Source organism: Streptomyces sp. NPDC091280 (assembly GCF_044768565.1).
Taxonomy (GTDB): Bacteria; Actinomycetota; Actinomycetes; order Streptomycetales; family Streptomycetaceae; genus Streptomyces.
Genome location: NZ_JBIVUZ010000020.1, coordinates 1 through 56731, shown reverse-complemented (window position 1 = coordinate 56731; position 56731 = coordinate 1). Strand labels below are relative to the sequence as shown.

Sequence of the window (56731 nt, the reverse complement as noted above, 5' to 3'; positions counted from 1 at the left end):
GAGGTCAACGGCTTCGGACCCCAACTGCTGTGCTCGCTGGCCGGATTCGAAGAAGGAGGGGCCGACGGGGGACGGCGGCTCGCCCTCGTCTACCTCTACAAGCGCGGCACGTTCTTCCCGTTCGCGCCGCTGGCCGGTGCCGGGCAGCGGCGCGACAACTCACTGGAACTACAGGTCAAGTCGATGCTCGGCAACGACCTGCGGATCGAGCAGGATCTCAGCCGGTGGTTCCCGGTGTGGGGCGCGCCCGGGTTGTGAGCGGCGGCCCACACCGGGCCCAACTGGTCTCCTCTGGCTCTCACTTGTCGTTCTTGCCTGTTGCTCTTGCTTGTCGTTCTTGCTTGTTGCCCTTACTTGCTCTTCTCGCGTGCCTGTCGGCGTGACTCCAGGGGGCGTTCGCGCTGGTAGCGGCGCTCCCACTTGGCCTGCTTGTCGCGGCGGTCGCGGTAGGCGCGGTAGCTCGACGGGGTCGCTCCGCCTCCCGAGGAGGAGCCCGAGGCCGACGCCGAGGTGGACGACGACGAGGAGTCGCGGCCGTACTGCACGTACAGGAAGAGGACGGCGACCGCGGCCAGCCACCAGACGTGGTTGCCGAAGCCGAAGACGACCAGGACGACGGTCCCGGAAATGACGATGGTGCCCATGACGGGCCTCCGTGGGCGTGGGTGTGTACGAGCGGTGCTCTGTTGTGGACGCGACGGGGCGCTGGGGGAGGGCGTCCGGCCGTCGGTGCGTAGAGAGTAGCCCTGAGTCCGCGAGGTGATGCCCGCCCTGCGGAAAGCGGTGGTGGGCTGCTCCGCAACGTGCGTCCAGCGTAGGGGCGCGATCACTCGGCGTGCATCTCCTTTTTGGGCGGCCTAGAGTCGACCCCGTCTGTACAAATACCCACATAAGGGGTGAACCCCGATGAGTGATCTCTTCGTCGTCGCCTACGACGACCTCGCCACCGCCAACCAGGTCCGGGAGAAGCTGTTCGAGCTGTCCAAGGGGCATCTCGTCGAGCTGGAGGACGCGGTGGTGGTGGAACGGCGCGAGGACGGCCGGATCAAACTGCACCAGGCCGTCAACCACACCGCCGTGGGCGCGGCCGGGGGCGCCCTGTGGGGCGGGGTGATCGGGCTGCTCTTCCTGGCGCCGCTGCTCGGCGCGGCGGTGGGCGCGGCGGCCGGTGCGGCCGGGGGCGCGTTCACCGACACCGGTATCAACGACAACTTCATGAAGGACCTCAGCCAGAACCTCCGCCCGGGTGCCGCGGCCCTCTTCGTCCTGGTCAAGCAGGCCGCGCAGGACAAGGTGATCCCGCAACTCACCCCGTTCGGCGGCCAGTTGGTGCAGACCTCGCTGAGCAAGGCCGACGAGGACCATCTGCGGGAGGCCATCGCGGCGACGCGGGACGCCGGGTCGACCGAGTCGGCTTCCTGAGAGCGCCCTCAGATCCCCGGTGACGCCTTCACCACCCCCGCCGCCACCGCCGCGTCCAGTGTGGCGTGGTCGGTGGCGGTCTGGGTGGCGTAGGCCGAGGCGAAGTCGGCCACCGCGTCCTCGAAGGTGTCGGTGCCGCCCAGGTAGGCGGCGATGGCGATGCGGTCGCCGGAGCGGGCGTGCGCCCGGGCCAGCGCGGTGCCGCACAGGCGGCCGTAGGCGAGGAGTTCGGACGGGTTCATGCCGGCCACGTCCGCGGAGCCCTTCATGTCGCGCAGCTGGCGCCAGTAGAAGGCGCGGCCCTGCGGTCCGGTCATCCAGCCGAGGAAGATGTCGCTGGCGGCCTGGAGCAGGCGCTGGCCCGCGACCACCCGGTGTCCGGGGTGGACGTACGGTCCGCTCGGCAGGTGCTCCTCCAGTACGGACTTCCGCGCCTCCTTGATCTGGAGGAACAGCGGGTCGTCCTGGTCGCGGCCGGCGAGCAGCACGATGAAGCAGCGGGTGCCGACGCTGCCGACGCCGACGACCTTGCGGGCGGCGTCGACGAAGCGGTAGCGGTCCAGGAGCAGGCGGCGCTCCTCGGAGAGGGTGGAGCGGTAGTCGCTGAAGATCTTGCGCACCGCGGCCATGTCCGAGGCGCCGGCCGGTTCCAGGAGGGGCGGGTCGTGGACGATACGGCGGCGGCCGTCGACGGTCTCGGTGAGTTTGCCCACGGCGTGCAGGCTGGTGCGGCGGCGGGCGCGGGTGAGGCTGGACTCGACCCGGCGGCGGTTGCGGGCGGAGCGGACCAGGGGCAGCAGGCTGTCGGCGTCGATCCGGTCGTACCAGACGGCGAGTTCGCCCTTGCGGGCCAGGGCGCGCAGCGCCGTGCGGTACGTGGCGGTCGCCTCGCGTGCGGCGCGGTGGGCCTTCGTGTCGCCGTGGCCGTTCTCGCGGGCGGCGACGGCGATGCTGGCGGCGAGGCGCTTGACGTCCCACTCGAAGGGGCCCGGGAACGTCTCGTCGAAGTCGTTGAGGTCGAACAGCAGGGCGCGTTCCGGGGAGGCGTACAGCCCGAAGTTGAGGAGGTGCGCGTCGCCGCACAGCTGCACGGTGAGCCCGGTGTGCGGCTGGGACGCGAGGTCGGCGGCCATCACGGCGGCCGAGCCGCGCAGGAAGGCGAAGGGCGATGCGGCCATACGGCCGTAGCGGATCGGGAGGAGTTCCGGGAGGCGGTCGCGGCCCTGGCGTTCCAGTACGGCGACGGGGTCGGGGCGGTCCACGGAGGGGATCCAGCCGGCGTGCGCGGAACGGGCGACGCGTTTGCGCGCGGCGCGGCCACGGTCGGCCCGGTCGGCCGGTGTGGTCATGTGCCGTGTCTTTGCATGCTGTCGCCTCCCGGGGTTTCACCGCGCTGTTGCTACGCAGTGAAAGCCGGGGCAGCGGCGGACGCATGCCGGACGGAGCGGTCGGGTGAACCGGCGCCGTCGCCCGCCCCTCCTGCCACCCACGCTCTCGCCCACTCCCCCCTGCCACCCACGCGGTCGCCCGCCCGCCCCGCCACCCGCCCGTCTACTGTCGGTCGAGCAGTCACCCCTTCCAGCGGAGGCCCGGATGAGCAGCACCCCGCGTCACATCGCCCCGGCCGAGCGCCGCGCCCGCCTCGCCCTCCGCCACCGTCTGACGCGGGCCGGCGCGGCGGCCCGCCCGGAGGACGTCGCCGACTCCCTCGTCGCCCTGCACGGCACCGACCCGGCGACCGTCTGCCTCGCCGTCGGCGCGCGGCTCGCGGACCCGGCGGGCACCGTCGAGGAGACGGCCCGCGCGCTGTACGAGGACCGCACGCTGATCCGGATGCACGGCATGCGGCACACCGTGTTCGTGTTCCCCGCCGAACTGACCGCCGTCGTGCACGCGTCGACCGGACTCGCCGTCGCCGCGCGTGAACGGGCCTCCCTGGTCAAGGACATGGCGAAGGCGGGCGCTCCGGACGCGGTCTGGCTGAAGGAGGTCGAGGACGCGACGCTCGCCGCGCTGGCCCGGCGCGGGCAGGCCACGGCGGCCGAACTCGCCGAGGACGAGCCGAGGTTGAGGGAGCAGTGGGTGTACGCGCCCGGGAAGAGCTACGAGGGCGTCCACACCCTCTCGACCCGGCTGCTGAGGGTGCTGGGGGTCGAGGGGCGGATCGTGCGGGGCCGTCCGCTCGGCGGCTGGACGTCGAACCAGCTGCGCTGGGCGGTGGCGCCGCCGCACCCCGAACTGGACGTCAGCGAGGCCCAGTCGGCCCTGTTGCGACGCTGGCTGACGGCCTGCGGCCCGGCCACCGAGGCCGACCTCAAGTGGTGGACGGGATGGCGGGTGACGGAGGTCCGCCGGGCGCTGGCGGCGATCGGCGCGGAGCCGGTGTCCCTGGAGGAGGGCACGGGGTACGTCACCGCCGGGGATCTCGCCCCGCCGGCCGGCCCCGTCGCACCGTGGGCGGCCCTGCTGCCCTCGCTCGATCCGACGGCGATGGGCTGGCAGTACCGGGACTGGTATCTGGCACCGGAGTTGCGCCCCGCGCTGTTCGACGGCAGCGGCAATGTGGGACCCACGGTGTGGTGGGACGGGCGGGTCGTGGGGAGCTGGGCCCAGCGGCCGGACGGGGAGATCGCGTGGCGCGTGCTCGACCGGACGGGCATCGGCGGGGAGGCCGAGGCGGCGATCGGGGAGGCGGCGGAGCGGTTGCGGGGGTGGGTGGGGGCGACCCGGGTGACGCCGAGGTTCCGGACGCCCGTGGAGCGGGAGTTGTCGGCGTAGGAGGGTGTCGTAGAAGCGGGGGTCCGGGGGCGGCAGTGCCCCTGGGCTCCTGCGGCGGCAGCCCCCGGAGGCCGCCCCTGCGCCGGCGCCGGACGCCCCGAGAACACAGGGCACCCGGCGCCGCGCCCACCTCAGCGCGAGTAACGCATCAGCGCCCGCACCATGTGACACGTCGTGTCCGAGGGCGCGTGGACCCCGATCAGTTCCGCCGTGCTGCGGATCGTCTCGTTGCGGGCCTGGTTCGGGACGTAGACGCCCGAGTCGAGCAGGGCGATGGCCAGCCGCATCGCCTTGAGGCGGCGGTTGTGCGTGACGTACCACTCCCGCGGGCGGCCCGGCGGCAACGGCCGCTTGGCCACGGGCACGTAGGGCAGGTCGAGTTGGACGGAACGCTTCGCGGTGGACTGGGTCGGCAGCGGCTTCGGCTTCAGTGCGGCAGCGGGCACGGACATCCTCCTGTCGCGGTCAGGGCGCCGTCCGGACCCCCCGGCGACACCCTCGAACACTGCTTCTATTCTACTGCCCACCACTGACAAACGCCCTGGCCACAACGGCTGTTGAGGTCGCTGTGACGCAGGTGGAGAACGGGTTCTCGCGTACCGTGGCGCCCATGGAGATCTGGATCAACCCCGCCTGTTCCAAGTGCCGCGGCGCCGTGAGCCTGCTCGACGCGGAGGGCGCCGAGTACACCGTCCGCCGCTACCTGGAGGACGTGCCGAGCGAGGCCGAGATCAGGGACGTACTGGAGCGGCTCGGGCTCGAACCGTGGGACATCACCCGCACCCAGGAGGCCGCGGCGAAGGAGCTGGGGCTCAAGGACTGGGCGCGGGACGCGAGTTCGCGGGCCCGGTGGGTGACCGCGCTGGCCGAGCATCCCAAGCTGATCCAGCGGCCGATCATCACGGCGGACGACGGCACGGCCGTGGTCGCGCGCAGTGACGAGGCCGTACGGGAGGCGCTGTCCCGGGAGGGGGAGCGCGGCGACTGATCGACAACTCTCTTGTGGCGTACGTCACTTCAGTGACTTCTGTGTCGGATGAGTTACATCGTTCGGTATCCCGTACATAGCGGCGAACGGTCCCCTACCCCACAGGAGCCGCGCATGTCGCGCAGGAGAACTGCCAGTACGAAGAAGAAGCTGGCGTTGCTGGTCACCGCCGCGGCGGTCGCCGGAGGCGGGGCCTTCGCTCTCGCCACCACGTCGAACGCGTCGCAGCCGTCCGCCCAGAACGCCAGGACGCTGTCCGCGGCGAACTCGACGGTCTGCCAGGGACTCGCCACCGCCCTCGGCAACAACCAGAGTTTCATCGCCGGCCAGAAGGCCAGCCCCGACGCCCAGTCGGCGGCGCGGATCGCCAACCGCGAGGCGGTCATCGCGCAGATCAAGGTGCAGCAGAAGGCGTCCGGTTGTGCGGTTGGGGAGTCGGCTCAGGGCTCCCAGACCACGCAGCCGGCGCAGTCCGCACCCGCGGCGACGGCCACCCCCAAGGCGACCCCTCCGGCCGGCAACGCCGGCAGCGGCGCCGCCGCGGGCAGCCAGGTGTGCAACGGCTCGACCGTCACGCTCTCCGGCGAGGCCGGCGCGCCGGCCGCGTCCAGCAACCAGTTCCCGGCGGGGACGACGCTGAAGGTCACCAACCTGGACAACAACAAGTCCACGACGGTGAAGGTGACTTCGGTCTCCGGGAGCTGTGTCCTGCTGAACAACGCCGCTTTCGAACAGGTCCGTGAGCCCGGCAAGTTCCTCATCCGCCGTGCTCTGATCCAGAAGGTGGGGTGACGCCCAAGGTCCCAGAGAACCGGTGAGGTGACGGCCCATTCGCCCGGGCCGCCACCAGGTGCGTGTCACAGGTCCCGCCGCTTCCGGCCAGAAGCGGCGGGACCGACGCGTCCGGCCGCGCCGTGGCCGACCCGTCGCCAACCCCGTCGCCAATCCCATCGCATACGAGCCGTCCGGCCGCTCCCGTCTGCGACTGCGAACGGTCGGCGGGGGCACTGGCGGGGTGAATCGCGCCACAGCACCACCAGGTAACACGGGGTTCACACTTGGGCAATGATCGGGAAATCGCATGTTGACAGGCTGCCCGGCATGAATCGCGGCGCTCCAGTGCCGCTGCGCCGCAGCACCCGCAAGTGCGACGAATGACCCACCCCGAAGGATGTGGCCCGTGACCTTCAAGGCTGAGTACATCTGGATCGACGGCACCCAGCCGACGGCCAAGCTCCGTTCCAAGACGAAGATTCTGGCCGATGACGCCAAGGGTGCCGAACTCCCGATCTGGGGCTTCGACGGGTCGTCCACGAACCAGGCCGAGGGGCACTCCTCGGACCGCGTGCTCAAGCCGGTCGCCAGCTTCCCGGACCCGATCCGCGGCGGCGACGACATCCTCGTCATGTGCGAGGTCCTCGACATCGACATGACGCCGCACGAGTCCAACACCCGTGCCGCGCTCGCCGAGGTCGTCGAGAAGTTCGGTTCCCAGGAGCCGATCTTCGGCATCGAGCAGGAGTACACCTTCTTCGACGGCTCGCGTCCGCTGGGCTTCCCCGAGGGCGGCTTCCCGGCCCCCCAGGGCGGCTACTACTGCGGTGTCGGCGCCGACGAGATCTTCGGCCGCGAGATCGTCGAGGCCCACCTGGAGAACTGTCTGAAGGCGGGCCTCGCGATCTCCGGCATCAACGCCGAGGTCATGCCCGGCCAGTGGGAGTTCCAGGTCGGCCCGGTCTCCCCGCTGGAGGTCTCCGACCACCTGTGGATCGCCCGCTGGCTGCTCTACCGCACCGCCGAGGACTTCGGCATCTCCGCGACCCTCGACCCCAAGCCGGTCAAGGGCGACTGGAACGGCGCGGGCGCGCACACCAACTTCTCCACCAAGGCGATGCGCGAGGGCTACGACGCGATCATCACCGCGTGCGAGTCCCTCGGCGAGGGCTCCAAGCCCCTCGACCACGTCAAGAACTACGGCGCCGGCATCGACGACCGCCTCACGGGCCTGCACGAGACCGCCCCGTGGAACGAGTACTCCTACGGCGTCTCCAACCGCGGTGCCTCGGTCCGTATCCCGTGGCAGGTCGAGAAGGACGGCAAGGGCTACATCGAGGACCGCCGCCCGAACGCCAACGTCGACCCGTACGTCGTGACGCGCCTCATCGTCGACACGTGCTGCTCCGCCCTGGAGAAGGCCGGCCAGATCTGATCCGCCCCGGACTCGCGCGAAGGGCGCCCACCGTCGAGGTGGGCGCCCTTCGCGCTGTCGCCCTTCCGTCAAGGAAGCGTCCAAGCTGTGAGAGGAGGGTCCTGTTGCGGGCGGGTGTCTGCTTCAATGGGCCCATGGGCAACTACCAGAAGTGCGGAGCGACGGGTCGCCACGACCTGGAGCCCTTCTGGCCTTCCCGTCAGCACCATGACTTCGACCGGGTGTGTTGTCGCGCGAAGAACGCGCCGGCCCTCTAAAGCCGTACACCCCCGGCCTCCGGCCTGCGCGACTCGACGTACGTCCCTCGACGAACCTCTCGCGCGAAAGAGCTGACCTCTCATGGCGATCATCCACTCTCTGCCCTCCCCCGCCCCGACCGGTACGCGCAACCATCTGCGCGCCGTCGACCGGGACGAGGTGATCGACGTGGCGGAGTTCCTGCCGCCGGGTGCCACCTGGCTGCCGGCCCCGCCGCACACCCTGCCCACCTTGCCCGGACAGCCGCCGATGGTCGGGTACCTCGTCCTGATCCCGGCCGACAGCCCGCACCTCGTCCCCACCGCGGCCGTGGACGCGCCCCAGGACGGCGAGCCCCTGGTCCGGATCGACACCGTGCAGCGCACCGCCCAGCTCAAGGGCGAGGAACTCGACCTCACGTACCTGGAGTTCGAGCTGCTGGCCCACCTGGTGGCGCACCCCAACCGGGTGCACACCCGCGACCAGCTGGTCACCACGGTGTGGGGCTACGGGCATGTGGGCGACGGCCGTACCGTCGACGTCCACATCGCCCGGCTGCGCCGCAAGCTGGGCGTCGAGCACCGCAAGGCGATCCAGACCGTGCGCCGGGTCGGGTACAAGTACACGCCGCCGACCGCGCGTTGATCGTCTGCTGACGGCAGATACACGTTCCGTCGCACGGGCCGCGCTGGCAGGGTCGTCGTATGAGACTTCTGGTGCTGGGCGGTACGGAGTTCGCGGGACGGGCCGTCGTGGAAGCGGCCCTCGGGCGGGGCTGGGAGGTGACCGTCCTCAACCGGGGCCGCCACGCACCCCCGGCCGGGGTGCGGGTACTGCGGGGCGACCGCACCGCGCCCGGCGGACTCGACGCCCTGGCCGGAGGTGAGTGGGACGCCGTCGTCGACACCTGGTCGGCGGCGCCCCGCGCGGTGCACGAGGCCGCGCGGCTGCTCGCCGGGCGGGCGGGCCGGTACGTGTACGTGTCGAGCTGCTCGGTGTACGCGTGGGCGCCGCCCGCCGGGTACACCGAGGACGCGCCCGTCGTCGAGGGCGCCGAGCCGGACGCCGGCCCGACGGACTACGCGCGTGACAAGCGGGGCGGGGAGCTGGCCGCGCTCGCCGCGTTCGGGGCGGAGCGGTCACTGTTCGTGCGGGCGGGGCTGATTCTCGGCCCGTACGAGAACATCGGGCGGTTGCCGTGGTGGCTGACCCGGGTCGCCCGGGGTGGTCCCGTGCTGGCGCCGGGGCCCCGGGAACTGGCGCTCCAGTACGTCGACGTGCGGGATCTCGCGGAGTGGGTCCTCGGGTCGGTGGAGCGGGAGTCGAGCGGGCCGTACAACGTGATCTCGCCGCGGGGGCACGCGACGATGGGGTCGTTGCTGGAGGCGTGTGCGCGGGTCACCGGTTCGGCCGCCGAGCTGCGGTGGACCTCCGCGGACGTCGTGCTCGGGGCGGGCATCGAGCCGTGGACCCAGCTGCCGGTGTGGATCCCGGACGGCAGCGAGGGGTACGGCGCGCTGCACTGCGCGGATGTGTCCCGGGCGGTGGGGACCGGGCTGAGCTGCCGGCCCGTCGAGGAGACGGTGGCCGACACCTGGGCGTGGCTGCGGGGCATCGGGGGGTCGGCGCCGCGGCGTCCGGACCGGCCGCCGGTGGGGCTCGACCCGGCCGTGGAGGCGACGGTGTTGACAGGCACACCCCTGTCAGGGGGGCCGGGCCCCGTGACCTCGTAGCGGCGCTCGGTGAGACTGGGCGCATGGACACCGACAGCGGGACCGGGCGGGCGCGTGCCGTTCTCACGGCCGGGCTGCGCGCGCTCGGCCTCGCTCTCCTCGCGCTGTGCGGATCGCTCGTCCTCCTCGTCCTCACGCTCGTCTCCCTGCTGCTGATCCCCGCCGGTGCCGGGCTGATCACCACCCCCTGGGTGCTGGCCGGTGTGCGCGCGCACGCGGACCGGCGGCGGCTGCTCGCCGCGCGGTGGTGCGGGGTGCGGATCCCGTCGGCGTACCGGGCGGTCCCGGCGGGGGCGAAGCCGTGGACGCGGACCTTTCGGCTGCTCGGCGATCCCGCCGTCCGGCGGGATGTCCGCTGGCTGCCGGTGGACGCGGTCGCCGGGTTCGGCACCGCGCTGGTGCCCGCGGCCCTGGTGTTCTGTCCGCTGGAGGGCTTCGCGTTGGCGTTCGGGCTGTGGCGGGTGTTCACGGACGGGACGTATGTGGGGTGGTGGTACGGGTTCGTGCCGGTGAGCGGGCAGGGCAGCGCCTCGCTGGCCGGGCTGCTGGGGGTGGTGCTGCTCGTCGCCGCCGGTTTCCTCACTCCCGCCCTGCTGCGGGCGCACTTCCTGCTGACCCGTGCCGTGCTCGCGCCGGGGCGGGGTGAACTCACCGAGCGGGTAAGGGTGTTGACCCAGTCGCGGCGGGACGCGGTGGACGCCTCGGCGGCCGAGCTGCGGCGGATCGAGCGGGATCTGCACGACGGCGCGCAGGCCCGGCTGGTGGCGGTGGGGATGGATCTCGGGACCGTCGAGGCACTGATCGAGCGGGATCCGGCGAAGGCCAGGGAACTGCTCGCCCGGGCGCGGCGGTCGTCCGCGGAGGCCCTGGGCGAGCTGCGCGACCTGGTGCGCGGTGTCCATCCGCCGGTGCTGGCGGAACGCGGACTCGGGGACGCCGTAAGGGCGTTGGCGCTGCGGTCGCCGGTGCCGACGGAGGTGGCCGTGGACATCGGGGGCGGCCGGGCGGCGGCGCCGGTCGAGTCGGCCGCGTACTTCGCGGTGAGCGAGGTGCTGACCAACGCGGTCAAGCACTCCGGTGCCGGGCGGATCCGGGTCGAGCTGCGCCACAGGGAGGGGATGCTGCGGATCGCCGTCACCGACGACGGCGGGGGCGGTGCCGTGGTCGGGGCCGGTTCGGGACTCTCCGGTGTCGGGCGGCGACTGGGTACATTCGACGGCGTCCTGGCCGTCAGCAGCCCCGCGGGCGGTCCCACCGTGGTGACGATGGAGATTCCGTGCGTGTTGTCCTAGCCGAGGACCTGTTCCTGCTACGGGACGGTCTGGTACGGCTGTTGGAGGCCTACGGCTTCGAGATCGCCGCCGCCGTGGAGAGCGGGCCCGAACTCACCACGGCGCTGGCCGAGTCGGCGCCGGACGTGGCCGTGGTCGACGTACGGCTGCCGCCCACGCACACCGACGAGGGCCTCCAGTGCGCGCTGCGGGCGCGGCGGGAGCGGCCCGGGTTCCCGGTGCTGGTGCTGTCGCAGCACGTGGAGCAGCTGTACGCGCGGGAGTTGCTGGCCGACGGGAGCGGCGGGGTGGGCTATCTGCTGAAGGACCGGGTCTTCGACGCGGAGCAGTTCGTGGACGCCGTACGGCGGGTGGCGGGCGGTGGGACGGTGATGGATCCGCAGGTGATCCAGCAGTTGCTGGCGCGGCGGGCGGCCGACGACCGGCCGCTGGGGCGGCTCACGCCCCGGGAGGCCGAGGTCCTCGAACTGATGGCGCAAGGCAGGTCGAACGCGGCCATCGCGGGGCAACTCGTCGTGACGGAACGGGCGATCGGCAAGCACACGTCCAATATTTTCGCCAAGCTGGGACTGGAGGTCTCCGACGACGACAATCGTCGCGTGCTGGCCGTATTGGCGTATTTGGACCGGGGACGCTGAGCACTAGCTGTGAGTCGATCACAACTGCTGGTGTTTAAGGGCCAGTTGAGAGGGGACCTACCCAGGAACCTCTCATCAATTTATGAGACGGCTGAACACTCCTGAGACTCCCTGCGTATCAAAGGGCGCCGCTTCACTCCTGTCGGGCGCCTCGCTGCCCCGCAAGGAAGTCAGAGGAGTTCCATGGGACGCAATGATCGTAAACGCCGTACGCCGCTGGCCACCAAGGCCATTGCCGCATCGGCTGCCCTAGCGCTCGGTGGGGGCGGGCTGCTCTGGGCACAGATGAACGCTTCGGCGCATGAGTCCAACTCATCGGGCCAGAACACCACGAAGGCCGCCGCGGCCAGTGCTGTCGCGACGATCGCCTGCCCGGACGTCGGCCAGCAGCTGACGAACGTGCCGCAGAAGGCTCGTCAGGGTGTCGCCACCGAGTTGGCGAACCTCGACAAGCAGATCACCGAGGCCTACGCACGGCTCGCCTCGACGCGCCAGGCACAGGCCAACGACCCGAGCTTCGTGCAGAACGCGATCGTCGGCCCTCTCAAGGAGAAGCGGGCCGCGACGATCGACCGCATCCGCATCGACATCCAGCGAGTGGGCGGCACTGTCAACGCGACCGCGTTGGCCCAGCTCGCCGCCTGCACGACGCAGGCCGCCAACACCACGACCGCCGGCGGTCAGAACAACAACAACGGCGGTGGCAAGAACAACAACGGCGGCCAGAACAACGGCGGTCAGAACAACGGCAACACCGCCGCACCGAGCGCCAGCGCCTCCGCGCCCGCCGCGGGCAACGGTGGCCAGGGCGGCAACGGCCCGACGGCCGCGGACTTCGTGGACATCACCAAGGTGGCCCCGAACGTCCAGGCCAAGCCCCGGAACCAGGCTCAGGCCTCGACGGGCAGCTTCACCACCCGGTGCGGTGTCAACGCCAACAAGAACCACAACACCGACAACGTCATCGTGGCGCCCGGCGTGACCAACGGCGCGCACCACGAGCACGACTACGTCGGCAACCAGAAGGTCAACGCGTTCTCCACGAACGACTCGCTGCTGGCCGCCCCCTCCAGCTGCCAGAACCAGAGTGACCTCTCGTCGTACTACTGGCCGGTGCTCCGTGTGCAGGACGGCACGAAGGAATTCGACGCCAACGCGCAGGGCGGTGGCCTCGAAGGCAACGTCGGCAAGATCCTGACCGCGCAGTCGGCGCAGATCAAGTACGTCGGTTCGCCGGCCAGCAAGGTCGTCGCGATGCCGCAGTTCCTGCGCATCATCACCGGTGACGCCAAGACCCTCACCAACGGTCTGGCCAACGCCAACGCGCACTGGAGCTGCACCGGCTTCGAGAACAAGGTGCAGCTGACGGAGCAGTACCCGATCTGCCCGCAGGGCAGCAACGTGGTCCGCACCTTCGCCTTCCAGAGCTGCTGGGACGGCGTGAACATCGACAGCGCCAACCACCGTACGCACGTGGCCTTCGCGGACCCGGCGAGCGGTGTCTGCGGGAACGGCTTCAAGGCCATCCCCCAGCTGACGATGCGCCTCGTCTACAAGGTCACGCCGCCGACCATCCAGAACGGCGTGGTCAAGAACGCCTACGCGGTGGACGGCTTCCCGGAGCAGCTGCACAAGGCGTCGACCGACCACGACGACTTCATCAGCGTCACCAAGAACAACCTGGCGGCGACGATCGCCAACTGCATCAACACCGGCAAGAAGTGCCAGTAGGCGCGGCTAGCGGGTAGCACCTGGTAGTACGAAGCGGGCGGTGGGATTCTCCCACCGCCCGCTTTCGTGTGTCCCGCCGTGTCCCCCAAGGGCAGTTCGCCCGAAGGGAGTTCAGCTGGTGTGCTTCGAGTGGTCGGTGCCGATCTCCTCGTCGCCGCCGAGCGTCGTCTGGAGCTTCTTGACGATCTTGTCGGTGCCGACGGCGACCCACTTGCGGCCGACGAGGTAGAAACCGCCGTAGTCCTTCGCGTCGTTGATCCACTCGCGCTGGCCGCGGTCGGTGGCGAAGGTCGCGAGGACGAACTTGCCGTAGCTCATCGTGCAGATGGCCTGGCGGAGTTCGTCGGCGTCGGTCTGGATGTCGGGCGTGCACTTCACCTTGGCCGCCAGGCTCTCCAGGCTGCCGGTGGCCGCCGTCGGTATGGTCGCGGCCTTGGTGTCGGCGCCGCAGCCCACCAGCGCCAGCGCCGCCGTGGCGCCGGCCACCGCGAGCATCGGTCGGGTCAGCCTCATCTGTCGTTCCTCCGGTAGTCCGGTCAGCAGCATGCCGCAGCGGGCCCCGCCGAGGGGCCTTCTCCTTCGATACGGACACAACGGGCCCGGCACTCAAATCCACGGTGAGTCACCCGGGTGGCGGTGACCAACCCACGATTCGCTCGTTTTGCTGAACGTGCAGTCACAGGATGTCGCGGGGCGCCCCGCAGCCTCACCCACCGCCCCGGTCGTCGACGTCGAGCAGGCCGAGGCCGCGCTCGTCGAGCACTATCCACGGCTGGTCCGGCTCGCCTATCTGGTGCTCCCGCCGAGCCTGGGCCGCAACCGGCGCGTCCTGACCGCGCACGCCCTCGCCCAGCGCGCCCTGCCCAGGGGCCGCGGGTCGGCGTCCGCGATCCCGGCCCAGTCGACCGGCCGGGACGGCGACCCCGGTTACGCGTTCGTCCGGCTCCACGTGGTGCGTACGGCGCTGGAGGCCGGCCTTCCGCTGTCGTTCCGGGCCTGGCCCAAACGTTCCCAACTCCCGCCGCTGCTCCCCCAGGTGTGGGGTCTGCGGCTGTTCCCGCGTTCGGGCGGCGCCGACGAACTCGCCCTGGACCAGCGGCTGTCGGCCCTGTCGGGCCCGGCCCGCGCGGTGTACGCGCTGCGCGGCCTGGAGCAGCTGCCGGACGGCGATGTACGCCGGGTGCTGGCGGCGGCCGGGGTCGAGGAGGTGGACGCGGCGCTGCGCGAGGCCGACGCGGCGCCCGCGCGGTATCCGCTGCTCGACTCCCCCGAGTTCGACCCCTGTTCGCTGCACGCCCGGCCGACCGATCTGATGCGCCGCCGTCAGCACGGCAGGGCCGCGCTCGCCGCCGCGGCGGCCGTCGCGGTGTGCGGTGCGCTGCTCGCGCTGCCGGGTGGCGGCTGGGGTCCGGACGGTGCCGCCGCACCCGCGTACGCGCGGAACCCGGCGGCCCAGGCAGCCCTGGATCCGGGCAGGTTGACGAGGGTGGTACCCACCGCCTGGGAGTCCGCCACACGCAAGGACTTCTCCGTCTGGCCGGCCCGCGGCGACCTCACGAAGGACACCGCCCTGCTGCGCCGCGCCCTCGCCGTCTGGGCCCGCCCCGGCGAGTCCGTCCAGGTCTCGGCGACCCCCGGCACCCCCTCCGGCGGCCCGGCCGGACCGCCCCAGCTCCTGTACGCGGGAACGGTCGACAACGCCCGCGTGGTGATCCTCTACGACGGTCTGCGCATCGCCCGCTACGCCGAGCCGAAGGACGGCACGAAGGGCGCGGCGCTGGACTTCGCGCGGGTTGACGGCGCGACCGGCACCGAGGCGAACGCGGTGGTGCTGGACCGGGCCGACGGCAACGTCCGTTATCTGACGGCCCCTTGGGTGCGGAAGGTGGCCGAGCGAGACCTGCTGAAGCCGAGCGCCGGTGCCCTGCCCATGACGCTCACCGACGGCATCACCTCGCCGCTGGCCTCCCCCGCGCAGCAGACCGGCGCGTGCACGTCGTGGAACGTGCTCCAGCTGACCGACGACACCGGCACCCGGCTGGTGAGCGACCTCGGCGAGCTGGTCCCGGCGCATCTGACCGCCGGGCGGCCCGGCTCGCCGCACGAGGTGTCGGGGGCGGCGACGCAGCACACCTGGGGGCCCTTCGCCTGTTCGCTCGGCGCGATGCGCTCGCTGGGCGTGCGCTCGGTGAACGCCTGGCAGTTCGCCGAGCAGCCGCTGCCCGGCGGGGGCGGTACGGCGGAGTGGGTGTGCACCCGGGCGGAGACCTGGCGGGGCGGCGGCGAGCGGGTGCTGGCCCAGTTCCACACGCCGGGCGGGACGTTCGGCGCGGTCGCCGCGAAGGCGCAGGACGTGGCGGCGTGCGGGGCGCGTGAGCCGCAGGTGCTGGCCGGGGTGCTGTGGAAGGCGGCGGCGGGCGACTGGTATCTGCTGGCCGCGGGCGGCAAGGACACGCGGTCGGTGCGGGCGACGGGCGGGGTGAGCGGCTCGGCGCAGGGCCCGCTGCTCGCGGTGCGGACCCGGCAGGGCGCCCAGGCCGAGCTGAACGCCACGCTGGCCGACGGCGGGACGATCACCGGCCTCCGCTAGCTGACACTGGTGTCAACAAGTACCGGCAGAAGGGTTCCGCCGCGAGCTACCCGTCAGTACATTGACGCCATGTCCAACAAGCAGCCGCTCAAGGCCCGCAAGGTGTCCTTCTCCTGGGAGGGCACCCCGCTGCACTGGGTGCCAGGCGATCCGTTCACCACGCACACGATCAACGTGCTGCATCTGCTGCTGCCCGCCGGCGAGCGGTGGTTCGTGCACGTCTACCGGCAGGTGCTGCCCCTCATCCGGGACGAGAAGCTGCGCGAGGACGTGATCGGGTTCATCGGGCAGGAGGCGATGCACTCCCAGGCCCACGACGAAGTCCTCCCGCACCTACGGGAGTTGGGCCTCGACCCGACCCCGTACACCGCGCAGGTCGACTGGTTCTTCGAGAAGCTGCTCGGTGACCGCACGCTGCCCCCGGGCCGGGCCCGGCAGTGGTGGCTGCTGGAGCGGGTCGCCACCATCGCGGCCATCGAGCACTACACCGCGTTCCTCGGCGACTGGGTGCTCAACGCCGAGGAGCTGGACCGGCGCGGCGCCGATCCGACCATGCTGGACCTGCTGCGCTGGCACGGCGCCGAGGAGGTCGAGCACCGGTCCGTGGCCTTCGACCTCTTCATGCACGTCGACGGCAGCTACCGGCGGCGCGCCCGCACCTGGGCCACCGCGTTCGCCGCCCTGATGTTCCTGTGGCAGCGCGGCGCCCGCTTCTTCATGGCGAACGACCCGACCCTGGTCGACCGCCGCGCGAGCTTCAAGGACTTCTACGTCGCCGGCAGGCGCGGCACCCTCCCCGCGACCGGCGACATGCTCAGGTCCATACCCCGCTATCTGAGCCGCGCCTACCACCCCTCGCAGGAGGGCAGCACCGAGCAGGCCGTCGCCTATCTGGCCTCCTCGCCCGCGGCCCTGGCCGCCGAGAAGAGGGCGGAGTAGTGCCGAAGCCGCTCACCGTCGTGGCGCTGGCCGGTGCCGCGCTGCTGACCCGGCGCGCGCTGCGGCGCCGGGTGCGGGTCTCCCCGCTGTGGCCGCTGCCCGCGCTGGACCCGCCGACCTCCGGCCGGCCGCGCTCCCGGGCCCTGCGGCTGCGGGTCGCCGCGAAGGAGACGGTCGCCGACGGCGTCGTGGAACTGCGCCTGGAAGGCCGGGACCTGCCGGGCTGGGAGCCGGGGGCGCACCTCGATCTGGTGCTGCCTTCGGGGTTGGTGCGGCAGTACTCGCTGTGCGGGGACCCGGCGGACCGCTCCTCGTACACGGTCGCCACGCGGCTGGTGGAGGACGGGCGGGGCGGGTCCCGCGAGGTGCACGAACAGGTCGGGGTGGGCACGGAGTTGGAGGTGCGGGGGCCGCGCAACAGGTTCCCGCTCGTCGCGGCGCCCGCCTATGTCTTCGTGGCCGGCGGCATCGGCATCACGCCCGTCCTGCCGATGCTGCGGGCGCTGCCCGAGGACGCCGACTGGCGGCTGCTGTACGCCGGGCGGACCCGGGAGTCGATGCCGTTCCTGGCGGAGATCGAGGAGTTCGGCGCGGACCGGGTGCGGGTGGTGACCGGACTCCCGGATCTGGACGGGGAGTTGGCGGACGTACCGGAGGGCGCCGTCGTCTACTGCTGTGGGCCGCAGGGGTTGATGGCGGCCGTCGAGGAGCGCTTTCCGCAGGTGCGCCTCGAACGGTTCGCGCCCCAGGGCGCGTCGGGCGGCGACACCGCCTTCGAGCTCGAACTCCGGCGCAGCGGGCGGACGTTGACGGTGCCCGCCGACTCCACCGTGCTCGCCGCCGTCCGCGCGGAGCTGCCGAACACCCTCTACTCCTGCGAGCAGGGTTTCTGCGGCACCTGCCAACAGCGGGTGCTGGAAGGGGAGGTGGAGCACCGGGACGAGTTGCTGACCGACGCGGAGCGGGCCGACTCGATGCTGATCTGCGTGTCCAGGGCCCGAAGTGTGCGCCTGGTGTTGGATCTGTGATGGGGTGATGTGAGCAACCCTGGTCGGTCCGGTCCGTTCGGGGCCGGATCAGATCGGTAAGGTGTTCGCATGAGTACCGGGGTTCGCCGCAGGATGGGAGTCGAGGAACGGCGACAGCAGTTGATCGGCGTCGCTCTCGACCTGTTCAGCAATCGCTCGCCCGACGAGGTCTCCATCGACGAGATAGCCGCCGCCGCGGGCATCTCGCGACCACTCGTCTACCACTACTTCCCCGGCAAACTCAGCCTGTACGAGGCCGCGTTGCAGCGTGCCTCGGACGATCTCGCCGACCGGTTCGTGATCGCCGAGGAAGGCTCGCTGGGCGGCCGGCTGCTGCGTGTGATGGGCCGGTTCTTCGACTTCGTGGACGACCACGGGCCGGGTTTCGCGGCGCTGATGCGCGGCGGTCCGGCGTTCGGCTCCTCCACCACCAACGCGCTCGTGGACGGCGTGCGGCAGACCGCGTACCTCCACATCCTCTCCCATATGAAGGTCGAACAGCCGCCCGCCCGGCTGGAGTTGATGATCCGTTCGTGGATCTCGCTGGTGGAGTCGACGGCCCTGATCTGGCTGGACGGCCGGCGTATCCCGCGCGCCGACCTGGAGCGCCAGCTCGTGCACGACTTCGGGGCCCTGGCGGCGGTGAGCGCGGCCTACGACGACGAACTGGCCGCGCTGCTGCGCGAATCCCTCAGGAACGAGCCGGGCGACGGGCCGTTCACCGACCTCGTCGTCCGGCTCGTCGCCCTGGCGTCGTAGCGCCGGACACTGCCTAGCGCTCGAACTTCCGGTAGGACGCGTCGAGTTCGCGCACCTCGGCGGAGGCGTGCAGCACGGAGCCGTCCTCGTCGATGTACTCGCGCAGGAGTTCCAGGACCTTCTCGGTCAGCTTCGCCTTGGTCTCCTCGGTGCGGCCGGCGAGCAGACCGAGGGTGACGTGCACGACGGTGTGTCCCAGCTCGTCCAGCCCCTCGTACCCGAAGGCCGTGTACTCGGCCGGGCGGAACTGGGTCTTGCACGCCTCCGGCTTCGCCGCGGCGATCTCGACCACCGCCTGGTGCAGGGCGCGGGCGAAGCCGTCCTGGTCGAAGGAGATCGTGTGCGAGTGGTCGACGGTGATCTGCGGCATGGGCTTCCCCTGTTGTTCTCGGCCGATTACGGGCTCACCCTAGCCGCAGCGCCAGCATCGCGATGTCGTCCTCCCGGTCCACGCCGAAACAGTCCAGCAGGGTGTCGCACAGGGCGTCCAGGCCGGGCAGCGCGCCGGAGGCGGCGGCGCGCAGGTGTTCCATGGAGGCCGCGATGTCCGTGCCCCGGGTCTCGATGAGGCCGTCGGTGATCATCAGGAGCCGGTCGGTGGGCTCCAGGAACAGTTCGGTGGGCGGCGGGTGGGACAGACCCACGCCGAGCAGCGGGCCCGCCGCCTTGGCGTAGTCCGCGGTGCCGGCGTCCCGGACGATCAGCGGCGGGATGTGGCCCGAGTTGGAGATGAGGGTGCGCCCGGTGCCGGGTTCGACGAGGGCCAGGCACATGGTGGCCGTGGTCTCGGGGTGGTAGTGCCGCAGCATCCGGTCCAGCCGCTCGGCGAGCACGCTCGGGTCGCTCTCCTCGACGCAGTAGGCGCGCAGCGCGTGCCGCATCTCCACCATGACGGTGGCCGCCTCCAGCGAGTGCCCGACGACGTCGCCGACCGCGAAGAGCACTCCCCCGCCGGCCCGCAGCACGGCGTAGAAGTCGCCGCCGATCTCGGCGTCCCGGGAGGCGGGCACATAGCGGACGGCGGCGTGGACGCCCCGGACTTCGGGCAGCTTGTCCGGTTTGGGCAGGAAGCTGCGCTGGAGGGTGAGGGCGACGTTCCGTTCGACCTGGTACATGAGGAGCGGCTCGGCGGCGAGCGCGGTGGCCTGGGCGAGCTGTGCCAGCAGCGCCTCGGCCTCGGGGCCCACCCGGCGCAGCCCCCGGGTGGGAGCGGCGAGGCAGACCGGGGCGCGGCCCTCCTGGGTGAGGACCACCGCCAGCCGGGCGTCGTGCTCCACCCCGGGCCGGAAGTAGCCGGTGGGCCACAGCGGCGCGGGCACGGTGGTGATCTGGACCCCCGACTGCCCCTGGGAGAGCCGTCGCAGCAGCCGGGCCACGGCCCGGTCGGCGCCGGGTTCCGGCAGCGCGACGGAGGTGCGCTCGCGGGGCAGGCCGCGGTACAGCTGGTCGTCCCGGTCCAGCACGAACACGGCGGCGGGGGTGTTGGTGAGGCGGGCGGTGCCGTCGGCGGCGACCTCGACGAGTTCCTGGAGGGAGCGCGCCGCCTGGATGGTGACGATCATCTCCGACAGCAGGGTCAGCCGCTTCACGAGCGCCTGGTCGTCGGCCCGCAGCCGGGCGGCCCGGACCGCGGCCCGGACGGCCGCCTCGATCTCCTCGGGCTCGGCGGGCACGGTCAGATAGGCCTCGTCGCCCGCGTCGAGCGCCGGGCAGCGGTCGCTCGGCGGGACGGCGAGCGCGGAGACGTGCACGACCGGCAGGCCCGCCATGCGCGGCCGTTCCTTGAGCAGCCGGCAGAGTTCGAACCCGCTCATGTCCGGCAGGTGCACGTCGATCAGCGCCACATCGGGCAGATTCCCCTTGCGCAGCCGCACGTCGAGTTCGGTGAGCGCCTCGCCGCCGCTGCCGACCGCGAGAACCCGATGACCGGCCCGGCTCAGCACGCTCTCGACCGCGAACCGGCTCGCGGGCTCGTCGTCCACGAGCAGCACGGTCGCGTGCGTCAGCTTGCCATTGACGTCCATTTGTCAGCCCTGGCCCTTTGACACACCGGTGGGGGCGAGCCGAATGCGCGCGGCCCGCCCCCCTACGGTAATGCGCTTTCAGGGTGTTCGGGTGAATACGGCCACGGTACGTTCCGGAACCACGAAGGTGCCCGTCGCCTTCCGGTACGAAGCGGACTTCACCACGGTGTCCGCGCCCGCCGCCTGCACCGGGTGCAGCCGGTAGCCGGTACCGGCCAGCGCGCGCACCGTCTGCTCCTGCCCGCTCGGCGTCGCGTTGAACACGACCACGAGATCACCGAGTTCCATGGTGATCACCCCGGGCGTCTCGTCCGTCCCGGACAGCGGGAACGACAGCTTCGCCTGCACCTGCCCGGCGGTGCCGAGCGAGAAGACCCCCTCCGTGGTCCGGATCCGCAGCAGGTCCTGGTACGCGGCCGAGGCCCCCTCGATCTGCCCGCAGCCGACCTTCACCGACGTCAACAGGCCTTTCGCGTACGGCCACTTGGCCGCGTTGTCGGCCGCCGTCGGCAGCCCCCGCCCGAAGCCGTTGCCGTCCGCGCAGTTCCAGTGGATCGCGTTGAACCAGTCGCCGCTGTCGAAGGAGTTGCGGTCCAGTGACTTGGAGCGCAGCAGGTCGGTACCGGCCTGGGAGAGGGACGGCCCCTGCGAGAGGGCGGCGGTGGCCATCGCGAGGACCTGCGCCCTGGCCCGGTCGGCGGCGCTCGTCCCGGCGGGCAGCTTGTACGTCAGCGCGTCGAACAGCGACTCGTTGTCGTGCGCGTCGACATAGGCGAGGGCGTCGCCGGGCGCGTCCGCGTAGCCGGCGGGCGTGCCGTTGTAGTCGACCTCGGCGCCGGTGACGTCCTTCCCGTCCGTGTCGGTGAAGCGGTACGCGGCGAGGTTGCCGCTCAGGCCGACCTTGATGAGGTCCTGGTAGTGCAGGAGGCGCGCCTTCTGCTCGGCCGAAGTGCCGTTCGCCGTCGAGGAGTTGGGGTCGGTGTACAGCCCGGACGCGAAGCCCTGCACGCCCGGGTCCGCGTCGAAGGGGCTGCCGCCGCGCACCGCGTCGCGGGCCCGGTCGGAGAAGGTGGCGATGCCCGTGCCGGCCATGTTCTTCTGCGTGGCCTGCACGAAACGGGCGTCGTCGGCGACCTCGCCGAAGTTCCAGCCCTCGCCGTACATGATGATCTTCTTGCCGTCGACGCCGTCCTTCGCGGGCGTCAGCGCGTCGAGGGCCTTGCGCACGGCCAGGATGTTGGCCTTCGGCTGGTGTCCCATGAGGTCGAAGCGGAAGCCGTCGACCTTGTACTCCTTGGCCCAGGTGACCACGGAGTCGACGACGAGCTTGCCCATCATGGCGTTCTCGGTCGCCGTGTTGGCGCAGCACGTGGAGGTGGCCACGCTGCCGTCGGCCAGCAGCCGCTGGTAGTAGCCCGGCACGATCTTGTCGAGGACCGAGTGGTCCGCCTGGCCGCTGGCCGCCGTGTGGTTGTAGACCACGTCCATGACGACCCGCAGGCCGTCCTCGTTCAGCGACTTGACCATCTTGCGGAACTCGACGGTACGGCCGGTGCCGTCCGGATCGGTCGCGTACGAGCCCTCCGGAACGGTGAAGTGGTACGGGTCGTAGCCCCAGTTGTAGGCGTCCTTCGCGGCGACGGCCGCCACGCAGGCCTGCTGCTGCTCGGAGTCGGCCGGGTAGGAGGCGAGGTCGCAGTCGGTGGTGGACTGCTCGGACTTCTTCTCGGGGATGGTGGCGATGTCGAAGGCGGGCAGCAGATGCACGTACGAGGTCCCGGCCGCGGCCAGCTCCCGCAGATGCTTCGAGCCGTCGCTGTTCCGGTCGGTGAAGGCGAGATACGTCCCCCGGTCGCCGGCCGGGACCGTGCGGTCGGCGACGGAGAAGTCCCGGATGTGCAGCTCCTGGATCTCGGCGTCCTTCAGCGGCACCGCCTTCGGCTTCTTCAGGCTCGACCAGCCTTGTGGGGCGAGGGACTTGTCGGCGAGGTCGACGACGAGGCTGCGCTCGGAGTCGGCGGTGAGGGCTAGCGAGTAGGGGTCGGTGACCTGGTTGGTGACAAGCTTCCGGACGGTGGGCGCCCACACCTTCACGACGTACCGGTACGGCTTGTTCTTCCAGGAGGCCGGGCCGCTGACGGACCAGACGCCGGTGCGGGCGTCCCGGCTCATCGGCTTGAGCGAGCCGTCGAGGTCGAGGGACACGTGCTGCGCCGTCGGCGCCCAGACGGCCAGCGTGGGACGGCCCTTGTGGAACATCGGACCGAGTTCGGCCTTGGTCGCGGCGGCGTACACATCGTCCAGGACACCCGCGATCTGGACCCCGGTCGCCGCCAACACGGCCCCGTTGACGGCCCGTTGGGAGGCGACCAGCTGACCGGTCAGGGAGGCTGTGACGCGGTCGCGGTCACGCGGGTCGACGGACCAGGCCGTGTAGTCCTTCAGATAGGGGAACGCGGCCTTCTGCGCGTCGGTGAGCGTGGTCTTCGACAGGCGCAGCCAGCGCTCGTCGTCGCTCGTCAGGGTGCCGTCCTTCACGGCGATCGATCCGTCGTGGGAGTACAGGAGTTGGGTGGAGGCCGCCGCGTCGGAGCCGTTCCAGGCGACCGTGTTCCGGTCGATCCAGACCGCCTTGGAGGTGGTCAGGTCGAGGGCCCCCGCACTGCCCGCGGGCTGCGGCAGGAGGTGCTTCTCCTGGCCGTCGAGCAGCCACACCTCGTAGCCGTCGGTCTTCAGGTCGAGCGACTGGTCGGCGGGGAGGTCCTTCTGGTCGCCCTTGTGGAGGATGTAACTGAGGCTGGTGGCACCGGAGTCGAGCGGTACCTCGAAGACGGCGCCGTAGGCGTCGGTCCGTACCGGCTGGAGCGGACTCGACCAGTCGGTGGGGTTCGCGGCCCCCGTCCACACGTGCAGCCCCCAGCCGGTGTAGTCGCCGTCCGCCCGGTGGTAGTGGATGACGGCCTTCGCGGTGTCCTGCGCCGGGTAGTCGGGCCGCTCGGTCTGTACGGCCTCCTTGCCCTGCTCGATCCACACCTCGCCGGTCTTGGAGACGTCGATCGAACGGTCGGCGGAGACGTCCTTGTCGCCGTCCTTGTCGATCACCAGGAAGCCGACGTTCGTCGCCCCGGGCTTCAACTTGACGTAGGCGAAGGCCCCGTAGGCGTCCCGCCCGACGAAGGGGTGGCTGGTCGGCCAGGTGGTCGCCTCGCCGTCCGCGAGGTCGCCCCAGGCGTACAGGCCCCAGTTGTCGTAGTCGCCGTCGGCGCGCTTGTAGTGGACGACCGCGTAGTCGCGGGAGGAGGCGGTGGGGATCTCCGCGGCGGGCGGGGTGCCGGAGGTGGAGGCGGCGGTCGCGCTCGCCGTGCGTCCGGTGGAGTCGACCACAACCGCCTTGTACCGCAGGGCTGTTCCGGGCGTCACGTCCTTGCCGATGGTCTGGGTGACCTTGTACGGGGCGTGGTCGGCCGAACCCAGCGTCCGCCACTGGCCGTTGCCGGTCTGGGCGGCGAAGACGACCCGGTTGAGCTGACCGCCGGTGACGTCGGCGCTCAGTTCGACGGTGCCGGTCGCGCCGGCGTCCGGGGCCTTGAGGGTGATCGTGGGCTTGCTGACCGGCTTGGCGAGGACACCGGCCGCCTTGAGGACGATCGCCGCACCGGCGGGCACGGTGACCGTCACCTTGTTGTCGGCGCCGCTCGTCGCGGTGGCCGAAGTGCCGTAGATCCCGCGGTACTTCATGTCCGGGGAACCGGTCGTGAAGGTCGCGGTCCTCGCGGTGTCGGCGTTGTTGAGGGCGACGACGTACTCGGCGCCGCCGCCGGTGCGGGTGAAGGCGTAGACACCGGCGCCGTCGGCCGCGTAGCGCTCGGTCTGCACGCCGTCGGTGAGCGCCGGGTTGTCCTTGCGCAGCTTGGAGAGGGCGGCGATGTCCTTGTACAGCGGGGCGGTCGGGTCGTAGGAGTCGTCGGCGGCCGTGCGGTCGGTGCCGATCTCGTCGTCGTCGAGGTAGTCGGCGATCTTCGAGGCGAACATCGGCTGGCGGGCGTCCTTGTCGCCGCCGGAGCCGGTGAAGCCCTGTTCGTCGCCGTAGTAGACGACGGGGTTGCCCCGGCTGAGGAACATCAGCTCGTTGGCGAGCCTGTCCTTGGCGAGGAGTTGGGCGTCGGTGGCCTTCGGGTTGTCCTGGTCGAGGAAGTAGCCGATGCGGCCCATGTCGTGGTTGCCGAGGAAGGTGACCTGCTCGTAGGCGTTCGCCTTGTCGGTCGTGTACTTGTAGTCGTCGCCGAAGACGCTCGCGAGCCGCTGCGCGCTGCCGCCCTGGGAGGCGTAGGCGCGGGCCGCGTCCTGGAAGGGGAAGTCGAGGGTGGCGTCGAGGCGGCCCTGGGTGACGTAGGGCGAGGTGACGGAGGTGTCGGCGGAGTAGACCTCGCCGAACATGAAGAAGTTCTTCCGGCCGTGCCGGGCCGCGTACTTGTCGAGGGCCGTCGCCCACTGGGTCCAGAAGTCCATGTCGACGTGTTTGACGGTGTCGATGCGGAAGCCGTCGACGTCGAAGTCGCGGACCCACTTCTCGTAGATCTTCTCCATGCCGCTGACGACCTCGGGGCGTTCGGTCCACAGGTCGTCGAGGCCGGAGAAGTCGCCGTAGGTGGCGTTCTCGCCGACGTAGGTCGAGTCGCCGCGATTGTGGTACATCGTCGGGTCGTTGAGCCAGGCCGGGACCTTCAGGTCCTTCTTGTCGGCGGGGACGGTCGGGGTCTTCGGGAAGGACGCGGTGGAGACGGCGGGGAAGGTCTTGTTCCCGTCCGCGTAGTCGGCGTCGTCGAAGGGCCGCCCGTCCTTGGTCAGGTACGGGAAGGCGCCCTTGGAGAGGTAGTCGTAGGACTTGCCCTCGTAGTCGACGACGTCGGCGGTGTGGTTGGTGATGACGTCGAAGAAGACCTTCATGCCCTTGGCGTGCGCCTTGGAGATGAGGGTCGCGAGGTCCTTGTTGGTGCCGAAGTGCGGGTCGACCTGGGTGAAGTCCGTGATCCAGTAGCCGTGGTAGCCGGCGGAGGCGTCGCTCCCGGTGCCCTGCACGGGCTGGTTCTTGAAGATCGGGGCCATCCAGATGGCGGTGGTGCCCAGGCCCTTGATGTAGTCGAGCCTCTTCGTCAGGCCCTTGAGGTCGCCGCCCTGGTAGAAGCCCTTGTCGGTGGGGTCGTAGCCGGTGCTGAGCCGTGAACCGGTCAGCCCGCCGCGGTCGTTGGAGGTGTCGCCGTTGGCGAAGCGGTCCGGCATCACGAAGTAGAACTGCTCGCGGGTGTCGTCGTGCCGGGCGGGCGTCGACGCCAGCTTCGCGTCGGACGGGGGCGCGGGCGGGGCCGCCGCGTGGGCGACGAGGGGCTGCACGAAGGCCGCGACGAGCGCTGCGGCGACCACACCCGCGACTCGTCCTCGTAGCGCGGTGCGGCGTGTGCGGGACGCCGGCCATCTCGGTATCACAGGCGTGAACTCCTCGCGATTACGGCTCAGTTCGGGTCCGACCCCGGCGAGACCGTATCGCCGACGCAAGGGTTGCAGCAAGACATCTGAAAGTCACAGAAAGAATTTTCAACGGCAACCTTGACGTGCCCTTCTCAACTGGCCCACGCTCACCAGTTGTTGAAACCCGAATCCCCCCTTCGGAGCCGCAGATGAGCAGATACCGATCGTCGGGAGGCGTCAGGCGCCTGGTCGGCGCCGCAGCCGCCGGTGCCCTGGCCCTCGCGGGAGCCGTCGCCCTCCCCGCGACCACCGCCCACGCCGACACCACCGCCAAGGGCGACGTCATCGCCAACCTCTGGGAATGGAACTGGAACTCCATCGCCTCGGAGTGCACGAACGTACTGGGCCCGGCCGGTTACGGCGCGGTCCAGGTGGCACCGCCGTCCGAGTCGCTGAAGCAGACCAACTACTACTGGTGGGACGTCTACCAGCCGTACTCGTACGACCTGGACAGCCGCTTCGGGACGGCGGCCCAGTTCGCGTCGATGATCACCGCGTGCCACACGGCGGGCGTCAAGGTCTACACGGACGCGGTGATCAACCACACCGCCGCGCAGACCGGCACCGGCTACAACGGCACCACGATCACCAACAAGTACGACACCCCGGACTGGAACCCGAGCGACTACCACACCTCCGCCGACTGCCCCACCTCCGACCTGACCATCCAGGACTACTCGAACCTCACCCAGGTCCAGAACTGCGAACTCCTGGGCCTGCCCGACCTCAAGACCGGTGCGGACAACGTCCGTTCGGGCCTCGCCGCGTTCCTCAACAAGCAGATCGCGCTGGGCGTGGACGGCTTCCGCGTCGACTCGGCCAAGCACATCCCGGCCACCGACATGGCGGCGATCGTCGCCAAGCTGAACACCACGACGTCCGGTGCGGCGCCGTACGTCTTCGACGAGGTCTACCCGGGCTCGACCCCGCAGCCCAGCGACTACTACGGCTCCGGCGACGTCCTCGACTTCACGTACGCGAGCAAGATGAAGTCGGCGTTCCAGGGCAATGTGAGCGACCTGTCCTCGCTGGAGAGCAGCGGCATCCTCCCGGCCGCCAACTCGGTGTCGTTCGTGACCAATCACGACACCGAGCGCAACGGCCTCGACATGAGCTACAAGGACGGCGACAGCTACAAGCTGGCCAACCTCTTCGAGCTGGCCTACAAGTGGTCGACGCCGACCATCTACTCCAGCTGGCAGTGGACGCAGAGCGACCAGGCCCCGCCGAACTCGGGCGGCTTCGTCACCGACACGGACTGCTCCGGCAGTTGGAACTGCCTCGACCGTGACACGGCGGTCGTCGGCATGGTGGCCTGGCACAACGCGGCGGGCAGCGCGGCCGTCTCCAACTGGTCGACCAAGTCGTCCTCCGTCATCGGCTTCGGCCGCAGCGGCGCGGGCTTCTTCGCCGTCAACAACGGTTCCAGCGCGGCCACTTACACCTTCGCGACGGGGATGGCCGACGGCACGTACGCGAACGTCATCGACGGCGGGGCCAGCACGGTGACGGTCTCCGGCGGGAACGCGTCGATCACCGTCCCGGCGAAGGACGCGGTCGCCTTCTTCAACGCCGACTACACCTGCACGGTCGGCTGCGACGGGGGCTCGGGCGGCGGCGGTTCGTCCGGTTCCACGGTGACCGCCACGTTCAACGAGTACGCCTCCACCACGTCCGGCACGAACGTCTACGTCGTCGGCTCCATCGACGCGCTGGGCGGCTGGGACACGTCGAAGGCGGTCGCGCTGTCGTCGTCCGGATACCCGGTCTGGTCCGGGGCGGTGAGCGTGCCGACCAGCACGTCCTTCACGTACAAGTACATCAAGAAGGACGCGTCCGGAAACGTCACCTGGGAGTCCAACGCCAACAGGTCGGCCACGACGGTGAGTTCGGCGGTCTCGCTGAACAACTCCTGGAACGTGGCGGACGCGGACGCCACCGACGTCACCTTCAACGAGACGGCGACCACCACCCTCGGCACGAACGTCTACGTCGTCGGCTCGGTCGCCTCGCTCGGCTCCTGGAACACGAGCGACGCGATCCCGCTGTCCTCGGCGTCGTACCCGACCTGGAGCAAGCTGGTCATCGTCCCCAAGAGCACGGCCTTCACGTACAAGTACATCAAGAAGGACAGCTCCGGGACCGTGACCTGGGAGTCCGGCACCAACCGCTCGTACACGACGGGCACCTCGTCGGGCTACACGACGAGTGACACCTGGAAGTAGCGGAGCGGCCCGGCCCCCGTCGAAGATCGCGGCACCGATCTTCGACGGGGGCCGTTTTCTCCGAACTTTTCCGCCGCGTCACGCATCGCACTGTTTGCAGGGCGACAGCCGACCACACAGCGCGAGCGGAGTACCGTCACCATGAGCGACCACCGGAACACCACCGACCCGACCGCCACCACCGGGCACCCCGGCCGCCGCAGGGCTGGCCGCGCCGTGCTCGCCGCGACCGCCGTGGCGGCCCTGGGCCTCTCCGTGGCGGGCACCGCGCAGGCCGCGAGCCCGGCCGCGAAGGCCACGCCGACCTGCTCCGCCGCCGCCCTGAAGGCCACCTTCGGCCGCGGGCTCGCCGGCGGGATGAACCACCAGGGTGTCGTCATCACCCTGCGCAACCTCAGCGGCCGGACCTGCGCGCTGCGCGGCTACCCCGGGCTGGGGCTGGAGAACTCCGCGCACAAGAAGCTCACGACCCGCACGACCTGGGGCGACACCTGGTACGCGCACGACCCCGGCAAGAAGACCCTCACCCTCAAGGACGGCCAGAGCGCGGAGGCCGTCGTCTCCTGGACCCATGCCAACACCGGCACCTCGGGCGCGGTGCGCGCCTCCTACCTGGAGATCACCCCGCCCGCGTCCACCCGGCACAAGACGCTGGCCTTCCCCCAGTGGGTCGACCACGGCGACCTGTCCGTCACCGCGCTCGCCAGGCACATCACCGTCACCCCCTGACGGATCGACCCTCCCCCTCTGAAGGCTCTTGCTGAAACTCGATGGAACCTTGCGGTGCCGGACGGCGAAGGCCCGCCGCCCCGAAGGACGGCGGGCCGGGTGAAGCGGCCGAACGAACTCACGGGGTGGTCGTCCACCAGACCGTCGTGTCGGCGGGCAGCTTCGCCTCGCCGTCCGCCTCGGCCACCTCACCACTGGCGAGCAGCAGACGGCCGTACGCCGGGGTCGTCACCGACTCCCCGCCGGTGTTCGCGACACACACGAACTCCCCGCGCCGAAAGGCGAGTACGCCCTCCGGCGCGCGCAGCCACTCGACGGAGTCACCCGCGCCGAGGTCGGGCTGCGTGCGGCGGGCGGCGAGCGCGGCCCGGTACAGCTCCAGCGTGGAGCCGGCCGTCCCCGTCTGCGCCTCGATGCTCAACTCGCCCCAGCCGTCCGGCTGCGGCAGCCAACTCCCGCCGTTCCCGAAGCCGTACGACGATCCGGTGCGGGTCCACGGGATCGGCACCCGGCATCCGTCGCGGAAGCCGTCCTGGCCCGCGCCGCGGAAGTAGGCGGGGTCCTGGCGGACTTCGTCGGACAGGTCCACGACGTCCGGCAGGCCGAGTTCCTCGCCCTGGTAGACGTAGGCGGAGCCGGGCAGCGCCAGCATCAGCAGGGTGGCCGCGCGGGCCCGGCGCAGGCCGAGTTCCCGGTCACCGGCGGTGCGGATCTGGGTGCCGAGGCCGGGCGGGTTGGCGAAGCGGGTGGCGTGCCGGGTGACGTCGTGGTTGGACAGCACCCAGGTCGCGGGGGCGCCGACCGGGCGCATGGCCTCCAGGGTGCGGTCGACGACCGCACGCAGCTCCTCGGCGTCCCAATCGGTCGACAGGTACTGGAAGTTGAAGGCCTGGTGGAGTTCGTCCGGGCGGACGTAGTTCGCCGTCCGCTCGACCGTCGGCGTCCAGGCCTCGGCGACGAAGATGCGCTCGCCCGCGTACTCGTCGAGCACGGTGCGCCACTGGCGGTAGATGGCGTGCACGCCGTCCTGGTCGAAGAAGGGCATGACATCGTTGCCCAGCAGCTTGAGCTGGTCGTGCGAGCCGAGGTCGGGCAGGCCCGCCGCCTTCACCAGCCCGTGGGCGACGTCGATCCGGAAACCGTCGACGCCGATGTCGAGCCAGAAGCGCAGGACGGACCTGAACTCGTCGCCCACCGCCGGGTGTTCCCAGTTGAAGTCGGGCTGCTCGGGGGCGAAGAGGTGCAGGTACCACTCCCCCGCCGAGCCGTCCGGTTCGGTGACCCGGGTCCAGGCCGGGCCGCCGAAGATGGACTCCCAGTCGTTGGGCGGGAGTTCGCCGTGCTCGCCCTTGCCGGGGCGGAAGTGATAGCGCTCCCGCAGCGGCGAGCCGGGGCCTTCGCGCAGCGCCCGCTTGAACCACTCGTGCTGGTCCGAGGAGTGGTTGGGGACGAGGTCGACGATGACACGCAGGCCGAGACCGTGGGCGTCGCGGATCAGCGCGTCGGCGTCGAGCAGGTTGCCGAACATCGGGTCCACGGCCCGGTAGTCGGCGACGTCGTAGCCGGCGTCCGCCTGCGGGGAGGCGTAGAACGGGCTGAGCCAGACGGCGTCGACGCCGAGGTCGCGCAGATACGGGAGGCGGGAGCGTACGCCCTCCAGATCGCCCATGCCGTCGCCGTTGCTGTCGGCGAAGCTGCGCGGATAGACCTGGTAGATCACCGCGTCCCGCCACCAGTCGCTGCGCTTGGCTTTGGCGGGGGTTTTCGGTGCCGGGGCGATGGCCGAGTGGTGCTGGGTCATGGCGTCCTTGGTACGAGTTGGTGGCGAGGCGGCCGTGTTGTCAGCGGGGTCGGATGGACAACACGGCCGCCTCGGGTCCTTTGTTGGGTGCGGGCCGGTGGGGGCTGAGCGCGCAGTTCCCCGCGCCCCTTTGGGGCGCCCAGGAACCGGTGTTCTAGCCCTTCGTGCCACCCGCTGTGAGGCCGGTGACCAGGTTCTTCTGTACGAGATAGAAGAACGCGGCCACGGGTATCGCGATCAGCACCGCCGTCGCGGCCATCAGGTTGCGTTGCGCGTCGTGCTCGCTCACGAACGTCTGGAGGCCGACCGCGAACGTGTACTTCGTGTCGGACAGCATGAACGTGGACGCGAACGCGACCTCGCCGAAGGCCGTGAGGAAGCTGTAGAACGCGGCGACCGCGAGGCCCGGCTTGGCGAGCGGCAGGATCAGTCGCGCGAACGTGCCGAAGGGGTTCAGCCCGTCGACGCGTCCGGCCTCGTCGATCTCGAACGGGATCGTGTCGAAGTAGCCCTTGAGCAGCCATGCGCAGTACGGCACCGCCGTCGAGCAGTAGACGAGGATGAGACCAAGGTAGCTGTCGATGAGCTGGAGATCCGCCAGAATCTGGTACATCGGCACGATGAGTACCGCTATCGGGAACATCTGGGTGACCAGCAGCACCCACATGAACTTCCGGTAGCCGGGGAAGCGCATGCGCGAGACGGCGTAGCCGGTGCTGGCGGCGATGGTCACGCCGATCACCGTGGTGCCGAGCGAGACGATCAGCGAGCTCTTCAGCCAGTCGAAGAACTCGGTGTGCCGCAGGACGAACGAGTAGTTGCCGAGCGTCATCTTCCGCCAGATGCCGGCCGGGTGGAGGTAGTCGTCCGAGTCCGGGCCCAGCGAGAGGAAGACCAGCCAGGCGATCGGGAAGAGCGCGATCAGGCTCGCGACGATCAGGACGCCGTGCGTGGCGAAGGAGCCGGTGCGGCTCAACTCGCCCCGGCGGCGCGCCCGCTGGGGCGGCGTGTCGGTCGTGCTGCTCATGGGGGCTCCTGTCTCAGATCGCGAGCTGCTGGTCGTTGCGGTTGAGCCAGCGGCGGTAGAAGGAGGTGAAGACGATCAGGATGGCCAGCAGCAGGATGCCGTAGGCCGCCGACTGGGCGAAGTCACGCGGCTGTTGGCCGAAGCCGAGGTAGTACGACCAGGTGACGAGGATCGAGGCGTCGGGGGCCGTGTTGCCGAACAGCAGGAAGATCACGGCGAACTGGTTGAACGTCCAGATGACGCCGAGGAGTACGACGGTGGAGCTGACCGACCTCAGGCCCGGGAGGGTGACGTAGCGGAAGCGCTGCCAGGGGTTCGCGCCGTCCATCTCGGCGGCCTCGTAGAGCGAGGCGTCGATGGACTGGAGTCCGCCGAGCATGGAGACCATCATGAACGGCACACCGCACCAGGTGTTGACCATGATCGCGGCGGTCCGCTGCCAGAACGTGCTTTCCAGCCAGTCGGGTTGGGGCAGGTGCAGGGTGTGCAGCGCGGTGTTGATGATGCCGCCGTCGGCGAGCATGAACCGCCAGCCGAACACGGTGACGAAGGTGGGGACGGCCCACGGCAGGATCAGGATCAGCCGGTACAGGGTGCGTCCGCGCAGCTTCTGGTTGAGCAGCAGGGCGAGGGCCAGGCCGATCGTGTAGTGCAGGGTGACGCAGATCGCGGTCCAGACGATCGTCCAGATGAAGTGCGACCAGAAGCGGTCGTAGGACGTCGGGCCGAACAGGATGTCCTTGTAGTTGTCGAGCCCGATGAACTTGTAGGTGGCGTCGATGTGGTTGACGCCGATCGTGCGCGCGGTGTTGAGGCTGTTGGCGTCGGTGAGCGTCAGGTAGAGGCCGTACACCAGGGGGTAGAGCACGAGGACGCCGAGCACGACGACCACTGGGATGATCATCGCGTAGGCGTACCAGTGCTTCTGGTAGCCGGACTTGAGGCGCTGGCCCGGCCCGGGTCGGGGTGCGCGGTCACCGTGGCGCTTGCCGGTCGCGCGGTCGATGGCGACTGTCATGGTTCGTTCGACACCTTCTGGAAGGTCAGGAGTTGGGCCGGTGTGCCGGCCGGCGGCCGTCGGATCCGTCCCCCGCGCTCGCGGGCCGGTGGATCCGACGACCGCTCGGGGCTACTTGCTGAAGTCCGGGACCAGCTTCTGGATCGCGAGTTCGGCGTTGCTCAGGCCCTTGTCGAGGGACTCCTTGCCGCCGGCGATCTTGGGCAGTTCGGTGTCCAGCGGGCCCCACAGCGAGCTGTACTCGGCGAGCGCCGGGCGCGGCTGGGCGACGCCGAGGACGCTCTGGAAGCCGGCGATGCCCGGGTCGGCCTTGACGGCTGCGGTGTAGGCGTCGTCGCGGGTCGGCAGCGTCGAGTTCTTCAGCGCGATGGTCGACTGGGAGGCGGCGGAGGTCATGAAGTTGACGAACTTCAGGGCCGCCTTCTGGTGCGCGGAGTCCGAGCCGGCGTAGACCGAGAGGTTGTGGCCGCCGGTGGGGGCGCCGGACTTGCCGGTGGAGCCGGCCGGGATCTGGGCGATGCCGAGGTTGGACTTGTCCTTGAAGGCCGAGCCCTTGTAGAAGTTCGTGATCTCCCAGGGGCCCTGGATGATCGCGGCGACCTGGCCGTTGACGAACGCGTCCTGGATGTGGGCGTAGGCGTCGGCGGTGGTGTCGGCCTTGTGCAGGCCCTGGCCGGAGAAGAGGCTGAGCCAGGTGCCGTAGGCCTTCTTGGCGGCGGCGGAGTCCACGGTGATCTTCTTGGCGGTGGCGTCGACGGTGTCGGTGCCCTCGCCGTAGAGGAAGGTCTGCGCGTAGTAGGCCTGGGTGGAGCCCCAGTAGCCGTACACGTTCTCCTTGGCGTCGATCTTGAAGGCGTCGGCCTTCAACTCGTCCCAGGTAGTGGGCGGTTGGGTGATCCCGGCCTTCGCGAAGATCGCCTTGTTGTAGACGAGGGCGAGGGTGTCGGTGACCAGCGGCACGCCGTAGGTCTTGCCGTCGTACTGGGCCTGCGTGATGAGGTTCGGCTTGAACTTGGCCTGGTCGGCGAGGGCTTCGGTGCCGTCCAGCGGCAGGAAGTAGCCCTTCTTCGCGAAGGCGGGGGTCCAGCCGACCTCCGAACGCAGCACGTCCGGGGCGCCCTTGGAGCCGGCGGCGGTGTCGAACTTGTTCTGCGCCTGGTCGAAGGGCACGTTGACGTACTTGACCTTGATGTTCTTGTTGGCGGCCTCGAACTTGGCGACGAGGGCCTTGTACGTCGGTGCCTCATTGGTGGCGTTGGAGGTGTCCCACCAGGTGATGGTGACCGGCCCGTCCGCCTTGCCGCTGCCACTGTCACTGCCGCCGCAGGCCGTCGCCGCGAGGACGAGGGACGCCACCAGCGCGGTGGCCGCTATGCCACGCCGCATGAGTTCTCCTTGAGGGTGAAAGCCCGTGTGCCGCAGGGGGCGGGCCCGTCCGCCGCCCCTGTGACTCGCCGACCGCTCCTTCGCCGCCGCCGGGCGTCGCCGAACGTAACAGCGATGCAAGCATCGCGAAAGTCCTTGCTGCAAAAAACTGCAAGATGGCCGGAGAGTTACCCGGTCGTGACCTCTTCTCGATCCGGGTGAAACCGAGTATTGATGCGGCTCAGCGGGCGATGAGACACTTGTGCAAGACTCTGCAAGCTCTTGCCGCATGTCGTATGCCGACCAGAAGCCCACCAGAACACGAGGGATCGCGATGACGCAGCAACCCGCAGCGCGCCGACGGCCGGTACAGTCCACTCCCGTGACCACACGGCTCGCCGACATCGCCGCCCAGGCCGGGGTGAGCGAGGCGACCGTCAGCCGCGTCCTGAACGGCAAGCCGGGTGTCGCCGCCACCACCCGCCAGTCCGTCCTCGCCGCGCTCGACGTGCTCGGCTACGAGCGTCCGGTACGGCTGCGGCAGCGCAGCGAGGGTCTGGTCGGTCTCATCACGCCGGAGCTGGAGAACCCGATATTCCCGGCGCTGGCGCAGGTCATCGGGCAGGCGCTGACCCGGCAGGGCTACACCCCGGTGCTGGCCACGCAGACCCCGGGCGGGTCGACGGAGGACGAGCTGACCGAGATGCTCGTCGACCGCGGGGTCGCGGGCATCATCTTCGTCTCCGGACTGCACGCCGACACCTCCGCGGACATGCAGCGCTACGAGCAACTGCGGGCGCAGGGCGTGCCGTTCGTGCTCGTGGACGGCTTCTCGCCGAAGGTGCAGGCGCCGTTCATCTCGCCGGACGACCGCGCGGCGATGACCCTCGCGGTCACCCACCTCGTCTCCCTCGGGCACACCCGGATCGGTCTGGCGCTGGGCCCCCGGCGCTTCGTGCCCGTGCAACGCAAGATCGAGGGCTTCGTCCGCGCGATGCAGGACCAACTGGCCCTGACCGCCGAGGACGTGGAGACCCGGCTGGTCCAGCACTCGCTGTACACGCTGGAGGGCGGGCAGGCCGCCGCCGCGGCGCTGATCGACCGCGACTGCACGGCGATCGTGTGCGCGAGCGACATGATGGCGCTCGGCGCGATACGGGCGGCCCGGCAGCGGGGTCTGGAGGTGCCCCGGGACGTCTCGGTGGTGGGCTTCGACGACTCCCCGCTGATCGCGTTCACCGACCCGCCGCTGACCACGATCCGCAAGCCGGTGCCGGCGATGGGCCAGGCCGCGGTGCGTACGTTGCTGGAGGAGATCGGCGGGACGCCCGCACCGCACAGTGAGTTCGTGTTCATGCCGGAACTGGTGGTACGGGGTTCAACGGCTTCGGCGCCCGGGGAACGGAATCGTCCCTAAGGGGGAGAAAACGCGGCGGCGCGCAGTGCGCTGGTAGTAGTACGGGGACTCTTCTCGCCGTAGAACATGCGAGCCGGACCCGACCAGGGGATGATCGGTCGCGGAAGCCTTTTCTGGCAGACTTTGTGTCTATGGGTGAGACCACCGTGACGACATTGGAAGGCCGTGAGGAAGCCGTTCCGAGCCCCGTCGCGGACGCCGCGGGGCCGGGTTTCCTGCGCCGGTTGCGGACTCCGCGCCGACCCCGGCTGTGGTTCGAGATCCTGCTGATCGCGGTCAGTTACTGGACGTACTCACAGATCCGCAACGCGGTTCCGGAACAGCGCGCCGAGGCCCTGCGCAACGCCGACTGGATCTGGCGGGTGGAGAACGACCTCGGCATCGCCGTCGAGCAGTCGATCAACCATGCCGTGAACTCGGTGACTTGGCTGATCGTCGGCATGAACTACTACTACGCCACCCTGCACTTCGTGGTGACCCTGGGTGTCCTGGTGTGGCTGTACCGCAGTCATCCGGGCCGGTACGCGGCGACCCGTCTGGTGCTCTTCGCGACCACCGCCGTGGCCCTGGTCGGCTACTACTTCTTCCCGCTGGCCCCGCCGCGCCTGATGAACGGCGGCCACTTCGTCGACACCGTCATGGTCCACCAGACCTGGGGGTCGATGGCCTCCGGCGACCTGAAGCACATGTCGAACCAGTACGCCGCGATGCCGTCCATGCACATCGGCTGGTCCCTGTGGTGCGGTCTGACGATCTTCGCCCTGGCCAAGCTCCCCTGGGTGCGCGTCCTCGGCCTCCTCTACCCGGCGGCGACCCTCATGGTCATCGTCTCCACCGCCAACCACTTCTGGCTCGACGCGGTGGGCGGCATGCTCTGCCTGGCCTTCGGCTTCACGGTCTCCCGCCTGTGGTACGGCGCGTTCCCGTACGCCCTGCCACGCACGGTGCCGGTACGGGACACCGACGGCCTCTGGCTGCCGACCAAGGCGTAGGCCCCCCAGGCGGTCGGCCGAGAACCAACCCTCTAGGCCCCGTAGAACAAAAGGTCCACGACACCACGAGCCCGCCGCGTGGTCCGGCGGTAGTCGTCGAGCATGTCTCCCACGTGCCCCGGCCCGTACCCCAAGTACCGGCCCACGGCGGCCAGTTCGCGCGGGTCGGACGGGAACGTGTCGCCCGCCCGGCCGCGCACCAGCATCACCGCGTTCCGCACCCGCGTGGCCAGCACCCACGCCTCGTCCAGGGTCGCCGCGTCCTCGGCGGAGATCAACCCGGCGGCACACGCGGCGGCGAGCGCCCCCCGGGTACGGGTCGTGCGCAGCCCCGGCTCGGCCCAGCCGTGCCGCAACTGCACGAGCTGCACGGTCCACTCGACGTCGGAGAGCCCCCCGCGCCCCAGCTTGGTGTGCAGCGTCGGGTCCGCTCCGCGCGGCAGCCGCTCGGACTCCATCCGCGCCTTCAGCCGCCGGATCTCCCGTACCGCGTCGTCGCCGAGCCCCTCGGCCGGATACCGCAGCGGATCGATCAGTTCGATGAACCGGCGGCCCAACTCCTCGTCCCCGGCCACGGGTTCGGCCCGCAACAGCGCCTGCGACTCCCAGACCAGGGACCACCGGCGGTAGTACGCCTCGTAGGAGTTCAACGACCGCACCAGCGGCCCCGACTTGCCCTCGGGACGCAGGTCCGCGTCGATCAGCAGCGGCGGATCCGAACTCGGCACCTGGAGCAGCCGGCGCATCTCGGCGACGACCTTGCCGGCCGCCTCGGAGGCCTCCCGGTCCGATACGCCCTCGCGGGGCTCGTGCACGAACAGGACGTCCGCGTCGGAGCCGTAGCCGAGTTCGTGGCCGCCGAAGCGGCCCATGCCGATGACGGCGAAGCGGGTGGGCAGGGTGTCGCCCCAGCCCTCGCGGACCACCGCGCGCAGCGTGCCGGCGAGGGTCGCCGCGGTGAGGTCGGAGACCGCGCCGCCGACCCGGTCGACGAGGGCGCCCTGATCGGCCTCGGCGGGCTGCGTCTCGGTGCCGTAGGAGCCGACGATGTCGAAGGCGGCCGTACGGAAGAGTTCGCGGCGGCGGACGCCGCGGGCGAAGGTGACCGCCTGGACGGCGTCGTCGGCGCGGCCGACCGCGGCCAGTATCTCCTGGTCCAGGTGGGCGCGTTCGCGGGGTTCGAGGCCGCTGCCGCCGTCGCCGTCGCCGAGCAGGGCGACCGCTTCGGGGGCGCGCATGAGGAGGTCGGGGGCGAGCCGGCCGGCCGACAGGACACGGGCGAGGTTCTCCGCGGCTGCGCCCTCGTCCCGCAACAGCCGTAGGTACCAAGGGGTCTTGCCGAGCGCGTCGGAGACCTTGCGGAAGTTGAGGAGGCCCGCGTCCGGGTCGGCGGAGTCCGCGAACCAGCCCAACAGGACGGGCAGCAGGGTGCGTTGGATGGCGGCCTTGCGGGTGACTCCGGAGGCGAGGGCCTCGATGTGGCGCAGCGCCGCCGCCGGGTCGACGTAGCCGAGGGCCACCAGGCGTTCGCGGGCCGCCTCGGCGCTCAACCTGGCTTCGCCCGGGGCGAGTTGGGCGACCGCGTCGAGCAGCGGGCGGTAGAAGAGCTTCTCGTGCAGGCGTCGTACGACGGTGGCGTGGCGCTTCCACTCGCGGTTCAGCTCGGCGACGGGGTCGGTGCGCAGGCCCAACGAGCGGCCCAGGCGGCGCTGGTCGGCCTCCTCGACGGGCACCAGATGGGTGCGGCGCAACCGGTAGAGCTGGATGCGGTGTTCCATCGCGCGCAGGAAGCGGTAGGCGTCGTCGAGCCGGGCGGCGTCCTCGCGGCCGACGTAGCCGCCGGCGGCGAGGGCCTCAAGGGCGACGAGCGTGGTGCCGCTGCGCAGCGAGACATCGGCCCGGCCGTGCACCAACTGGAGGAGCTGGACGGCGAATTCGACGTCCCGCAGACCGCCGGGGGCGAGCTTGAGCTCGCGGTCGATCTCGGCGGCGGGGATGTTCTCGACCACCCGGCGGCGCATCTTCTGCACGTCGGTGACGAAGTTCTCGCGCTCGGCCGCCTGCCACACGAGGGGGTCGAGAGCGGCGACGTACTCCGCGCCGAGCGCCAGGTCGCCGGCCACCGGGCGGGCCTTCAACAGGGCCTGGAACTCCCAGGTCTTGGCCCAGCGCTGGTAGTAGGCGAGGTGGCTGGCGAGGGTGCGCACCAGCGGGCCGTTGCGGCCCTCGGGGCGGAGGTTGGCGTCGACGGGCCAGATCGAGCCCTCGACGGTGGTCTCCGAGCAGATCCGCATCATGTGCGCGGCGAGCTTGGTGGCGGCGCGCAGCGCCTTGCCCTCGTCGGCGCCGTCGACCGCCTCGCCGACGAAGATGACGTCGACGTCGGAGACGTAGTTCAACTCGTGGCCGCCGCACTTGCCCATCGCGATCACCGCGAGCCGGCACAGCGCCGCGTCCTCGGGCGCGGCGGCGCCCGCGATGGCGAGGGCGGCGCGCAGGGTGGCGGTGGCGAGGTCGGCGAGTTCGGCGGCGGTCTGCGCGAGGTCGGTGGTGCCGCACACGTCACGGGCGGCGATGGACAGCAGGCAGCGGCGGTAGGCGACGCGGAGCGCGACCGGGTCGCCAGCCCCGGCGAGACCGCGTACGAACTCCTCCACCCCGGGGTGCAGGTCGCGCGGCTCGTACATGACGAGGGCGTGCCAGTCGCGCGGGTGCCGGGCGAGGTGGTCGCCCAGGGCGGCGGAGGCCCCGAGCACACCGAGCAGCCGGTCCCGCAGGGGTTTCGCCGCGATCAGCGTGTCGGTCAGCTCGCGCCGGGCGGTGGGCTCGGGCTGCGCCTCCAGGAGCCGTACAAGACCCTGGAGGGCGAGGTCGGGGTCGGCGGTGGCGCCCAGCGCTTCGAGCAGGACCGGGTCGTTCCTTATCGGCGCCAGTTCCGTGCTGTCCAGGAGCCGCTCGGCGGCCGAGGGATCGGTGAAGCCGTGCCGCAGCAGCCGCGTGAAGGTACTGCTTCTGCGTCCCGGCGCCGTCATCCTCGGCCTCCCTCGGATCAAGGTCGTTCGGATCTAGGTCGTATCGTCCCGAGCCTAACCGCAGGTGCGGGCGGGGGCGCCGGGGCGTGCGGCGAGGAGTTGCGGAGGGGCGCGGGCCCGCCTTCGTCCGCGCTGTGGCGCCGCGCACGGTTTTCGGCTTCGGTAAGAGGCGGGGAGCCGTTCAGCCGGACGCGCTGGCGGTTCGAGTGATGTGCCTGACAAAGGAGTCAAGCCATGGACATGACCCTCGAAGTGATCCTGCTGCCGGTCTCGGACGTGGACCGGGCCAAGGCGTTCTACCAGGACAAGGTCGGCTTCCACGTGGATCTCGACGGCGAGGTGATGGAGGGCGTGCGGATCGTGCAGCTCACGCCGCCGGGGTCCGGCTGTTCGATCGCGCTGGTCGACGGCTTGCAGGTGCCGACCGGGACACCGCAGCCGGGGACGTACCACGGCATGCAACTGTGCGTGCAGGACGCGAAGGCGGCCTACGACGAGCTGACCGCGCGCGGGCTCGACGTCAGCGAGCCGGTGCAGTTCGCGCCGCAGGACGGGGCCACCTTCATGTACTTCAAGGATCCGGACGGGAACGGCTGGGCGATCCAGGAGTACCGCAAGCGGGCGACCGAGCCGCTGCACCAGGTGCTGGCCCAACTGGCCGGACCGCAGGACTAGTTCGACACCGACATCAATTCACCACTTCTTCATCCGGCGGGTTGGGGGTGACGGGACGCGGGCATTTTGGCGTGTGCATGCTCTGTCCGCACCGTCACCCCCGTCCTCCCCCCCACCCGGAGGTTGAAGTGTCCGGCAGTTCCCTCGATCCCACTGGCACCGCCAGTCCGGTTGGTCCCGTTGCTCCCGTTGGTTCCGTTGCTCCCGTCGGTTCCGTGTACCGCCGCAGCCGCGCCGTCGTGGCGTCCGCGCTCGCCTTCTCGGCGGCGGCCGTCGGGGTCTGGACAGGCTTCGGCAGCGCCTCGACCGCGCACGCGGCGACCACGGTGCCGACCCCGGACCACGTCGTCGTCGTGGTGATGGAGAACCACGCCTACAGCCAGGTCATCGGCTCCTCCAGCGCCCCCTACATCAACTCGCTCGCGTCCGGCGGCGCCGCCCTCACCCAGTCGTACGGCATCACCCACCCGAGCCAGCCGAACTACTTCGCCCTGTTCTCCGGCTCCACCCAGGGCATCACCAGCGACAGCTGCTACACCGCGGGCTTCTCCTCGGCCGCGAACCTCGCCTCCGAGGTGACGGCGGCGGGCGGCACCTGGGCCAGCTACAACGAGACGCTGCCCAGCCAGGGTTCGACGACGTGCAGCAGCGGAAACTACGCCCGCAAGCACAACCCGTGGTTCGGTTTCTCCAACGTCGCGACCTCGACCGCGAAGACCTTCGCGCAGTTCCCGACCGACTACACGACCCTCCCCGACATCTCCTTCGTCACCCCCAACCTGTGCAGCGACATGCACGACTGCTCGGTGGCGACCGGCGACACCTGGCTGAAGAACAACCTCGGCGCGTACGCCACCTGGGCCAAGACCCACAACAGCCTCCTCGTGGTCACCTTCGACGAGGACAACCTGCTCAGCGGCAACCGCATCCCGACGGTCCTCTACGGCCAGCCGGTGAAGGCGGGTTCGACGTCCTCGACCACGTACAACCACTACAACCTGCTGCGGACCCTGGAGGACTCCCAGGGCCTGTCCACCCACGCGGGCAACGCGGCCTCGGCCGCGGACATCACCGGCGTCTGGGCGTCCTGACATGTACGTGGCGGACAGCCGCGCCCGTACCGGCGGCACCACCGGTACCGCAGGTACCGCGGCTGCCACGGCGCGGGTGTCCGCCGTGGTCGCCCCCACGGTCCTCGCGCTCGGCGCGGTCAGCCTGATCACCGACGTGTCGTCCGAGATGGTGACCGCGGTGCTGCCGCTGTACCTGGTGACGGGCCTCGGCCTCTCCCCGCTGGGCTTCGGTCTCCTGGACGGCGTCTACAACGGCTTCTCGGCCCTCGTCCGGCTGGCCGGCGGCCACCTGGCCGACCGGGGCGGCGGCCGGCACAAGTGGATCGCGGGCATCGGCTACGCCGTGTCGGCGGCCTGCAAGCCGCTTCTCCTCCTGGCCCACACCCTCACCCCCATCGGCCTGATCCTGGCCGCCGACCGCACGGGCAAGGGCCTGCGCACCGCACCGCGCGACGCGCTGATCTCGCTGTCCTCCACCCCGGAGAACCGGGGTCGCGCCTTCGGCGTGCACCGCGCGATGGACACGGCGGGCGCGCTGCTCGGCCCGCTGGTGGCATTCCTGATCCTGCGGGCGACGGTCGACGGGTACGACGCGGTGTTCACGGTGAGTTTCTGCGTGGCCGTGGTCGGAGTCCTGGTGCTGGTGCTGTTCGTGCCGGGCGGCCGAGGACCGGCGCAGCCCCGAACACAGGCGCAGCCCCGAACACCGGCACCGGTACCGGCGCCTTCGAGCAGCCGCCCCACCCTGGGCGCGGCCTTCGCGCTCCTCGCCCGCCGCGACCTGCGCCGCATCACGATCTGCGCGCTGCTGCTGGGCCTGGCGACGGTCAGCGACTCCTTCGTCTACCTGCTCCTGCAACGCCGACTCGGCGTCCCCGACCGCTGGTTCGCCCTGCTGCCGCTGGGCACGGCGGCGGCCTTCCTGCTGCTCGCCGTACCCCTGGGCCGCCTCGCGGACCGCGTCGGCCGCTGGCGGGTGTTCCTCGCCGGCCACGGCGCGCTGCTCACGGCGTACGCCCTGCTGCTGACGTCCTGGCACGGCACGGCCCTCCCCTACGCCGTCCTCCTCCTGCACGGCGGTTTCTACGCGGCGACCGACGGCGTGCTGATGGCGGTGGCCTCCGACAGCGTGCCGGAGGAACTGCGCTCCTCGGGCCTGGCGCTGGTGCAGACGGGCCAGGCGGCGGCGCGGTTCGTGTGCTCGCTGGGCTTCGGGGCGGCCTGGACGCTGTGGGGCGACCGTACGGCGCTGCTGGCGTCGACGGCAGCGCTGGCGGTGTGCGCGGTGTTCGCGCTGACGCTCCGACCTGTCCGGGAGACCGTTTCATGACCGTACGCAATCGCGTCCTGGTGCTCTGCCTGGCGATCGTGCTGCTGGCCGGGGTCGCCGTCGCCTCCGTACTGCACGCCTCGGCGCGCGCCGACCAGCGGGACCGGGCCCGGCCCGGCGGCCCGAAGATCACCGCGGGCGGCATCACCCTCACCTCGCCCGGCACCATGGTGTTCCGCAACATGGCCTGGGGCCCGCACCGCGACGAACTGACCACGGTCCCGGCCGCCGACCCCTCCGGCCCCCGCACCGCCTCCGGCCTCAAGTGCCTGCGCTTCTACGCCAGTTCGGGCACGGGAGTCTGTCTCCAGGCGGTCCACGGCACGGTCACGGACACCTACCGCGCGCTGATCCTCGACGCCCACCTCAAGGTGCGGGCCCGCTACGACGTCCCGGGCATCCCCTCCCGGGCCCGGGTCTCCCCCACGGGTCACTTCGCGGCCTGGACGGCGTTCGTCGGCGGCGACTCGTACGCGGGCACGAACTTCTCCACGCGCGCGGCGATCGTCGACACCAGGACGGGCCGGCTGATCCCGTCCCTCGAATCCTTCCGCGTCCGCAAGGACGGCCACGCCTACCACGCGGCCGACGACAACTTCTGGGGCGTGACCTTCGCGGCGGACGACCGCACGTTCTACGCGACGCTGGCGACGAAGGGCCGGACATACCTGGTCAGGGGCGACCTGAAGACCCGCACACTCACCACGGTCCACGCGAACGTCGAGTGCCCGTCCCTCTCCCCCGACGGCACCCGCATCGCCTTCAAGAAACGCGTACGGGGCCTCCCGAAGGACGCCCCCTGGCACCTGTACGTCCTCGACCTCCGCACCATGCGCGAAACCCCACTGGCCGAACCCCGCAGCGTCGACGACCAGGCGGTATGGCAAGACTCCCGCACGATCGTCTACGCCCTGCCCGGCGACTACGGCGCGGACCTGTACGCGATACCGGCAGACGGCACGGGAAAGCCGCGGCGCATCAGCACCGCGGCGGTATCGCCCGCGTTCGTGCGGTGAGACAGAGTCGCCGGGCTAGAGCACTGGCAGGTTCTTCCGCAGCTCGAACGCCGTGACCTCGCTGCGGTACTCCTCCCACTCCGCCTTCTTGTTGCGGAGGAAGTGGCGCGGCCCAGAAGCGACCTCACGCGATCGACGCTGGCGCAGCGTTGGCCAGTAGCCGCGCGGTCGTCAGTGGTCGTCGTTGGTCGCCTTAGGCCGCCCTTCGACGGCCCACAGACGGCCCGACAACCTCTTCGTCCCGAACGCGGTCGGGGCCTGCGTGACCTCGCTCGGGGGCCACTAACCTGCCGGTTTGGCTCCAGCGTTGTCCCCTACCGTCCGGGACGATCTAGGTTCGGCCGCATTGCATGGCCCCCTGTTTGGCCCCCCGTTCACTTCATCGAAGCCGAGCCCTAGCAGGGTGGCTCACCCCCGGCGGAGGGGCAGTGAACCTTGGCGAGTGGCCAAGGGCAGCGGGGGCGCCGCGACCTGACTTGCTGCCTGTGTCGTATCTACAGGGTGGATTTCGTGATTCTGCACATGATCAGCCACTCTTTGGCTACGCTGTGCAGCACTCCGCGCTACTGACACAACCTAGAAGTTGGGCTACGCTGGTGCCACTGCCCTCATTTAACGATCATGGCTACCTGCCCCCTGGGGAGCATGAGGCCACATGGGAGGAAGTTGAGAAGGTACTCGGTTGGAACTTCAAGAGGAAAGATCTTCTTGTCGGACTTCACTATGTCGTGAAGTCTCTTGTGGAGTTTGGGGTGACTGAGTTCTATCTGGACGGATCGTTTGTCACAAATAAGGTCCGACCGGGGGACGTCGAAGTCATCTACATGCCGCCCAAGGGTGTCGACACGAGGCAATGGGGACTCTTCTCGTTTGCTCAACATGACACCTTGAAGAAGCGGTACAAGATTGACCTCTGGCCGTATCCGTCACCTCAGCCAACGAGTTCTGGTTACGTGACCATCAAGGAATTCTTTTCCTCGGATCTCGACGATGTTCCCAAAGGGATTGTTCGCCTCAGCTTGGAGGGTTTCGAGTGATTCGAAATGATAGGCAACTTTCCATTGCCCGCAGGAAGCTAGATAAATTGCGGGAGGCTGCATCTCGGGCCACCGGGGAAGATGTGCAAGTATGGGAAACTCTCGCGCAGGAAGTCGCGTGCGACATAGACGAGTTTCTGGCAATTCGCAGCGGCTCTGTAAAGGCGTTCGAGGTTAATTCTCTTGATGCTCTCCCTGGGAGTTTCATTAAGGCCCGAATCGCACAAGGAATCACCCAGGCAGAGCTCGCTTCCCGCTTGGGCGTGAGTGAGCAAATGGTGCAGAAGGATGAGGCTGGCGGGTACGAAAGTGCGGGAATAGATCGGATCGCTGACGTATGTGACGCCCTCGGGTATGAGCTCGTTGGGCGCCTTCAGCCTGCTGGAAATACGCGCATCTACGTGAGTATCGCATCGGAAGCGCCTACATCTCCCCCGCAGCCCGTCCAGTTTCACTCGGAAACGACGACTATGTTCGTTTCCAACGTAGCACCTGTGCCAATCGCCAATCATCCAATGCATTTCTACAGGGGGCTTCCTTCGTGAGGGTCGAGCATGTATTGCTCACTGAGGGTGTGGGCGCAGATATTCGAAATGCGATGACGCTGATTGGCTTTAATCAGCGAGTCATTAATGCCCACGCGGTACCCTTCTCGTTCCGTCAAACTCTCGTAATCGGGCTGATCGACGATTCAGAGGATGACGGAGTTGCCCCTTCAGGGCAGCTGGCAATCAACCTGGTGAACCCGCAGGGCGTCGCTGTTTTTGCGCTCAATCAGGCAATCCAACTCAATCAGCGAAGTCGCAAAGATGTCCCAGGGTTCACCAATATCGCGATGGATGTCCAGTTTTCGGGGTCAGTGCGCGGGCGATATACCCTGCAGTTGACGTGGCAGGATGCTGTCGGAGAGGCCGAGAAGCACGAGATTTCGGTCTACGTGGTGGACGCTGCTGAAGGCTGATGCCGACAAAGTCGACCGGCGTCTCTCCGTTCTTACGATGCTAGCGAGGCATGAAGCCTGGCTTCTGCTAAGCGAGTGAGTGAAACCGCGGAATGTAGTCCAGCGCCGCTGGCTCGGAGCTGTACCGGCGCCGCATCTCGGCAGCGAGTTCACGGTTGGTCATGATGAGCGACGGCACCGACTGTCGTCCCCTTCAAGGGCGCGCTCCCCCATGATGAGTGCCTGCTCCAAGTCGCCTTCGCGTGCCGCCGTAACGCCCAGCGTGACTCGGGCTTCCGCATTGCGCATCGATGAGCGCTCGGCTCCGTCGAAGTCCGCGCCCGCCCTCAGAGGGCGGTATATGGCGTGATGCTGCGTTTGTTGTCGCTGGAACGTGTGGCGCAGGTGTATCGGGGCTGATCGGGGTGTCCTGTCGTGCTGGAGTGTTCCTCGTGAGCGATCGCCAGCCCTGCAAGAGCGACTTATCCGATGAGCGGTGGGCCCTGATCGAACCCGTCATCGCCTCCTGGAAGGCTCAGCATCCCTCCGTCAGCGGCCACCGGGGCGCGTACGAGATGCGGGAGATCGTCAACGCCCTGCTCTACCAGTCCCGTACCGGCTGCCAGTGGGACTACCTCCCCCACGACCTGCCCTGGTCGGAGCAGTGAAGTACTACCTCTACAAGTGGCGCGACGACGGCACCAACCAGACCCTTCACAACCTGCTGCGCTGGCAGGTCCGCGAGAGTCGGGGGCGCAAGGCCGACCCGAGCCTGGTGGTGCTCGACACCCAGAGCCTGCACGCGGCCGCCGGGGTGCCCGCCGACACCACCGGAAGGGACGCGGCAGAAAAAAGTCCCATGCCACAAACGCGGCCTGGCAGTTGATGTTCTCGGTCTGGTGATCGCGGTGGTGGTACTGGCCGCTTCCGCGCACGACAACGTCGCCGGCATCGCCTTGCTGGACAAGGTCGCCGCCGACACCGACACGGTGTACAAGGCCCTGGTAGACCAGGGGTTCAAGACCGCCGTCGTCGACCACGGGCAGATGGTGGGCATCGACGTCGAAGTCATCGAGCGCAACCCGGCAGCCAGAGGGTTCGTCCCGCAGCCCAAGAGGTGGGTGGTGGAGCAGGTGAATGGGATCATGATGCTGCACCGCAGGCTGGTACGGGACTACGAGCATCGGCCCGCCTCCGCCGAGTCGAGGGTGTACTGGGCCATAAGCGACCGGATGACCCGGATGCTCACCGCGACATCCGCTCCCGCTTGGCGCGGCGCATGAGCGGCAGCGACCTGGCCTTGGGAGCGGTGCTGGCGCACCTGGAGGAGCAAGAGCGCGAGATCGCCGCGCAGGCCCAGGCGACGCGAGGACGCATCTCGGAACTCGCAGCGCAATTGGAGGAGTTCGCCCAGCTCGCCGAGGAAGTACGCATCACCCGCAAGACCCTGCTGGCGCTCCCTGATCCATCCCCGCCGACGCCGCCGGTCGCGAAGCTGCTGGACCATCCGGCCTACCAGCAGATCATGGCGGTGTTCGCCGCAGCCGACGCCCCACTGCGGGCACGGGCGGTCTGCGAGGCAATGGATCTGGAGATCGCGCCCAACAATGTCAACAACGTCCGGCTGAAACTCAAGCGGCTGGCCAACCGCGGGATCCTGACGGAGACCGAGCAAGGGGTGTTCACCCTGCCGCGACCGTAACCTCGGTCGCTGACATCGGGCATCAGCTCGCGCGTCGCCCTGCGAGCAGGTCCTGGAGCGACTGGGACTGGAGTTGCAGGGGCGGAGCCATGTCGCCGAAGGACTTGCTAAACGCTTGCGGCGACCGCTCCAGTTCCATGAGCACGTGCTCTGCTGTGTCGTTGCCGGCAAGGTCGGGCGCCAGGGCCGCGCAGACCCGAACGCCTGCACGTGGGTCAGTCAGCCAGGGGCGCGTGTCGCCGCCGAGGTGGCCGATGGCGATCACCATCGTCGCCAGGTCGTACGAGGACTCGATGGCCAGGGCCATCGACGCCAACTGTTTCACCAGCTCCGAACGTTGCGCGGAGGCCGCGGGATGCCGCGCCAGTGCCCCAACCGCTGCGGCGGCACATGTCCTGCGCCTGGCACGTTCCGACGCGAGGTACGGCAGTGTTCGCTGCAGCAGAACGGGAACCACGTCGAAGCAGGCGAGCGCCGCCTGATCGAGGACGAGTTCACCCAGCCCTGTACCGTCCTGCCACATCCGGGCCCGGCCATCCTCATCGGCCGACACGTACTCGACCGTCCAGCCCCGCAGCTCCGGCGCGCGGTCCTGGACCCGAGCACGGATCTCCGTCGTCTGGTCGCCGAGGTCGGCGGCGGCGCCGACCACGTACAGATAGGCGAGCATGGCATCGGGCAGCGAGGGATCGCCGAGCCCCAGCAGCGGGTTGTCCAGGAGCTCGGCGACAAGCATCGCGGTGGGCGCCGTCGCAGGCCATGCCTTGCCCTCGCGGCGAAGCGTCGCCGACCACAGGTGCGAGTACCCGTCGACAGAAGCCCGCGCATCCTTGCCGAGGAGAGCTGCCAGGTGCCGCGGCGTGTCGCTGGCAGGTCCCGAGGCATGGAACAAGCCGGACCAGTCCACCTCACGCATTCGGTCATCCACAACGAGGATCGTGCCACAACACTTCGTCGTGCTCACGGCCCGAACTCACTCCGGATCAGTGGACATGCTCGCCCGGCCCGGCACGCTCACTCCTCACGCGAATACCTGGCCCGCCAACCTCACTCAACCGAGCCACGAACTTGACATCAGCTTGCGTATCGCCCACTCAGAGCACCGACCTGACGACCCGAGAGACGGTCACCTCTACGTTTCGCGGCCACGCGATCCCCTACCTGGGGTCACGCCCCCTCAGTTCCTTCAAGCCGGAACACATCCGCGACTGGCTGAGCGAGTTGGGCGGGCCGTACCCGCGACGTCGTACCGGCGCGTGATCTACAACAACGTATCGACCATCCTCAACGCGGCCGTCGACGACGGTCACTTGCCGAAGAATCCGTGCCGCGCGCAATCCGTACGCCCTCCCGCACCAGGGACTGGCCGCGTCGTGCCGTGGACAGCCGAGCGAGTCTTCGACGTCCGGGAGGCGCTGCCGGGGCGCTTCCGCACGGCGGTCGACCTCGGGGCGGGATGCGGTCTGCGACAGGGAGAGATCTTCGGGCTCCCTGTCGACGAAATCGACTTCGAGTCCGGTTGGCTGCACATCGTGAATCAGGTCAAGGTGACGACCGACGGTCTCGTCTTCGGCCCGCCGAAGCGAGACAAGCTCCGTGACGTTCCCTTGCCCGATCGCATGGCTGACGTCCTCAAACGCCACATGAAGGAGTTCCCACCGGTCCCGATCACGCTGCCGTGGCTGCGGAAGGACCGCCGCCTGGTGACGCGCAAGTTGCTATTCACCCGCCTCGACGGCGCGGGAGCGGTGCGGCGGACGGACTTCAACGACCGCGCTTGGAAGCCCGCTCTCGTCGCGGCAGGGGTGATACCCGAGCCGAAGCCGGGTGAGCGTCACCAGGCTGCGCGCCAGCACGGCATGCACGCGCTAAGGCACTTCTACGCGTCGGTCCTACTGAACTCCGGGGAGAACATCAAGGCGCTGAGCCACTACCTTGGGCATAACGATCCGGGGTTCACGCTGCGGGTGTACACGCACCTCATGCCAAGTAGCGACGCGCGGGCCCGGAACGCAGTAGACGGCCTGTATGGCCGCGAAGCTGCCACCTCAAACAGCCCAGAGCACAACTAGCCAATGTGACTAGGGACACACGAAAGACCTAGCAAGGAACGTCTCGCATGTAGAACTCTACTTAGCCCCTAGGTAGAGTACGAGCATGGTCTCGCCGCGAATGACCCTCACCACGCAGCTGGTGCTCCGCGCTCTACTGGAGCGCCCGACGGAGGAACGGTATGGCCTTGAGCTCGGCGAAAGCGCCGGCCTCCCATCCGGAACCCTGTACCCGATCCTTGCCCGCCTTGAGGCCTGGTCATGGGTCGCTTCCCACTGGGAGGACGTCGATCCTTCGCTAGCAGGTCGACCCCGAAGGCGCTATTACACACTCACACGCCACGGAGCAGAACAAGCCAGGCTTGCACTCGCAAGCGTAGATGCCCGAAGGAGCAGGACATCCCGATTGACTGCGGGTACCGCCACTCTGCATCCCCGTGGAGGTACAGCCTGATGAACGAGTCAATGAACGCGACGCCTGAGGTTCGAGTCATCACAGCACCGAATTCGATCAACACGCTGGAATCGGCTCGTGATTGGGAGAGCGTGCGCGACGGTCTATCGATCGAGGCAAGCGACTTGGCCGAGGACCTTGAGATTTTGATGGCCCGGCTACGCCAAGAACGCAAGCGCCAAGGACTAACCCAGGCCGCAGTGGCCCAAAAAATGAAGGTCTCCCAGTCACGCGTCTCAGCCATTGAGACCGGGGCGATCAAAGCGACAGAAGTTGGCACGCTGGCGAGGTACCTGAACGCGCTGGGAGTAAGGCTTAAGCTCACCGCCGAGTTCAGAGGCTAAGCCTGAAGACGCCCACCTGCAGACCGCTGCCCAATGCGGCCCCGGCTCCAGCCGGGGCCGTTACTTGTTGCCGAATCGGCTGTTACAGGACAGGAGGCACGTTGCAGGACATACCCACTTCGCGAGATCGGGCATGAACCTCACCGCCACCATCTGCACAATACAAAGGTTCTAAATACAACCCACATGTGGTGTAGCCTGCTGGACGTGACCGCACCGTGGCTTGTAGTAGTACACGAGGACGTCGAAGCATGGCTCGCCGGTGTCATAACCGGGGACCCGACTGCCGCAAGGTACGCGGTAGCCGCTTTGGAGGCCTTACGGCACATTGCTCCTGAACTTCTGTCGCGCCAGGCCGAAGCCTCGCACGACACCACAGGGATCCGCGAAGACAAAGATGAGCCCCACACTTCCACACGCACCTTGCAGATCCAATGCGCCGTCGAACCGCATCGCCGACTGACGTACGTCCGCCTATGCACTCTTGAAGGAAGCGGGGACCGGGTCGGCACGGTGGTGTACCGATGCCACCCCACGTCAGTGTTTGAGCGCCCCAGCAGGAAGGGCCGTCGTCGGGTTCTATCGCAACGAGCGACTCAGCTAATCGTTGGGGTGATCGCGCAGGTACTACCAGCGAGAGAGCAGGCCCGTTACAGAGAAGAATTCCTCGGTGAACTGTATGTTCTCGGAGCGCGAGGCCGTTGGGCCCAATGGCTCTACGCCCTCAGGCTCGCCAAGTCCGCCATCTCGCTCCGAATGGAGCTCGTCCGCTCCTCCAAGCAACACCAGGTGATCAAGTGAGTCCCCGGCAGAGTGGCGGACGACAACCTGGCATCGTTGCAGGCGCAGTAACAATAGCTGGTGCGGGCGGTGGTGGGGGCGGCGTAGCTCTCCTCGCCTCAGCGGGCGCACCCAGCTGGACCATCGCCGTTGTAGCGGCCTGCGGCGCTATCGGCACCCTTGGAGGCATCACCCTCGGCGTCGTGCAATCCGTGTTCCCCCAAGAATCAAAAGACCGGCTTGAGTGGTGGAAGGACCGCAGGAAGCACAAACGCGGACACGACAGGGAGGAGCAAGCCCAGGAAACACCGATGCAGGGGGGCACGAGCCGCCTCAGCGTCGACAAACAGGCTGCTCTGCCTTCCGACGGCCCGCAGGCGGCCCAGCAGGAATCCCGTAGGGACAGGCGACGGACGCCGTCTCCACCGCCTGCTAGCTGATAATCGAACCAAGACGCCTCTGACCTGCGCCTACAGCACCGGCAGGTTCTTCCGCAGCTCGAACGCGGTCACCTCGGACCGGTACTCCTCCCACTCCGCCTTCTTGTTGCGGAGGAAGAAGTCGAAGACGTGTTCGCCGAGGGCCTCGGCTACCAGGTCGCTGCGTTGCATCAGGGTCAGGGCCTCGCCGAGGTTCTGCGGGAGGGGCTCGATGCCCATCGCGCGGCGCTCCGCGTCGGAGAGGGCCCAGACGTCGTCCTCGGCGCCCGGCGGGAGCTCGTAGCCCTCTTCGATGCCCTTGAGGCCGGCGGCGAGGAGGAGGGCGTAGGCCAGGTAGGGGTTGGCGCCGGAGTCGAGGGAGCGGACCTCGACGCGCGCGGAGCCGGTCTTGCCGGGCTTGTACATGGGGACGCGGACCAGGGCGCTGCGGTTGTTGTGGCCCCAGCAGATGTACGAGGGGGCCTCGCCGCCGGCGCCGGCGGTGCGCTCGGAGCCGCCCCAGATGCGCTTGTAGGAGTTGACCCACTGGTTGGTGACGGCGGAGATCTCCGCCGCGTGCTTCAGCAGGCCCGCGATGAAGGAGCGGCCGACCTTGGAGAGCTGGTACTCGGAGCCGGACTCGTAGAACGCGTTGCGGTCGCCCTCGAAGAGGGAGAGGTGGGTGTGCATGCCCGAGCCGGGGTGCTCCGAGAACGGCTTCGGCATGAACGTGGCCTGCACGCCCTGCTCCAGCGCGACCTGCTTCATGACCAGGCGGAAGGTCATGATGTTGTCGGCGGTGGAGAGCGCGTCGGCGTAGCGGAGGTCGATCTCCTGCTGGCCGGGGGCGCCCTCGTGGTGGGAGAACTCGACCGAGATACCCATCGACTCCAGCATGGTGATCGCCTGGCGGCGGAAGTCCATGCCCACGTTCTGCGGGGTGTGGTCGAAGTAGCCGGAGTTGTCGGCGGGGGTGGGGCGGGAGCCGTCGAGGGGGCGGTCCTTGAGGAGGAAGAACTCGATCTCCGGGTGGGTGTAGAAGGTGAAGCCCAGGTCGGAGGTCTTGGCGAGGGCGCGCTTGAGGACGTAGCGCGGGTCCGCGAAGGACGGGGAGCCGTCCGGCATGAGGATGTCGCAGAACATGCGGGCCGTGCCGGGGGCCTCGGCGCGCCAGGGCAGGACCTGGAAGGTGGAGGGGTCCGGCTTGGCGATCATGTCGGACTCGTACACGCGGGCGAAGCCCTCGATGGCCGAGCCGTCGAAGCCGATGCCCTCGTCGAAGGCCTGTTCCAGCTCGGCGGGGGCCACGGCGACGGACTTGAGGAAGCCCAGCACGTCCGTGAACCACAGCCGTACGAACCGGATGTCGCGCTCCTCCAACGTCCGGAGCACGAACTCCTGCTGCTTGTCCATCTTCCGCTTCCCCATCCTTGCTGGTCAGGCCGCCTGTCCTCGTACCGCAGGAGGCGGTCGGGCACCTGAGCATCCCACCACAACACCATTTCGTGCGCGTTGCCGACCTTGATCGACCGGCCGTCATCGGGCCGAACGGCTCACGAACGGCAGGTGTCCCGCGCCGATGCCCGTCTGCTGACCATCTTGCCTGCTCGGACTGACATTCGTAATGCCTGGCATGGGGGCATCGCGGTCTTCCGCGGTCTTTGCTGTGGGCGCCCTACGGGAACCCTTTCCTCCCCCACTACGATCAGTGGGTCCCGACCTTCCCGTCCCTTCCCCCAAAAGGACACACACCTCATGGGTTCCGCGAAGAACACCGGCAACGCGGCGCGCAAGGCCCGCATCGAGGAGATGCGGCGCGCCGAGCAGGCCCGCGAGCGGCGCGCCAAGCTCGTGAAGATCGTGGCGAGCACGGTGGTCGCCGCCGGTCTCGTCATCGGCGGGGTGGCCGTCGTGCACGCGCAGTCCGGCAAGAAGGACAGTTCCGCGAGCGACTCCAAGAACTCCGGTTCCGGGCACTTCGTGGCCGGCGCGGACGGCGTGAACACCTGGAAGGGGACGCTGGGCCGCACCCACGTCACCGGCACGGTGAACTACCCGATGCACCCGCCGGTCGGCGGCAACCACAACCCGGTCTGGCTGAACTGCAACGGTGACGTCTACACCAAGGCCGTCAAGGACGAGAACGCGGTGCACGCGCTGGAGCACGGCGCGGTCTGGGTGACGTACAACAAGAAGGCCTCGGCGGCCGACGTGCAGGCGCTGGCGACGAAGGTGAAGTCGACGCCGTACTCGCTGATGAGTCCCTACGACAGCCAGAAGGACCCGATCATGCTGTCGGCGTGGGGGCACCAGCGGACCGTGAAGAGCGCGAGCGACCCGGCGGTGAACTCGTTCTTCGAGAAGTTCGTGCAGGGCAGCCAGACCCCGGAGCCGGGTGCGGCCTGCACGGGCGGGCTGTCGCAGTGAGGCAGGTGGGAATGATCGCGGGGGCCGCGGCGACGGCGCTGGTCGCGGCCGGCGCGATCACCTACGCGGTCGCGGAGGACGGCAGCCGCTCGGCCGACTCCCCCACTCCTACGGCGAGTTCGGCGGACGCCGGGTTCGCGCGGGACATGGCGGTCCACCATCAGCAGGCCGTCGAGATGTCGTACATCGTGCGGGATCGCACCAAGAACGTGGAGGTGCGGCGGCTCGCCTACGACATCGCGCAGACGCAGGCCAATCAACGGGGCATGCTGCTGGGCTGGTTGGACCTGTGGAACCTGCCGAAGGTGTCGGCCGATCCGCCGATGACCTGGATGGGCATGGGTGGCATGGCGTCCGGCAAGGACGGTGCGCTGATGCCGGGGATGGCGACCAACACCGAGCTGAAGAAGCTGGGTTCGCTGAGCGGCAAGGCCGCCGAGATCTTCTTCCTCCAGCTCATGACGGACCATCACAAGGGCGGTATCCACATGGCCGAGGGATGTGTGGAGAAGTGCCGGGTGGGGGTGGAGAAACGGCTGGCGCAGGGGATGGTGGACGCGCAGCAGTCGGAGATCCAGCTGATGGCCGACATGCTCAAGGAACGTGGCGCAAAAGCACGTTCGTAAAGCGACCCCGGTCGTTCGTTACACGCCCGTAAGGAAAAAAGCCCCCAATTCGCCCTGGCTGACGGTTCCTTGGGTTTCTCTTGACTTTCGCGTTCCCCTGGCATGAACGGTTCATCGAAAGAGTGGCCCCCACGTGTGATCCATCCACGGACCCTCCCGCCGCAGGTTCCGTGCGGATCCGCATGACCGACCACTCCATGCGTCGAACCGCATAGCAGGGGGTTTTATGAGATCCAATCGCGCCACCATGCGCGCCGGCGTGAGCATGGCAGCGACACTGCCCATGATCGCCGGCGCTCTGGCGCTCGGCATACCCGCGGCGCACGCCGCGGACACCCCGGGCCGGGACGCCCTCGCGGGCACCAAGCCCGCGTGGGCGACGGCCAAGGCGGACAAGGGAGCGACCTCCGACAGCTCCAAGGTCTCCGCCCGGGTCTACTTCGCCGGCCGGAACGCCTCCGGTCTCGCGGCGTACGCCAAGGCCGTCTCCGACCCGAGTTCGGCCCTGTACGGCAAGTACCTGAGCGCCGCTCAGGTGCAGCAGCGCTTCGGCGCCACGACGGCCCAGGTGACCGCCGTCAAGTCCTGGCTGAAGTCCGCCGGGCTGAAGGTCACCGGCACCACGCAGCACTACGTCACCGTCTCCGGTGACGTGGCGGCGGTCGAGAAGGCGTTCAGCACCTCGCTGCACAACTACGCGAAGGGCTCGAAGACCTACCGCGCCCCGTCGAAGACGGCCTCCGCGCCGGACAGCCTGAACGGTGCCGTCCTGACCGTCACCGGTCTCGACAACGCCCCGCACAAGGCGAACCACGACGACACGCTGCCGGGCCCGGCCGCGGTGTTCAAGAACGCCGGACCGTTCTCCTCGTACTACGGCTCCAACACCGCGACCACCCTCCCCTCGGCCTACGGCAAGAAGATCCCGTACGCCGTCCAGGGCTACACCGGCAAGCAGCTGCGGGCCGCCTACGGCGCCGGCAAGTACACGGGCAAGGGCGTGCGCGTCGCCATCACCGACGCCTACGCCTCGCCGACCATCGCGTTCGACGCGGCCACCTACGCGAAGAACCACGGCGACGCCTCCTGGAAGACCAGCCAGCTCAAGCAGGTCCTGCCCAGCAACTACACCAACACGGGCGCCGACGAGTGCGACGCCTCGGGCTGGTACGGCGAGGAGACCCTCGACGTCGAGGCCGTGCACGCGGTGGCGCCGGACGCGAACGTCACATACGTGGGCGCCGCCTCCTGCCTGGACGACGACCTGCTCGACTCGCTGAGCAAGATCGTCGACAACCACCTGGCCGACATCGTCTCCAACTCGTGGGGCGACATCGAGGCCAACCAGACCCCGGACCTCGCCGCCGCCTACGACCAGGTGTTCCAGCTGGGCGCGGTCGAGGGCATCGGCTTCTACTTCTCCTCCGGTGACAACGGCGACGAGGTCGCCAACACCGGCACGAAGCAGGTCGACACCCCGGCCAACTCGGCGTGGGTGACGGCGGTCGGCGGTACCTCCCTCGCCGTCGGCAAGGGCGACAAGTACCTGTGGGAGACCGGCTGGGGCACCGAGAAGGCCGCCCTGTCGGCCGACGGCAAGAGCTGGACCGGCTTCCCCGGCGCCTTCACCTCGGGCGCGGGCGGCGGCACCAGCAAGACGGTGAACGAGCCGTACTACCAGAAGGGCGTCGTCCCCGACTCCCTCGCCAAGGCCAACAGCGCCACCGGCAACCGCGTCGTCCCGGACATCTCGGCGATCGCCGACCCGAACACCGGTTTCAAGGTCGGCCAGACGCAGACCCAGGCGGACGGCTCGGAGTCGTACAGCGAGTACCGGATCGGCGGCACCTCGCTCGCCTCCCCGGTGATCGCGGCGGTCCAGGCCCTGGCCCAGGAGGCGCGCGGCGGCAAGGCGATCGGTTTCGCCAACCCGTCGATCTACGCCAAGTTCGGCACGAAGGTCTACCACGACGTGACCGACAACCCGACGGGCTCCGGCCTGGCGGTGGCGCGCGTGGACTTCGCCAACGGCTACGACGCCACGGCGGGCCTGCTGACCTCGGTGCGCAGCCTCGGCAAGGACAGCTCGCTGTCCGCGGTCAAGGGCTACGACGACGTGACCGGCGTGGGTACGCCCGCGAACGGCTACGTCGAGTCGTTCGCCTCGCCCAAGGGTCACCACTGACCCGGTAGGCGATAGGCGAGTCACCTGTTGATGGGGTGGGGGGGGGGGGGGGGCACCCCCCCCCCCCCCCCCCCCCCGGAACCCCCAAAAAAAACCCCACCCGCCCCCCCAAAAAAAAATGTGGAAGAATAAACACAAAGTTGACCCCGGGGGCCCCCCCCACCGCGCCAAC

The 56731-nt window shown here is 69.4% G+C and carries 48 protein-coding genes and 2 pseudogenes (1 of these 50 cut by a window edge); 35 read left to right on the top strand and 15 right to left on the bottom strand.

Features of this window, described 5'->3' with window-relative positions; genetic code table 11:
• Positions 1-258: the 3' end of a hypothetical protein gene (locus ACIQPR_RS43420; RefSeq protein ID WP_403661261.1), read on the top strand. Its footprint begins 336 nt before the window's first position; 258 of the gene's 594 nt are visible here — the last part of the coding sequence; its start codon lies off the left edge, out of view; the stop codon is at positions 256-258.
• A gap of 92 nt (positions 259-350) precedes the next feature.
• Here the strand turns inward: ACIQPR_RS43420 and ACIQPR_RS43415 are convergent, their stop codons facing one another.
• Positions 351-644 (bottom strand): hypothetical protein, encoded by a 294-nt coding sequence (locus tag ACIQPR_RS43415; protein ID WP_403661258.1) that lies wholly within the window; start codon positions 642-644, stop codon positions 351-353.
• 262 nt (positions 645-906) lie between these two features.
• Here ACIQPR_RS43415 and ACIQPR_RS43410 point away from each other — a divergent pair, with 262 nt between their 5' ends.
• Positions 907-1422, top strand: a complete 516-nt coding sequence (locus tag ACIQPR_RS43410; RefSeq protein WP_403661256.1) for a DUF1269 domain-containing protein — start codon at positions 907-909, stop codon at positions 1420-1422.
• A gap of 8 nt (positions 1423-1430) precedes the next feature.
• Here ACIQPR_RS43410 and ACIQPR_RS43405 read toward each other — a convergent pair whose 3' ends face one another.
• Positions 1431-2771 carry a DUF2252 domain-containing protein gene (locus ACIQPR_RS43405; RefSeq protein ID WP_403661253.1) on the bottom strand — a complete coding sequence of 447 codons (1341 nt, stop codon included), beginning with the start codon at positions 2769-2771 and terminating at the stop codon, positions 1431-1433.
• Between the two features lie 244 nt (positions 2772-3015).
• Between ACIQPR_RS43405 and ACIQPR_RS43400 the strand changes: the two genes are divergently transcribed.
• Positions 3016-4200: a winged helix DNA-binding domain-containing protein gene (locus tag ACIQPR_RS43400; RefSeq protein ID WP_403661250.1), complete on the top strand. Its 1185-nt coding sequence runs from the start codon at positions 3016-3018 to the stop codon at positions 4198-4200.
• Between the two features lie 131 nt (positions 4201-4331).
• Here ACIQPR_RS43400 and ACIQPR_RS43395 read toward each other — a convergent pair whose 3' ends face one another.
• On the bottom strand, positions 4332-4646 hold the full coding sequence (locus ACIQPR_RS43395) for a hypothetical protein (protein WP_200716533.1): 315 nt from the start codon (positions 4644-4646) through the stop codon (positions 4332-4334).
• 164 nt (positions 4647-4810) lie between these two features.
• Here ACIQPR_RS43395 and ACIQPR_RS43390 point away from each other — a divergent pair, with 164 nt between their 5' ends.
• From ACIQPR_RS43390 to ACIQPR_RS43355, 8 genes are all read left to right on the top strand, one after another.
• Positions 4811-5188: an arsenate reductase family protein gene (locus ACIQPR_RS43390; RefSeq protein ID WP_403661247.1), complete on the top strand. Its 378-nt coding sequence runs from the start codon at positions 4811-4813 to the stop codon at positions 5186-5188.
• A 114-nt stretch (positions 5189-5302) separates the two neighbouring features.
• Positions 5303-5980 (top strand): hypothetical protein, encoded by a 678-nt coding sequence (locus ACIQPR_RS43385; protein ID WP_403661244.1) that lies wholly within the window; start codon positions 5303-5305, stop codon positions 5978-5980.
• Between the two features lie 388 nt (positions 5981-6368).
• Positions 6369-7397 carry a glutamine synthetase gene (gene glnII, locus ACIQPR_RS43380; protein WP_403661241.1) on the top strand — a complete coding sequence of 343 codons (1029 nt, stop codon included), beginning with the start codon at positions 6369-6371 and terminating at the stop codon, positions 7395-7397.
• Between the two features lie 339 nt (positions 7398-7736).
• Positions 7737-8279 (top strand): winged helix-turn-helix domain-containing protein, encoded by a 543-nt coding sequence (locus ACIQPR_RS43375; protein WP_403661238.1) that lies wholly within the window; start codon positions 7737-7739, stop codon positions 8277-8279.
• A gap of 59 nt (positions 8280-8338) precedes the next feature.
• Positions 8339-9367 (top strand): SDR family oxidoreductase, encoded by a 1029-nt coding sequence (locus ACIQPR_RS43370; protein ID WP_403661235.1) that lies wholly within the window; start codon positions 8339-8341, stop codon positions 9365-9367.
• A gap of 23 nt (positions 9368-9390) precedes the next feature.
• Complete coding sequence (locus ACIQPR_RS43365; protein WP_403661232.1) at positions 9391-10659, top strand: histidine kinase; 1269 nt, start codon at positions 9391-9393, stop codon at positions 10657-10659.
• Positions 10644-11297, top strand: a complete 654-nt coding sequence (locus tag ACIQPR_RS43360) for a LuxR C-terminal-related transcriptional regulator (protein ID WP_403661229.1) — start codon at positions 10644-10646, stop codon at positions 11295-11297. The genes ACIQPR_RS43365 and ACIQPR_RS43360 overlap by 16 nt, the downstream gene beginning before the upstream one ends.
• A gap of 183 nt (positions 11298-11480) precedes the next feature.
• The gene (locus ACIQPR_RS43355) at positions 11481-13028 is read left to right on the top strand and encodes a DUF1996 domain-containing protein (RefSeq protein WP_403661226.1); all 1548 of its coding nucleotides are present in this window, start codon (positions 11481-11483) and stop codon (positions 13026-13028) included.
• A gap of 111 nt (positions 13029-13139) precedes the next feature.
• Here ACIQPR_RS43355 and ACIQPR_RS43350 read toward each other — a convergent pair whose 3' ends face one another.
• Entirely contained in the window at positions 13140-13541 is a 402-nt protein-coding gene (locus ACIQPR_RS43350) for a hypothetical protein (protein ID WP_403661223.1), read from the bottom strand.
• Positions 13542-13698: 157 nt separating this feature from the next.
• On the opposite strand from ACIQPR_RS43350, the gene ACIQPR_RS43345 reads away from it, so the two are divergent.
• From ACIQPR_RS43345 to ACIQPR_RS43330, 4 genes are all read left to right on the top strand, one after another.
• Positions 13699-15618 carry a hypothetical protein gene (locus ACIQPR_RS43345; protein ID WP_403661220.1) on the top strand — a complete coding sequence of 640 codons (1920 nt, stop codon included), beginning with the start codon at positions 13699-13701 and terminating at the stop codon, positions 15616-15618.
• 69 nt (positions 15619-15687) lie between these two features.
• Positions 15688-16557, top strand: a complete 870-nt coding sequence (locus tag ACIQPR_RS43340; RefSeq protein ID WP_403661217.1) for a metal-dependent hydrolase — start codon at positions 15688-15690, stop codon at positions 16555-16557.
• Entirely contained in the window at positions 16557-17585 is a 1029-nt protein-coding gene (locus ACIQPR_RS43335) for a PDR/VanB family oxidoreductase (RefSeq protein ID WP_403661214.1), read from the top strand. Before ACIQPR_RS43340 ends, ACIQPR_RS43335 begins: the two co-directional genes overlap by 1 nt.
• A 69-nt stretch (positions 17586-17654) precedes the next feature.
• On the top strand, positions 17655-18344 hold the full coding sequence (locus tag ACIQPR_RS43330) for a TetR/AcrR family transcriptional regulator (RefSeq protein WP_403661211.1): 690 nt from the start codon (positions 17655-17657) through the stop codon (positions 18342-18344).
• 13 nt (positions 18345-18357) lie between these two features.
• Here the strand turns inward: ACIQPR_RS43330 and ACIQPR_RS43325 are convergent, their stop codons facing one another.
• From ACIQPR_RS43325 to pulA, 3 genes are all read right to left on the bottom strand, one after another.
• Entirely contained in the window at positions 18358-18714 is a 357-nt protein-coding gene (locus tag ACIQPR_RS43325; protein WP_403661208.1) for a 5-carboxymethyl-2-hydroxymuconate Delta-isomerase, read from the bottom strand.
• A gap of 34 nt (positions 18715-18748) precedes the next feature.
• Entirely contained in the window at positions 18749-20368 is a 1620-nt protein-coding gene (locus ACIQPR_RS43320) for a SpoIIE family protein phosphatase (protein ID WP_403661205.1), read from the bottom strand.
• Positions 20369-20446: 78 nt separating this feature from the next.
• Positions 20447-25852 carry a pullulanase-type alpha-1,6-glucosidase gene (pulA, locus tag ACIQPR_RS43315; protein WP_403661202.1) on the bottom strand — a complete coding sequence of 1802 codons (5406 nt, stop codon included), beginning with the start codon at positions 25850-25852 and terminating at the stop codon, positions 20447-20449.
• A 191-nt stretch (positions 25853-26043) separates the two neighbouring features.
• Here pulA and ACIQPR_RS43310 point away from each other — a divergent pair, with 191 nt between their 5' ends.
• Together ACIQPR_RS43310 and ACIQPR_RS43305 are read left to right on the top strand one after the other, a co-directional pair.
• Positions 26044-28119, top strand: a complete 2076-nt coding sequence (locus tag ACIQPR_RS43310; protein WP_403661199.1) for a carbohydrate-binding module family 20 domain-containing protein — start codon at positions 26044-26046, stop codon at positions 28117-28119.
• Between the two features lie 141 nt (positions 28120-28260).
• Entirely contained in the window at positions 28261-28848 is a 588-nt protein-coding gene (locus ACIQPR_RS43305) for a DUF4232 domain-containing protein (RefSeq protein ID WP_403661196.1), read from the top strand.
• 118 nt (positions 28849-28966) lie between these two features.
• Here the strand turns inward: ACIQPR_RS43305 and ACIQPR_RS43300 are convergent, their stop codons facing one another.
• The 4 genes from ACIQPR_RS43300 to ACIQPR_RS43285 all read right to left on the bottom strand — a co-directional run bounded on the left by ACIQPR_RS43300 (position 28967) and on the right by ACIQPR_RS43285 (position 34080).
• Positions 28967-30649, bottom strand: coding sequence for a glycoside hydrolase family 13 protein (locus ACIQPR_RS43300; RefSeq protein WP_403661193.1), 1683 nt, complete (start codon positions 30647-30649; stop codon positions 28967-28969).
• 154 nt (positions 30650-30803) lie between these two features.
• Entirely contained in the window at positions 30804-31676 is an 873-nt protein-coding gene (locus ACIQPR_RS43295; RefSeq protein WP_403661190.1) for a sugar ABC transporter permease, read from the bottom strand.
• Positions 31677-31689: 13 nt separating this feature from the next.
• Positions 31690-32694 carry a carbohydrate ABC transporter permease gene (locus ACIQPR_RS43290; protein WP_403661187.1) on the bottom strand — a complete coding sequence of 335 codons (1005 nt, stop codon included), beginning with the start codon at positions 32692-32694 and terminating at the stop codon, positions 31690-31692.
• A 111-nt stretch (positions 32695-32805) separates the two neighbouring features.
• Complete coding sequence (locus ACIQPR_RS43285; protein WP_403661184.1) at positions 32806-34080, bottom strand: extracellular solute-binding protein; 1275 nt, start codon at positions 34078-34080, stop codon at positions 32806-32808.
• A gap of 361 nt (positions 34081-34441) precedes the next feature.
• Between ACIQPR_RS43285 and ACIQPR_RS43280 the strand changes: the two genes are divergently transcribed.
• Positions 34442-35476, top strand: a complete 1035-nt coding sequence (locus ACIQPR_RS43280; RefSeq protein ID WP_403661181.1) for a LacI family DNA-binding transcriptional regulator — start codon at positions 34442-34444, stop codon at positions 35474-35476.
• 131 nt (positions 35477-35607) lie between these two features.
• Positions 35608-36468, top strand: coding sequence for a phosphatase PAP2 family protein (locus ACIQPR_RS43275; RefSeq protein ID WP_403661178.1), 861 nt, complete (start codon positions 35608-35610; stop codon positions 36466-36468).
• A 32-nt stretch (positions 36469-36500) separates the two neighbouring features.
• Here the strand turns inward: ACIQPR_RS43275 and ACIQPR_RS43270 are convergent, their stop codons facing one another.
• Positions 36501-39500, bottom strand: a complete 3000-nt coding sequence (locus ACIQPR_RS43270; RefSeq protein ID WP_403661175.1) for a bifunctional [glutamine synthetase] adenylyltransferase/[glutamine synthetase]-adenylyl-L-tyrosine phosphorylase — start codon at positions 39498-39500, stop codon at positions 36501-36503.
• A gap of 234 nt (positions 39501-39734) precedes the next feature.
• Between ACIQPR_RS43270 and ACIQPR_RS43265 the strand changes: the two genes are divergently transcribed.
• From ACIQPR_RS43265 to ACIQPR_RS43250, 4 genes are all read left to right on the top strand, one after another.
• Entirely contained in the window at positions 39735-40175 is a 441-nt protein-coding gene (locus ACIQPR_RS43265; protein WP_403661172.1) for a VOC family protein, read from the top strand.
• A 215-nt stretch (positions 40176-40390) separates the two neighbouring features.
• Positions 40391-41266, top strand: a complete 876-nt coding sequence (locus tag ACIQPR_RS43260) for an alkaline phosphatase family protein (RefSeq protein WP_403661169.1) — start codon at positions 40391-40393, stop codon at positions 41264-41266.
• A 1-nt stretch (position 41267) separates the two neighbouring features.
• A complete protein-coding gene (locus ACIQPR_RS43255; RefSeq protein ID WP_403661166.1) occupies positions 41268-42578 on the top strand; it encodes an MFS transporter in 1311 nt (436 codons plus the stop codon).
• A complete protein-coding gene (locus ACIQPR_RS43250) occupies positions 42575-43594 on the top strand; it encodes a TolB family protein (protein WP_403661163.1) in 1020 nt (339 codons plus the stop codon). Before ACIQPR_RS43255 ends, ACIQPR_RS43250 begins: the two co-directional genes overlap by 4 nt.
• A gap of 15 nt (positions 43595-43609) precedes the next feature.
• Here the strand turns inward: ACIQPR_RS43250 and ACIQPR_RS43245 are convergent.
• Positions 43610-43696 (bottom strand): annotated as a pseudogene (locus ACIQPR_RS43245) (glutamine synthetase); the annotation flags it as partial.
• A gap of 494 nt (positions 43697-44190) precedes the next feature.
• On the opposite strand from ACIQPR_RS43245, the gene ACIQPR_RS43240 reads away from it, so the two are divergent.
• The 5 genes and pseudogenes from ACIQPR_RS43240 to ACIQPR_RS43220 all read left to right on the top strand — a co-directional run bounded on the left by ACIQPR_RS43240 (position 44191) and on the right by ACIQPR_RS43220 (position 47273).
• A complete protein-coding gene (locus ACIQPR_RS43240) occupies positions 44191-44631 on the top strand; it encodes a DUF6932 family protein (RefSeq protein ID WP_403661160.1) in 441 nt (146 codons plus the stop codon).
• Positions 44628-45176 carry a helix-turn-helix domain-containing protein gene (locus tag ACIQPR_RS43235; protein WP_403661157.1) on the top strand — a complete coding sequence of 183 codons (549 nt, stop codon included), beginning with the start codon at positions 44628-44630 and terminating at the stop codon, positions 45174-45176. The genes ACIQPR_RS43240 and ACIQPR_RS43235 overlap by 4 nt, the downstream gene beginning before the upstream one ends.
• Positions 45173-45592: a hypothetical protein gene (locus ACIQPR_RS43230; protein WP_403661154.1), complete on the top strand. Its 420-nt coding sequence runs from the start codon at positions 45173-45175 to the stop codon at positions 45590-45592. Before ACIQPR_RS43235 ends, ACIQPR_RS43230 begins: the two co-directional genes overlap by 4 nt.
• Positions 45593-46023: 431 nt before the next feature.
• Positions 46024-46854: pseudogene (locus ACIQPR_RS43225) on the top strand (IS5 family transposase).
• Positions 46851-47273 (top strand): hypothetical protein, encoded by a 423-nt coding sequence (locus tag ACIQPR_RS43220; protein WP_403661151.1) that lies wholly within the window; start codon positions 46851-46853, stop codon positions 47271-47273. Before ACIQPR_RS43225 ends, ACIQPR_RS43220 begins: the two are co-directional and overlap by 4 nt.
• A gap of 22 nt (positions 47274-47295) precedes the next feature.
• Here the strand turns inward: ACIQPR_RS43220 and ACIQPR_RS43215 are convergent, their stop codons facing one another.
• Complete coding sequence (locus tag ACIQPR_RS43215) at positions 47296-48237, bottom strand: hypothetical protein (RefSeq protein ID WP_403661148.1); 942 nt, start codon at positions 48235-48237, stop codon at positions 47296-47298.
• A gap of 104 nt (positions 48238-48341) precedes the next feature.
• Here ACIQPR_RS43215 and ACIQPR_RS43210 point away from each other — a divergent pair, with 104 nt between their 5' ends.
• The 4 genes from ACIQPR_RS43210 (at position 48342) to ACIQPR_RS43195 (ending at position 50122) form a co-directional block, all read left to right on the top strand.
• A complete protein-coding gene (locus ACIQPR_RS43210; protein WP_403661145.1) occupies positions 48342-48533 on the top strand; it encodes a hypothetical protein in 192 nt (63 codons plus the stop codon).
• Positions 48530-49345, top strand: coding sequence for a tyrosine-type recombinase/integrase (locus tag ACIQPR_RS43205; RefSeq protein ID WP_403661142.1), 816 nt, complete (start codon positions 48530-48532; stop codon positions 49343-49345). The genes ACIQPR_RS43210 and ACIQPR_RS43205 overlap by 4 nt, the downstream gene beginning before the upstream one ends.
• Before the next feature lie 85 nt (positions 49346-49430).
• Positions 49431-49778: a PadR family transcriptional regulator gene (locus tag ACIQPR_RS43200; RefSeq protein ID WP_403661139.1), complete on the top strand. Its 348-nt coding sequence runs from the start codon at positions 49431-49433 to the stop codon at positions 49776-49778.
• Positions 49778-50122: a helix-turn-helix domain-containing protein gene (locus ACIQPR_RS43195; RefSeq protein WP_403661136.1), complete on the top strand. Its 345-nt coding sequence runs from the start codon at positions 49778-49780 to the stop codon at positions 50120-50122. The genes ACIQPR_RS43200 and ACIQPR_RS43195 overlap by 1 nt, the downstream gene beginning before the upstream one ends.
• Before the next feature lie 1250 nt (positions 50123-51372).
• Here the strand turns inward: ACIQPR_RS43195 and glnA are convergent.
• Entirely contained in the window at positions 51373-52734 is a 1362-nt protein-coding gene (gene glnA / locus ACIQPR_RS43190; RefSeq protein WP_403661133.1) for a type I glutamate--ammonia ligase, read from the bottom strand.
• Between the two features lie 342 nt (positions 52735-53076).
• Here glnA and ACIQPR_RS43185 point away from each other — a divergent pair, with 342 nt between their 5' ends.
• The 3 genes from ACIQPR_RS43185 to ACIQPR_RS43175 all read left to right on the top strand — a co-directional run bounded on the left by ACIQPR_RS43185 (position 53077) and on the right by ACIQPR_RS43175 (position 56559).
• Entirely contained in the window at positions 53077-53748 is a 672-nt protein-coding gene (locus ACIQPR_RS43185; protein WP_403661130.1) for a DUF3105 domain-containing protein, read from the top strand.
• 11 nt (positions 53749-53759) lie between these two features.
• The gene (locus ACIQPR_RS43180) at positions 53760-54374 is read left to right on the top strand and encodes a DUF305 domain-containing protein (protein ID WP_403661127.1); all 615 of its coding nucleotides are present in this window, start codon (positions 53760-53762) and stop codon (positions 54372-54374) included.
• 226 nt (positions 54375-54600) lie between these two features.
• Positions 54601-56559: a protease pro-enzyme activation domain-containing protein gene (locus tag ACIQPR_RS43175; RefSeq protein ID WP_403661125.1), complete on the top strand. Its 1959-nt coding sequence runs from the start codon at positions 54601-54603 to the stop codon at positions 56557-56559.
• Positions 56560-56731: the final 172 nt, after the last annotated feature.

Excerpts from the sequence above, each read along its gene's own strand:
- ACIQPR_RS43310 (WP_403661199.1), top strand. The coding sequence starts at position 26,044 with ATGAGCAGATACCGATCGTCGGGAGGCGTCAGGCGCCTGGTCGGCGCC.
- ACIQPR_RS43270 (WP_403661175.1), bottom strand. The coding sequence starts at position 39,500 with ATGACGGCGCCGGGACGCAGAAGCAGTACCTTCACGCGGCTGCTGCGG.
- ACIQPR_RS43220 (WP_403661151.1), top strand. The coding sequence starts at position 46,851 with ATGAGCGGCAGCGACCTGGCCTTGGGAGCGGTGCTGGCGCACCTGGAG.
- ACIQPR_RS43305 (WP_403661196.1), top strand. The coding sequence starts at position 28,261 with ATGAGCGACCACCGGAACACCACCGACCCGACCGCCACCACCGGGCAC.
- ACIQPR_RS43175 (WP_403661125.1), top strand. The coding sequence starts at position 54,601 with ATGAGATCCAATCGCGCCACCATGCGCGCCGGCGTGAGCATGGCAGCG.
- ACIQPR_RS43320 (WP_403661205.1), bottom strand. The coding sequence starts at position 20,368 with ATGGACGTCAATGGCAAGCTGACGCACGCGACCGTGCTGCTCGTGGAC.
- ACIQPR_RS43365 (WP_403661232.1), top strand. The coding sequence starts at position 9,391 with ATGGACACCGACAGCGGGACCGGGCGGGCGCGTGCCGTTCTCACGGCC.
- ACIQPR_RS43370 (WP_403661235.1), top strand. The coding sequence starts at position 8,339 with ATGAGACTTCTGGTGCTGGGCGGTACGGAGTTCGCGGGACGGGCCGTC.
- ACIQPR_RS43350 (WP_403661223.1), bottom strand. The coding sequence starts at position 13,541 with ATGAGGCTGACCCGACCGATGCTCGCGGTGGCCGGCGCCACGGCGGCG.
- ACIQPR_RS43265 (WP_403661172.1), top strand. The coding sequence starts at position 39,735 with ATGGACATGACCCTCGAAGTGATCCTGCTGCCGGTCTCGGACGTGGAC.
- ACIQPR_RS43285 (WP_403661184.1), bottom strand. The coding sequence starts at position 34,080 with ATGCGGCGTGGCATAGCGGCCACCGCGCTGGTGGCGTCCCTCGTCCTC.
- ACIQPR_RS43400 (WP_403661250.1), top strand. The coding sequence starts at position 3,016 with ATGAGCAGCACCCCGCGTCACATCGCCCCGGCCGAGCGCCGCGCCCGC.
- ACIQPR_RS43180 (WP_403661127.1), top strand. The coding sequence starts at position 53,760 with ATGATCGCGGGGGCCGCGGCGACGGCGCTGGTCGCGGCCGGCGCGATC.
- ACIQPR_RS43300 (WP_403661193.1), bottom strand. The coding sequence starts at position 30,649 with ATGACCCAGCACCACTCGGCCATCGCCCCGGCACCGAAAACCCCCGCC.
- ACIQPR_RS43405 (WP_403661253.1), bottom strand. The coding sequence starts at position 2,771 with ATGACCACACCGGCCGACCGGGCCGACCGTGGCCGCGCCGCGCGCAAA.
- ACIQPR_RS43255 (WP_403661166.1), top strand. The coding sequence starts at position 41,268 with ATGTACGTGGCGGACAGCCGCGCCCGTACCGGCGGCACCACCGGTACC.
- ACIQPR_RS43290 (WP_403661187.1), bottom strand. The coding sequence starts at position 32,694 with ATGACAGTCGCCATCGACCGCGCGACCGGCAAGCGCCACGGTGACCGC.
- glnA (WP_403661133.1), bottom strand. The coding sequence starts at position 52,734 with ATGGACAAGCAGCAGGAGTTCGTGCTCCGGACGTTGGAGGAGCGCGAC.
- ACIQPR_RS43295 (WP_403661190.1), bottom strand. The coding sequence starts at position 31,676 with ATGAGCAGCACGACCGACACGCCGCCCCAGCGGGCGCGCCGCCGGGGC.
- ACIQPR_RS43200 (WP_403661139.1), top strand. The coding sequence starts at position 49,431 with ATGGTCTCGCCGCGAATGACCCTCACCACGCAGCTGGTGCTCCGCGCT.
- ACIQPR_RS43330 (WP_403661211.1), top strand. The coding sequence starts at position 17,655 with ATGAGTACCGGGGTTCGCCGCAGGATGGGAGTCGAGGAACGGCGACAG.
- ACIQPR_RS43325 (WP_403661208.1), bottom strand. The coding sequence starts at position 18,714 with ATGCCGCAGATCACCGTCGACCACTCGCACACGATCTCCTTCGACCAG.
- ACIQPR_RS43195 (WP_403661136.1), top strand. The coding sequence starts at position 49,778 with ATGAACGAGTCAATGAACGCGACGCCTGAGGTTCGAGTCATCACAGCA.
- ACIQPR_RS43250 (WP_403661163.1), top strand. The coding sequence starts at position 42,575 with ATGACCGTACGCAATCGCGTCCTGGTGCTCTGCCTGGCGATCGTGCTG.
- ACIQPR_RS43390 (WP_403661247.1), top strand. The coding sequence starts at position 4,811 with ATGGAGATCTGGATCAACCCCGCCTGTTCCAAGTGCCGCGGCGCCGTG.
- ACIQPR_RS43415 (WP_403661258.1), bottom strand. The coding sequence starts at position 644 with ATGGGCACCATCGTCATTTCCGGGACCGTCGTCCTGGTCGTCTTCGGC.
- ACIQPR_RS43355 (WP_403661226.1), top strand. The coding sequence starts at position 11,481 with ATGGGACGCAATGATCGTAAACGCCGTACGCCGCTGGCCACCAAGGCC.
- ACIQPR_RS43275 (WP_403661178.1), top strand. The coding sequence starts at position 35,608 with ATGGGTGAGACCACCGTGACGACATTGGAAGGCCGTGAGGAAGCCGTT.
- ACIQPR_RS43375 (WP_403661238.1), top strand. The coding sequence starts at position 7,737 with ATGGCGATCATCCACTCTCTGCCCTCCCCCGCCCCGACCGGTACGCGC.
- ACIQPR_RS43185 (WP_403661130.1), top strand. The coding sequence starts at position 53,077 with ATGGGTTCCGCGAAGAACACCGGCAACGCGGCGCGCAAGGCCCGCATC.
- ACIQPR_RS43340 (WP_403661217.1), top strand. The coding sequence starts at position 15,688 with ATGTCCAACAAGCAGCCGCTCAAGGCCCGCAAGGTGTCCTTCTCCTGG.
- ACIQPR_RS43410 (WP_403661256.1), top strand. The coding sequence starts at position 907 with ATGAGTGATCTCTTCGTCGTCGCCTACGACGACCTCGCCACCGCCAAC.
- ACIQPR_RS43385 (WP_403661244.1), top strand. The coding sequence starts at position 5,303 with ATGTCGCGCAGGAGAACTGCCAGTACGAAGAAGAAGCTGGCGTTGCTG.